Below are 57,671 nucleotides of genomic sequence, written 5' to 3' on the forward strand. Positions count from 1 at the left end.
TCTCCGCGGACATCCGGGTCAGCGCCGCGCCCTGCTGGGCGACCGTCACCGCCAGCTGGTTGCGGTCTTCCATGATCCGGTCGTGTTCCTGCGCCAGATCCTCATAGCCCTGCTCCTGTTCAGCGATCTCGGCCGTCAGGGCGTGCAGTTCTCTCCGGCAAGCCGCGCTTTCGCTCTGCAGGGCTGTCAGCGCGGTGGTGTGCTGCTCCGCGGCGAGGCGCCTCTCCTCCTGCCGCATGGTGTCGATCGACGCGATGAAGGCCGTCAAGGCGCCGTCGATGGCGCACCGCATCTGCTCGGCCGCGGCGCAGGACTGGACGTCAACCGGCCCTCCTGCGAACGCATCGCGCGACGCGCTGACCGCGCCCTTCTGAATGACGAAGAGGTGAGGGGCGGTCTTCCTGATGTCATGGATGAAGCGCGATACGTCACGCAGGGAACCTCCGCCAATCTCGGCGCGGATGCGCCGGTATGACGGATAGGCGCTGTCCTTCGACACGATCTTGCTGACTGCTTCCAAGACGGACTCGTGCGTGATCAGGGGATGGGTGGGCTGGGAGCAGGACATCCAGAACCTCTGCGGGGACTATGGTTTCGGCGGCCGTGCCGTCGGCCGGCTGAGTATCTGGATGAGTTGCGATGCCAGGAAAGGGCTGCGGCGACGGAATCTTGACGGTTCCGGTCCAGGCCGGTCGATGGTGAGGTGATACCGCGGTAGCGATACCAAGTAGCGGCACCTGATACCGGCGTTACCGCCGAAATCCACTTCGAGCCCACCCCTCCGCCTGCGGGCCGCTCAGGTCGACCATTTCACCCAGGCGGTGCAGAAAATTGCCCGGCGCCCGATGCGGCGGGGCGGAACCCTCCATACGCTTCCTTCCGAACCAGGCTGCCCGGGCGTCGGACCTCCGGCCCTCGCCACGGGCATCCTCGAGCGAAGAAGTGTGCAGTTAGGCGTTGCGGCGGGCCGCAACGCCTCCGGGGCCGGCCGGGGCCGGTTGCCGGATCGACGACGACGGCGGGGAGGTGCCGATGCCGTGGCGGACTTGGGATACTTTCGCATCGAACAGGGCATGCTCTCCCGTGGCGCCGGCGCGAAGGCCGGAGCGTCGGCGGCTTATCAGTCCGGTGGCCGGTTCCGCACCGTCATCGCGGCGGCCGCTTACCAGGCTGGGGTCGGTCTGACCATCGGCGCCGACCTGCGGGAGGTGTGGGCGGCGAAGGGGCAGGACCCTGTGTCGGCGGTCGTGGACTTCACGGCCAAGTCCGGTGTCCACCACACCGACATCCGCGTGCCCGCGGGCGCGCCCGCTTGGTGCGCCGACCGGCAGACCTTGTGGACCAGGGTGGAACTCAGCGAACGGCGCCGTGACGCGACGCTGGCGCTGCAATACACGCTGTCGCTCAGCCGGGAGGTCCCCATCGCGACGTCGATCCAGTCGGTCGAGCGCTTCGTCGATGAGCACCTCGTGGCACGCAGCCTGATCGCCGACATTGCGGTCCACCTGTACGGGCGCCCCCTGGACCCCAGGGTGCCGGCCGCCGCCGAGAGGCTGGCGAACACGGTCGATCTCGCGTGGCCGGTGATCTCGGTGGCCAGTGTCCCCAGCACTCCACCAGTGGACGGCCCCCACGCCCTGGAGTTGCCCGACGGGCGCCTCGTCGTCTACCAGCCGCACGCCCACGTTCTGGCGACGACGCGCCCGCTCGTCGACGGCGCCCTCGGCCCGAAGGACCGCGACCTGTCGCGGAAGGCCTTTCTGATCGGAAGCCGCAAGCTGTGGGAGCAGCTGTGCAACGAGGTCTTGGCCGAAACCGGGGCGACCCATCGCGTATCTCAGCGGTCGAAGTGGCATCGCCACCGTCAACAGCAGGACCTCGGCGCCGCTGGGCCAACCCCTGAACCGCTTTCCCAGGTGCCGCTCGGTCCGGCCTATCACCCGGTCGTCGAGGGGCGCGCTCTGGATTTTGGAGGAGTGGACGTCATGCCTCATGAATTCAATGCCATTGTGGCGGAACTCGAAAAGTCCAGACGCGCAGCGCCCGACAAAAAATCGGCGCGTCTGGCTCGTGCCGTTGTCCGGATCGAAGAGCTGGAAGCGCAAGGGGTTCGCTTCAGCCGGGAAACGGGTGGGATGGTGAGGGTCGAAGCTCCTTCCGGTGTGGTCGTTGACTGGCATGACCGCGCCTTGTGGAGCGGAATACACGCGATGGTGCTCGACTACCTGGAGGCCCGCGACGCGGAACGGAAAGCGCGCGCGCCCGAACCGGGCTCCGTCGGGACCGCCGTTCCTGAGGCAAGCGACAGGACGGTGACGATGCCGGAGCCGACGGCGGAGGCGGCGCGGCTGCGGGAAGAACTCGATGCTGCCTCGCGGAGCGTCGCGACCATCGCTGCGGCGACCGGGCAGGCGCAGCCGGATGCCGCGGCCTCTCTGGCCGATGGCATCGTCACCGTCGCCCGCGGCGCCATGGCGACCGCGTACGAGAGATCGCGCGGCGCGCTGACGCGTGAGCAGCAAGCGCGTGCGTCGGCGGAGACGCGTGCTGAGGAACTCACCGTGGACTTGGCACGTACGAAGGCCGCCCTGGCGCTGGAGCAGGAGAAGCGCCAGGCAATGGAAGCGGACTGTGGTGCCCTGCGCGCGGAAGGGGCTTCACTGCGGCAGCAACTGGCCGAGGCGAAGCGCAGCGCCGAGTCTGCGACCGTCACGGGAGCGGCTGCTGCCCGGCAAGCCGACGAAGACCGGCAAGCGCGTCACCGTGCCGAAGAGGCACTCCGCCTCGTGCGCCGGATGATCGACACCGACGCTGCCGACGAACAGTTGGCGCTTGAGCTGCGCAAGCGGTTGCAGGTAGCCAGCCAACAGGCCGACGCCGTGGAGGACGCGGCGCGGTCAGCAGGTCTGACGCCGGAGGTCCTGCCCAGTGAACCCGGCGCCCGGCTGCGGGCGATTGCGCAGGCGAACCGCGACCGGGCACTGGATGAGGTGGCCACCCTGTTGGACGCGCCGGTGCGGGCGCTTGGTGTGCACCTCCGCGGCGCCGCTGCCGAGCGGGTTCCGGCGGCTCTGGCGATCCTCACGACGGCGATCGAAGGTCGGGATGCGGAGCTTGCGCGGGAGCGCGCCAGCCGCGAGCAGGCGGAACTGGAAGCGCAGGGATGGAAACGCGCCTACGAGGCTCTGGTTCGCCACGGCCGGCGATTGGTGATGCTCCTTGCCCGGCAGGCCGCACTGGTCGAACCGGCGAAGGCGGCGTGGCGTCGGCTGATGGATGCCATCAGTCATGGCAAGGAGCCGGGAGATCTTTCCTCTGCGCTCCCCAGCCGGCGCAATGATGCTCAAGCGCGCGGTGAGGCGCCGAACAGGAACCCGCGGCCGGAAGGCCAACGGATTGGCCGCACCGACAAGGTGAAGCCCGACGCGGAAGCGGCGCCCATCATGGGCGGCGTGAAGCCACCCGCGACAATCCGGGAGTCGCTGGAGATCATGACCGGCGAGAAGTCGCGGCCATCGGACGCAGTGGCGGGCGCCATCCGGTTGACCAGCGCCGCGACCGAGGCCGTCAAGGCCTTGGAGGCGCAGCTCAAGGTCATAAGCAAGGACGACCTCTTGAAGGCCGCGCTGGCGACCGAACGGGCAGCGCGCGAGGCGGGCGAGGAGAGGCGCCGGAACGAACACCGGCACGCCTACTCGGTCATCGCAAGGGTTGCGCGGCAGCGTGGTGTCGCCCTGCAGCCCCTCCGGCCTTCCAAGCCCCGGATCCGCGACGAGTATGCGCGGTGACAGGTGACGGTTGGGACGCGTCGGCGTTGCGTCCACCCGGTGTGGCGGCTTGCCCTGCGGGCCGCCACACCGGGCGGTCGCAACTCAGGACGACCCGTGATGATGGCCACCCCAGTTCGGAGCGGCGCCGGCTTGGCCGCGTGCATCGAAGACGACGCGATCATCCGTGTGCTTCCGGCGGAACAGAGCGCGGCGACCATGAAGTTCGTGGACTGGCTTCAGGAAACCCTGCAGCGCTGGGCCTGCGGTCAGCGCGGCGCCGCCGAGCGCCGGAAACTGGACATGATCGTCCAGGCAGCGGAGGCGATGGACTACCGGCTTTCCCTGACCGTACAGGACATCTTCGACGTCGTGGAAGACCTCGACGCAGCCCTCGATGCCGGCTTGGTTCTCCTCCGCGGTTTCGACCGCCCGGTCATCCGTGTCCACCTCGTGAGCAAGGACGTTGCGCAGTAGGAGGGGGCGCCCGAGCGTCACGGTGGGTCACGCTCCAAGGACCCACCGCGCTTCGGCTCCTGATACGGGCTCCCTGCCTCGACCAACCGGGCATGGCACCTTCTTTTCGGCAGGGCACGTTGCTGGCCCCGAACGCGGCTGCATACAGAACCAAGCGGAAGGGGCGGCCATTCCGGCGGGAAGGGAGTGTCCAGCCGAACTGTCCCGCTCCTCCGTTCAACATCTGCCGATCATCAAGTTCGCTAATCCCTTGGCCCAGTTGCTGGTTTCCATGACAGCGTCCAGGATTCTGCCGATGTGCCTGCCGATCCATGTTCAATCCGCAAGCCTTTGATCGCGCGAGAGATTCTGAGGTTCCAGTCTACCAGCCTTGCCGATCCTCGCCGCGGCGTCGGAGATGCGCTCTGCGTTCAGGAAAGCTTGTCTCCTCAACGTCGGGTTGGTTCCGACCCAGGTGGTGGAAAGTCGTCCGTTCCGTCAGTTCAACAGTCGTGATTTGGACCTGACACATCACAGCAGAAGTTTGCTCTGCCTATCCAGTTCGGCGCCGATCCCGCAGAGACTGGAACCACCAAGCCGCTGATTAGAAAGGATTTGTCCGGCGCTCCAGGACATCCGCTAAATTGCCGGACAAACGGCTGCACATCAAGCGATTAGCCGCGTAATGACGGGATGGGTGGACCGGAGACGGCTCGCCGGTCGATGTGGAGTTCGGGGTGTGACAGCCTCTTCCGGCGCCGGTACTCTGCCGGGAAGTGGAAGGGTGGAAGGACGGCGGTAAGGTGGCGCCTGAGGCGGGTGTGCAACCCGGCGGCGCCTTTCTCCGCGCGGTCGCCATTGCGCCTGGTGGGGCGGCGCATTAACCTGTGCCGTCTCAACCGTTGCAACCTTCCTTTGTTCGGCAAATTTCCAGTGTGGCGCCAAATGCACAATGACACGAGAGTATGGGGCAAATGGTTGCATCAATAACAATGCGCCGCAAGATTGCCCGGTTGAGAGGCGGGGAACCGCCAAGGTTGATGGATTTGTTCGCAGGGTGTGGCGGGATCACGCTTGGCTTCGCCACCGCCGGGTTTGAACTCGTTGCATCCGTCGAGTCCGATCCTTGGGCCGCCCAGTCCCATGGTGCCAACTTCGCAGCCATCAGCCGCGGGAGGAATCGCCAAGCCCACAACAATGCCTACGACATCAACTGCGAGGATCCCAGCTCGATCTTCCGCGACCTGGGGATCGACGGTCCTGTGGACGAGCAGGTTGACGTCCTTGTTGGCGGCCCGCCCTGCCAAGCCTTCGCCCGGGTCGGGCGGGCAAAGCTCCGTCATGAGGCCCATCGCCGGGAGGAGGACGACGCCGACGTCGCCTTCCTTGTAGATGGCCGCGTGAACCTTTGGCAGCGGTACCTGCACTATGTCCGCGAAACCAAGCCTCTCGCGCTCCTGATGGAGAACGTCCCGGACATCCTGAACCATGGCGGGAAGAACGTCGCCGAGACGGTGTCCGAGCACCTCCGCAGGGAAGGCTACCGGGTCCGGTATACCCTTCTGAATGCGTCCTGGTTCGGCGTCCCGCAGACGCGGGAGCGCATGTTCCTGGTGGGCGTGCATGAGGACTTGGACGAGGACGTGGTCTTCCCGTCGCCGACCCACTATTCGGTCCTGCCGGCCGGATACGAGGGGACGCGCGCGACGGCTCGGAAGCTGATCAACGCGATGCACGCGGACGCAGAGCACAGCCACTGCTGGATTGGTGACCCCTTGGAGGAGGACGGCCTGCCGCGGGCCACAACGGCCGGCCAAGCGTTCGCGGACCTTCCCCCGATCTACGCCCTGGACATGCTGGAGAGCGGGCGCATCGCGCGCGGCCGCAAGGACCCATCGGAGCCTGTGGGTTACACGTCCGCTAAGCCGACGACTCCATGGTCCAAGCTCATGCGCGAATGGCCCAACTTCGGCACCACGGACCATACAACGGGACACGTGATCCGCTACCTGCCGCGCGACTACAAGATCTTCCGCATGATGGAGGAAGGCTGGCAGTACCCCGAGGTATGGCGTTTTGTAGAGGAGAAGCGCCGACAACTGATGGACAGTCGCTGGGAGTCCGGCGAGGACAAAGCCGCCAGCACCTTGCAGGCGCAGGCGTTCGTCAGGGAGTGGACGCTGCCGTACGACCCCGGCAAGTTCCCCAACAAGTGGTGGAAGCTCTATCGGGACAGGCCCTCGCGGACCCTTTTGGCGCACCTGGGCAAGGACTCGTACAGCCATATCCACTACGACGACAAGCAGGCCCGGACGATCTCCGTCCGCGAGGCGGCACGGCTGCAATCCTTCCCGGACGGGTTCGTCCTGCGCGGCAGCATGAATCCCGCCTTCAAGCAGATTGGCAACGCCGTCCCGCCGCTCGTCGCCTATGCCATCGCCATGGAGATGCGGTCGATGATCGGCTGCCGGCCCGCCGTCGACATCAGGCACGAACTGCTCAGCCTGGATAGGCGGCCGGACCCAGCCACCGAGAGGGGCGTCGAGAAATGCGGTTTCTGATCCTGCGCATCCTGACCCACAGCGAACTCGGGATGTTCCATGAGTACCGGCGCCAGGGGAAGGAAGGGTCCAAGCAGCGGGCGGTGAATTTCGACTGGGACGTGGTTGACCGCGTCTTTCCGGCCGCCAAGGACACCGACCGCGTCGAGATGAACCTCCTGTACGACACCGACCAAGGCGTTGGGCGGGCGCGGCAGTGGCTGAAGCGCCAGGAGAAGAACTGGCGGCTGGAGGGCAACTGTCCCAAGGACAAGTTCTACCACTTCGTTGATCCGGGCTGCCTCTTCGCCATGGAGATCGACGCGGGAACGGCGCCCGGCTCCGGCGCCTGGGCGGTGTTCCCAGCGGACCATCCCGTCACGAGGGCCGTTCTCGCCGACGGCGAGAGCTGCCGCCTCGCGAAGTCGGCGATGATCGCTCTCCATGACGAGGAGGGCGAGCGCGTCTGGCGCTTGCTGGGCGAGGCTCGCCCGGATCTTTTTACCGCGAAGCACAGGGAGAGCACGATGACGACGGCCGCCGCCAGGAACGGGGGGAACGGCGTCGCGTTGCCCCCAAACCCTTCCAGAACGGTGTCCATCCTGGCTTCTGTGGGCTACTCCCTGCCGGACGCTGTCGCCGATCTGGTGGACAACGCGATCAGCGCGGACGCCACCGAGGTCTCGATCACGTTCGGACGGCCGGACGGTGGTCACGGCCGATGGATGGGCATCGCGGACAACGGCGTTGGCATGGACCGGGCGACGCTGGAGGAGGCGATGAGGGTCGGCAGCGCGTCCGACTATGACCAGCGGAGCCTGGGGAAGTACGGCTACGGCCTCAAGGGCGCCTCGTGGTCCCAGGCGAAGGTCCTGACCGTCGTGAGCAAGAGTGAGGGCGCCCCGGCGTGCCATCTGACCTGGGACGTCAACGACATGGACGGCTGGGTGGCCAAGTCCGATCCGCTGGAACGCTGGGAGGAGGAGGCGACCGCCCTTGGCGGCCACGGGACGGTCGTCCTGTGGAAGGACATGCGCCCGCCGCAGACGATGCCGAACATGCGAGGACTGGACCCCTACTCCTCCGAGGTTAGGCAGCTCGAGCGGCACCTTGCCCTGGTCTTTCACCGCTTCCTGGAGGGGCGGGCTGTCGGGCGGAAGACCGTGGCCATCTTGATCAACGGGAAGCGCGTCGAGCCGAACAACCCCTTCGGCCATCCGCTGGCCTCGGCCTATGACGCGAAGACCATCCGCATCCCCACCGGCGGCGAGGACGGCCGGGTTCTGGTGCAGGCCTACCTGCTTCCCTCAGAGGGCGAGATCAGCAGCCACCACGCGCCCGAGGGCCAGGACGCCGTCCGGCGCGCGCTCGACCTGATCGGCCTGCATGGCAAGCGGACGGAGACGCAGGGCCTGTTCATCTACCGTCACGACCGCCTGATCAAGTGGGGCGGCTGGCACGAGATGTGGAACACCACCGACGAGAAGACAAAGCTGGCGCGGGTCGTCGTCGATTTCGACCATGTGCTGGACGACGCGTTCAAGATCAACGTCAGCAAGCGGATCGTCCTGCTGCCGCAGCAGCTTCAGGAGGAGATCAAGAAGGTCGCCGACGTCGCGCGTCGGGACAGCCAGAGGAAGTACCGGAAGGGTGCGGCGCCCGCTCCCGCCGGAGCCGCGGGATCCGTGCTCGGAGGTCTTGCGCCGGCCGTGACTGGGGCGGGGGCCGTTGACGCAGCCTCGACGCCTACGGCTCCGATGCCCACGGCCCCTGCGCCCGCGAACCCGGCGCCTGCGGCACCATCGGCCGGGACGGCGCCGACGTCCCCTGCCACCCCCGCCACCCCGGCTCTCCCGCCGTCCCGGATTGCGGTGAAGCCCGTGAAGACGGAGAAGTTTTTCTGGAAGGTGACGAAGGGAATGACCGGGACGCTCGACGTCCAGGTCAGTGACCTGAACCCCAGCCTCTCCGCGCTGGTCCAGCAGATCCGCGACGACCCGCTGGCTGTGGCCCACCTTGCAGCCTTCCTGGGGCGCCTGGACGAGGTGGACGCACAGAGCCGCCTGATGGCCGGAGGGGACGCCTGATGGACACCGTCCGCGTCATCGGGGCGGTGCCCCCGAGGTCCAACTGGACCGACCGCCTGAGCCCGGAGTCCTGGTACCACTGGGGGCGGCTGGAATCCCTGCTCCGCGCCGACCCGAAATGGGAGCCGCAACAGGTGGTCTCGGTCGCGGCCGAGTCCCTCAGGGTGCTGCGTAGCCTGCGGGACCCCCGGCAGGATGTGCCGTTCCAGTGCCGGGGGCTGGTCGTCGGATACGTCCAGAGCGGCAAGACGGCGAACTACACGGCGCTCGCGGCGCGCGCGGTCGACGCGGGATACCGGATCGTCATCATCCTGTCCGGCATCCACGACTCCCTCAGAAACCAGACGCAGAACCGTCTGGAGAGGGAGCTCACCGGTCACCAAGCGGGCGGCCTTCCCCCGGCACAACGCGGCCGGGAGTGGATCGCCCTGACGACGCCCACCGAGGACTTCAAGGAGCAGGATGTCCGCATCCTCCAGTCCCCGGCGCCGTTCCTGGCTGTGGTGAAGAAGAACGTCCCCGTCCTGGCGAAGCTTGACCGCTGGCTGGGATCGGCGGAGCGCTACCTGGACGACATGCCCGTCCTGCTCATCGACGACGAGGCCGACCAAGCATCCATCAACACCAGGGGGAACCGCCCGCCGGACTTGGCGGTCGGCGACGACGAGGACGGCGACGAGAACGTCGCGCCGTCGAGGACGAACGCTCTCATCCGGTCCATACTGACGCGGACGTCCAAGGCGGCGTACGTCGCCTACACGGCGACGCCGTTCGCCAACATCCTGATCAACCCGGACGCCGTCGACCGCTGCGTGGGCGAGGATCTGTTCCCAAAGGACTTCGTCATCCAGCTACCGCGCCCGAAGGGCTACACTGGGACCGAGGAGCTGTTCGGCGTCTCGGCCAAGAACCGCGACGTGCTGCGGACGGTCGCCGACGAGGACGTCCGGGCGCTGCGCGCGCCGCGCCGGCGCAAGGCGGCGGAGGTCGTCATCGGTCCCGATGGTGGGGCGTTGCCGGGCTCCCTGGCCGACGCGCTCGTCTCCTTCTGCCTAGCCGGCGGCGTCCGTTCCCTCCGCCCCGGGCTGTCGGGCAAGGCCCACACCATGCTGGTCCACGTCAGCCAGCGAACCGCGGACCAGGAGCGGATCGCCAACGCCATCCGCGAGCAACTGGACCTATGGCGCGAGGCCGAGCGCCAGGGGCAACGGCTTGAGGCCGTGCTCGGCCCCGCCTGGGCGGCCATGAAGGGCGACGTCGAGGCACCGGCCGACGACGAAGCGGTCATCCGCGCCTCGGTCGCGGTCCTCCGACAAGTTGTCGTCCTGGAGCTCAACAGCGTTAAGGGCGAGGACCTGGAGTATGACGAAAAGCCCGGCCGGCACATCGTCGCGGTCGGTGGAAACCGCCTCTCCCGCGGGTTGACCCTCGAGGGGCTGACCGTCTCCTACTTCCTGCGCACCGCGTCGATGTGCGACACCCTGCTGCAGATGGCCCGCTGGTACGGGTTCCGCCGTGGCTACGAAGACCTCATCCGCATCTGGACGACGGACGGGATCGCCCGGTGGTTTTCCGAACTCGCTCTCGTCGAGCAGTCGTTGCGGGACTCCATCGTCGCCCTCGGGCGCGCCGGGCGCAGGCCGGACCAGATGGCCATCCGGCTCCGGGCCCACAGCGAGCTTCTGCTCACGGCGCGCAACAAGTCCGGTACCGCGCTGTCCCAGCAGGACTCCTGGTCGGGTGGGCACCCGCAGACCGTCCTGCTGCCGCTGACCGACGGGGCGAAGCTGGCGGCCAACCGGGCGCTGGCGGACATGTTCATCTCACGGGTGACCCCCTCGGTGAGGCGCCACGGCGGGCTCCTGGCCAGGGACGTCGCCCCCGAGACCGTATGCGACTTCCTGCGCGCCTACCGGATCCACGAGGACATCGTGGCGTTCCGCAGCGACCTCCTCGCCGACTGGATCATGGGCCGGGCCGCTGCCGGAGAGCTCATCGACTGGTCGGTCTTCATCGCGTCTCCGGAAGACGGCCGTCCCGTCGTCCTTGGAGGGCTGGAACTCGGTCTCGTCCGCCGCAAGCGCATCAGCAGCGAGAGCATCGGCATCCTGACCGACCCGCGCCACGAGGGCGTCGACCTGCCGGGAGGACCCGACGCCTACCGCCGGGACAGCGGGGCCTACGACGCCGAGGCCATGCGCGGGGCAAGGCCACCGGCCCAGGGACTTCTGATCGTATACCCGCTGGACCCAGGGTACCTTGGCGTCCCGCAGCCCGACCCGGTCATCGCCCTGGCCCTCAGTCTCCCACAGACGTCCGACGAGGGCTCGACGTGGATCGTGAACGGGATGGTGTCCAATGGTTGACGGCCCCATCCCCGGGCAGTGGGCCGACCTCCGCGCCAGCAGGCCTGTCAGCGAGGATGCGCTTGCCACCTTGCCGGTCACCCTCGACGGACAGGACACGACGCTCTCCATCGCGATGGACCAAGCCGGCGTCCTCCACCTTCTGATCCCGGTAACGCGCGGCCCGGCCGGTGCGCCGCCGCCTGACCTGAACGGACTGAGGGTCCGGCACCGCCGTCTGGAGACGGGTGAGGTGATCGAGCTGTCCGCGCCGCCGTCGCACGAGCCCGTCTTCACCCCGTTCTGCCGGGAGGTCGCCGACGCCGTCGTCGTCGAGTGCCGGGAGCCGTGGGCGGCGGTCGCGGCGACCGTCCGCAACTGGCAATCGGCCTTCCGGCCGCTGCGTTCCGGCATGGACAAGACGGTCCAGGTCGGCTTGGTCGGCGAGTTGCTGGTGCTCCGTTCCCTCATGATCCCGGCCCTCGGGTCCGCCGCCGTCTACCAGTGGAGCGGCCCGGACGCCGAGCGGCACGATTTCGTCGGCGAGCGCCTGCACCTGGAGGTCAAGACCACGCGCAAGGGCAGGTCGGAGCATGAGATCTCCCGCCTGGACCAGTTGCGGGTTCCCGGCGGGCGCCAGCTGCTGTTCGTGTCCGTGATGATCGAGCAGTCGGCCGCCGGCGCGGAGACACTGGCAACCCAGCTCGACGCCACCGTGGAGCAGTTGCGCGGGGACGCCGCCGCGTTGGACGCGTTCATGGCGAGGATGGTGGCCATGGGCTGGTCCGAAGAGATGCGGAACTCCGGGGAACTGCTGCGGTTCTCCGTGCGTGGCGCGTCCGTCTACGCCGTGGACGACGACTTTCCGCGGCTTCCGGACGACTTCGCGCCGCCCTCGGGGGTGGTCGCGGTCAAGTACACGATCGACTTGGCGAACCTGCCCGAACTGGACTTCGACGAGGCGCTGGGCGTCGTCCGTCAAGCCAACCCTGGCTACATATCGTGAACTGCACATGGCGAGGACGCGGAAAGGAAAGAAGCCCAAGCCCCCTCCGCTGTCCCGCTCGGAGATGATGGCGCGCATCAAGGGGAAGGACACAGTCCCCGAGCTGCTGGTGCGCCGCGCGGCGTGGGCGGCCGGTATGCGCTACCGCTTGCATGATCGGCGGCTCCCCGGCCGTCCCGACTTGGTGTTCCCCGGGAGGCGCGTCGCCGTCTTCGTCCATGGGTGCTTCTGGCACTGCCACGAGGGCTGTAACCGCTTCAGGATCCCCAAGACCAGGACTGATTGGTGGACGGCCAAGCTTGGCCGCAACAAGGCACGCGACGACGAGGTGCGCGCCGCCATTGAGGCGTCCGGGTGGCATGTCGTCGTCATATGGGAGTGCGAGGCTGAACGCCCGGAGCGTTTGGCGGAACTTGTGAAAGGGCTGAAGGCGATGCCGCCCCGTTAGGCTCGGCGCCTGTGCACCATATTTCTCCTGCCACTCTATCGCGTCGGTCCTGTAATCTGTGCTATGCGGCTACTTGCCGTTCTTGTCCTCCAGGTTGTTTCTGGGGCCGGGATAGCGCCTTTTGCGCCGCCGCATTGATACAGAGTAACGCATGCCGACCCTAAGCCCAGACCTCATCGGACGAGTGAAGCGCCTGCCGCTGAAGCCGTCGGCGATGGCCGCACTGTTGCCCATGTTCGAGGCGGTCAGCAATGGACTGCACGCCATCGACGACCGGTATGGCGAGGACGCAAGGCGGCGGGGGCGGATCGACATTGAGGTGCTGCGCGCGGATCCTGGCGTGGCCTCCTCCGCCGTAGCGGGCTTCGTCGTGACCGACAACGGCATTGGCCTCAATGATGACAACTACAAGTCCTTTCTACGACCTGATTCCCAGCACAAGATCGGACGTGGGGGGAAAGGAGTCGGGCGGCTCGGCTGGCTGAAGGTCTTCAGGGACATCCGCGTCGACAGTACCTATGAAGCCGAGGACGGAAGCGCCGTCGGACTGAGTGCGCGATCGTTCGACTTTGTCCTCCGGGAGGACGAGCAGGTGGCTCTGCGGGACGGCGCGTCCGTTTCGGCGACTGGCCCTGGGACCCGCGTCAGTCTGAGGGGCTTCGATACAATCTACGGGAACAAATGTCCCGTGGATGCGGCCGCCATACGGCAGCGGATCATAGGCCACTTCATGCAGGTGCTGGCCACCGGCGCCGCGCCGGTGATCACTGTCATCGACGGCGGCGAGGTCACAGACCTGCGGGCGGCGTTCGACGACCTCGTCAGGGACACCAGCGAGCAGGCGGTCACGGTCGTGGCCGAAGACGGCCAGGAGATCATCCTGACGGTGCGGCACATGCGCGCCGCGAAGTCCATCAGGCCCGACGCGAACCACAAGAACTACAACTGGCTGTTCATGTCGGCACACCAGCGTGCCGTCGACGACGCGCCCATCGACGAGGCCATCGGGCTGAAGTCCCTGCGCGGCGAGGAGGTGTACGTCGGCTGTGTGTACGGCGACTATCTGGACGCGCATGTGAACGCCGAGCGGACGGCCTTCACCTTCGGATCGGACGAGGGACGTGCCATCCGCCGCGCCCTTGTGGACTCGATCATGGCGTACCTGGGCGACTACGTGGCGGAGGTGAAGGAGCGCAAGCGGGCCGTCGCCCGGCGCGTCATGGGGGAGTACCCGCAGTTCCTCTACCTGCAGGGCGAGATGGAGGCATTCATCGACAAGCTGGCGCCGGGCGCCGGGTCGAGGGAGCAGGTCTTCGTCGAGATGTGCCGCGACCGCTTTCGGAAGACGAACGCCGCCCATAAGGACGCGGCGGCCCTCAGAAGCGCCCCGGCCTACACCGGAGAGGTGAAGGCACGGATGGAGCAGTACCAGCGCTTCGTGGAGAAGCAGCAGCAGGGCGTCCTGGCCGAATACGTGCTGCTCCGCAAGTCTGTCATCGACATCCTCGACAGGTACATGGGGTTCCGCGACGACCGCGACTCGCACTTCCTGGAGGAGGCCATCCATAAGCTGGTCGTCCCGATGCGGACGGACTCGTCCCGTCTTGAGATCGCCGACCACCAGCTCTGGCTACTGGACGACCGGTTGGCCTTCTTCGCCTACTTCGCCTCCGACAAAGCGCTGAAGACCTACACGGACGACTCATCTCTGGACCGCCCCGACATTGCCTTCTTCTACGACACCTGCTTCGCTTGGCAGGAGCAGGAAGCAGGCAACACGGTGGTCCTCGTCGAGTTCAAGCGGCCGGGGCGCGACGATTACAACGGGGCGGAGAACCCCATACGCCAACTCATCGGCTACATCACGAAGATCCAGGGCTCAACCTCGCTGCGCGACGCCCAGGGGCGCGTATTCTCCCCCAGGCTCAAGAACGCGGCCTTCCACTGCTACGTGGTGGCCGACATCACAGACAGCCTGCGCGACGCCTGTCACGGCTATCCGTTCCACCCAACCCCGGATGGAGAGGGGCTTGTCGGGTACTTGAGGAACCCCGATGCCTATGTCGAGATCGTCTCCTACACAAAGATGTTGGGCGACGCGAAGATGCGGAACGCCATCTTCTTCCGAAAGCTTGGACTGACGGACGTCGATCCAAGTGCGCCAACTCCAAGCGAGGCTACCAGGGAAGAAGCCGACTTGGAACAGGTCGACTAGGAACGCTTTCTCCTGGGTCTTGCGAAGTCGATGGTATTGATTTTGCACAAATTCTCGAATGGATTTGTGCTGAGGTGCCCTGAGTTTTTTAGGAGATAGAAAAACCAAAAGAATGTAGGTAGATTCCGAAAATTTTTGAGTCTTTCTAAGAAACATGTCTCTGGCGCCTGCGTAGTCCAATCCCCAAACATGCCATACAGGGAAATAACAGTGAGCAATCAACAAAATGCGCTTAATTTTTACGTGCGGCATATTCGGGACTTCCGGAAGCCAGATGCTTCTTTGCCGCGGCCATTGGTTCTAATAGTTAGGGATGGCTGGAATGATTACGGCTATCGGACGCTATGTGACGTCGTATTATTTCGCGACAAGGACGATGCTGGCACCAATCTCGGTCAGACGAAGATTATGAAAATTGGGCAAGGGCTTGGGTCTTGGACATTTTCCGATGCAACTGAACCTTTCACTTGCCTTGATAAAGAAATTTATTGCTCGATTTCTGGAAGTGAAGAATATTACAAGAATATTGTAGATCTTGGTGTGGACTTGGCAAAGGAAATATTGGTATCACTATGCGATGCTGCGTATAATCCAGAAATTTTCGAGAAATTTCAGAATGATGAGTGTTTTCAGACGTCGCTGTTGAGGTACCGCGGCGACGTAATTGGTACCAGAGATATGCTCAATAGCATTCTCAACCCTGATAACAAGCTGGTAGATAATTTTACGTACAAAGTCAGGATCGGCGAAGCGCAAGCCGATCACGAAGTGGATTTTGATTTTGAATCGCACGATGGTCTTCCCTATCGAATGTTTATGCTTGCCGGTGTTAACGGGGTAGGAAAGACTCAACTTCTAGCGAAGTTGGCTATTGCTGTGAGCGGGCACGCTACCTCGGATGCTGTTAGCAGAAAGAAAGATCTTATTGAAGCTAGCATTCGTGAAAAACTAATGGCAGCAGGCGTTCTTAGTCCTCCTCCATCATTTTATTCAGTTATAGCTGTTTCATTTAATGCTTTTGATGAATTTGAGCTCCCTAAACTCAGAGAACTTAGTGGAAATATAAGATACACCTACTGTGGTATTCGCAAGGAAGATGGTTCGCTTTGTAGCTCAACGGAGTTAGTTACGCGAATTGTAAATGCGATTGGAATAATGAGTAAGGAGAGAATTAACAAGCTCAGAGATATTTTGCCTCGCATCATTGGCAATGCGGAAGCGGCAATGATTGCTATCAAACCAGAGAGCGGCGCCAAAATCTATGCAGGGCTGAGCGCTGGGCAACGGATTATACTTAACATTGTTACTCATATCATCGCGAATATTGACGAGAGATCGCTGATCTTGTTCGATGAGCCCGAAGTTCATCTTCATCCGACGCTTATGACAACGTTGGTTTCTGTGGTGAATGACTTGCTAAATGAATACAAAGCCTTTGCCATTGTATCAACTCATTCTCCTATTGTTGCGCAACAAATTCCGAGCCGGAGTATCCGTGTTGTGTCAAGAAATGGGGATGTGCCTGTTATATCCCCACCTGGACTCGAATGCTTTGGAGAAAGCCTTAGCGCGATAACGCAAAAGCTATTCGGTGCTGCTGAGGGGGACCGAGATTATACAGATGCGTTGGAAGAACTTCTGAAGAAGAACAATAACAATATTGAAGCGGTATTGTCATTGTTTGATAACGAACTTAGCCTAAACGCACAACTGTTTCTGCGCTCTATTTCGAAGGCGGAAAAATGAAACACCTGGAAATGAATTTTGATCAATGTTGGGATATTCTGATTACAACGACTAAAGGCAAAGAGCCGCCACGCAAAGGGATATTAGAGCGCCTTCTACCGGAGCTTAACATACGATACGATGAATACAAGCAAAAGTGTAAATCGTTGGAGTATGTGACAGAAACAGTCAGAAGCAATGAAGAAAAGGAAGCGCTTATACACTGCTATGAGAGCCCTCTAAAGAAAATATCGTCAATATTGCTTCCATCTCTGAAGAGGGTACAGGCTTTCTGCCCGTACTGTCTTGTGCGGCATGTCCAAACACGAGATCACTTCCTTCCTAAAGATTATTGGCCAGATTTTTCTATCCATCCAGCAAATCTGGTTGATGTATGCTATACTTGTAATCTCTCGAAAGGAAATAGACTTATAAAGCCACGCAGGAGTGTTCTTAATCCATATTTCGATGGCCTTGACTCCTGTAAATTGTTGAGGTGCGACATCGCAATCGGAGACATTATAGAAGCAAGCTACTCAATCACGAGGGATTACGGAGCTGACGAATATTTGTATGATGTAGCATGCAGGCATTTTGAAGAGTTTGGGCTGCGTCATTTGTTTGGTGCTGCCGTAGCAAGCCGAATATCTAACCTTTACATCGAGATATCAACGTGGGCATCTCAGCCTTTTGAGGAGCAAGAGATAAAAGAAAAATGGGAGAAATTGGTTGCCGGCCTAAACAAAAATGGGGCAGGGTGCAATCATTGGGAGGTCGCATTTTTCTCGAAACTTATTGAGATGGATGGTGTATCTACCCATATCAATAAAGTTGTTGGACTTTGTTGAACAGTTATATATATCGAATTGTTTCGGCGTAACTGCTTGGATCAAAAGTGGTTTGTCAACGATGAGCAAGTAGCTCAACAGGAGGACGCTACGTTGACATCGTAGGGGAGTTACACCGCCACCGGCGGCAACGTCAACTCTCGGTGGGTGCGTGCCCCCGCAACCAAACCTACAAGAAGTCCGCCGCGCTCACGCACGGCGGGCTTCTTGCCGTTTCCAGTCCTTTGCCGTTCGATGCTCGACGGCGGATCGTACCGCCGAGCGGGTGCGGTTGGCGCGCTGGTGCGTCCCTGGCATCGGCCGTAAGCATCCGGTGAGTGCCGCTGTCAGGCCACTTTCGTCTGCTCGCGGATTGCCTTCCAGTTCCAGGGCAGCAGTTCGTGCAGGCGGGTTTGGGGGATGTCGTTGATGCGGGCCAGCACGTTGGCGAGCCACACCTGCGGGTCAACGTCGTTGAGCTTGGCCGTGGTGATCAGGCCATACATGATCGCCGCCCGCTGCCCGCCGCGATCGGAGCCGCAGAACAGCCACGCTTTCCGGCCCAAAGCGATCCCACGCAGGCCGCGTTCGGCGGCGTTGTTCGTCAGGCATAGCCTGCCGTCGCCGAGGAACCGAGTGAAGCCGTCCCATCGGGTCAACATGTAGTCCATCGCCTTGGCCACGGGGGCATGGCGGGAGAGCCGGGCGCGCTCCGTCCGCATCCAATCCTCCAGCGCGGCTACCAGGGCGACGCCGTGCTCCTGGCGGGCCGCCAGCCGCTCGGCCGCCGGCTTGCCGTTCAGGGCGCGCTCGAGATCAAAGATGGCGTCGATGCGCTTCACGGCTTCCAGTGCCAGCGGTGAGAGCGGCGGGGCGTCCTTGCCGCGCCTGGTGTTCGCGGCGATGTCGGCCAGCTTGAAGAAGCCCCGCCGGGCATGCGCCCAGCACAGCACGTCGCGGATCGGCCCCGGCTTGCGGTCGGGTTCGTACAGCCGGTTGTAGCCGGCGAACGCATCGGCCTGCAGCCAGCCCGTGAAGCCGGCCAGGTGCCGTTCGGGATGCTCGCCCTTGCGATCTCGCGAATAGTGGAACAGTGCTGCCGGTGGGGCTTGGCCGGCAAACGGCCGGTCATCACGCACATACACCCACAGCCGCCCGGTGTCGGTCTTGCCCTTGGCCAGCACCGGCACCGGCGTGTCGTCTCCATGCAGGCGATCCGCCGCCATCACATGCGCGGCGATCAGGTCGTGCAGCGGCTTCAGCACCGCGGCGGCGGTGCCCACCTGGTCGGCCAGGGTGGACAGGCTGAGCGGCACACCCTCCCGCGCGAAGCGTTCGGCCTGCCGGTTCAACGGCTGATGCTGGCCGAACTTCTCGAACAGGAGGGTGGCCAGCAGGTGGGGGCCGGCCCAGCCCCGCGGGGTGGTGTGGAAAGGCGCCGGCGGCTGGCTGATCGTCTCGCAGGCCCGGCAGGAGAACCGCTCGCGCACCGTCTGGATCACCTTCCATTGGCGCGGGATCACCTCCAGCGTCTCGGTGATCGTCTCGCCCAGCTTGCACAGCTTGTCCGAGCCGCAGCACGGGCAGCTCACCGGAGCCGCCACAACGACGCGCTCGCGCGGCAGGTGGTCGGGAAAGGGCTGGCGCGACGGCCGCTTGCGGGTGAAGGCCGCCACCGCGGTGGTTTTGGCAGCGGCCTGCTCGGCCGCCAACTCGTCCTCGCTGGCCGTTGCTTCCAGCTCTTCGAGCTGGAACTCCAACTGATCCAGCAGGCGCGCCTTACGCTCGGAGCGCGTGCCATAGAGTTCGCGCCGGAGTTTCTCGATTTCCAGCTTCAGGCCGGCGATCAGCGCCTCGGTATTCGACGCTATCGCCTTGGCCCGCGCCGCTTCGGCTTCGGCCGCGTCCGCCCGCGCCTCGGCCTGCGCCAAGGCGGCGCGCAGGCTGGCAATGTCGTCGGGCAAGGCGTCCATAGGGCCGGATTATACCCTGAAACCCGTATCAATCCTTGCTCTTCCTGCCGGATGACGGCGGGCTGATTCACTGTGCCGCAGCCTATCCGGCCGAGCGTGGCCTCCAGGTTTGCTGGGGATTGCGCCAGTCGATTGCGTCGAGCAGATACGCGAGCTGAGACGCGGAAATGGCCACGGCTCCGTCAGCCGGACTGGGCCAAATAAAGCGGCCTCGCTCAAGCCTCTTCGCGTACAGCGACATGCCGAGCCCATCGTGCCACAGGCACTTCACCATGTCGCCGCGACGCCCACGGAAGACGTATAGATCGCCGGCATGAGGGTCCCGGCCAAGCCCTTCCTGGACCTTCAGCGCCAGCGAGTTCATTCCACAACGCATGTCGGTGACCCCGCCGGCCAGCCAGACCCGCACGCCTGACGGCACCGGGATCATGCTGACCGTCCCGACAACGCGGCGATCACCGTTCCGACCAGAGCCGGATCGGCCGGGCCGGTGATCCGCAGGCGGGCCGCAGCGAACTCAACCTCGATGATGCCGTCGGGCGGAGTGCAGGAGGCTGGGGTCGGTTCCGGCGCGTCCTCCAGCGACGGCTCATCGGTGGCGACGGTGATCGGCATGAAGGCCGGCAGCCGGGGTTGCGGACCGAAGAACTGGCGGCGCCAGCGGTACAGCAGGCTGACGTCCACGCCTTGGCGTCGGGCAACCTCAGTCGCTTTGACGCCGGGCTGGAACGCTTCTTCGACCAGCCGCAGCTTCTCCTCATCAGTGAACTGCCGCCGCTTCTCCAGACCCGTAATCACCTCGACGCGTTGGATAGTCATAGGGACTGCCATAGGGATAGCCATAGGGACAGGCCCCATGATTCAGCTTCCCCGCTCGGTCACAAGGCGGCGCTCGGCGGAGGGGTACCCTCATCAGTGAACTGCCGCCGCTTCTCCAGGCCCGTAATCACCTCGACGCGTTGGATAGTCATAGGGACTGCCATAGGGATAGCCATAGGGACAGGCCCCATGATTCAGCTTCCCCGCTCGGTCACAAGGCGGCGCTCGGCGGAGGGGTACCATCGGCCGCCCCTTTGGCTTGCGGAAATGCACCATGCTGTGGCGGCCCGCCGCTGCGATGGCCGCTTCGTTGGCCTTCGAGCGGTAGGGGCTGTCCGTCCACACCCGGCTGTCGCAAGGCTTCCGGGTTGAGCAGGCCCGGCAACCGCGCGCCGTCGCGTCGTGCGGTCCGGAACCCGGTCGCCCAGACCCAGACCGAGGAACCGCGTGAACAACAGTCCCAACCATGGAATTGCGGGATATCGTTCGCGTCGTTTCTCTTTCCTCGGCCGGCGCCTACACTGATGGAACTGCCGAGGACACGAGCTTTGGACCAAGGCACCATCGCTGACGGGATCTGGAAACAACCGATCTCCGTCGTACTCAAAAACCTGGATGCGACCCCCGCCGGGCTGGGACGAACCGAGGCGGAGGCCCGCCGGCGCAGATACGGCCTCAACCAGCCGCTGGCGCGCCGCCGCCGGCCGCTGTGGCTGCAATTCCTGACCCGCTTCCTCAATCCCCTGGTGCTGATCCTGCTGTTCGCCAGCGGCCTGTCGGCGGCCACCGGGAACATCACCAGCTTCGTCATCGTGATCGTCATGGTCGTGCTCAGCGTCACCCTGGACTTCGTTCAGGAGATGCGGGCCGAGAACGCCGTGGAGGCGCTGCGCCGCACCGTCGCCGTGCGTGTGCAGGTGCGCCGGGACGGGGTGGAGGTATCGGAGCCGGTGGATCAACTGGTTCCAGGCGATGTGGTCCGTCTGGCCGCCGGCGATCTGGTTCCAGCCGACTGCCGCCTCCTCGAAGCGCGCGATCTGTTCGTCAACCAGGCCATGCTGACCGGGGAGCCCTACCCGGCGGAAAAGCGCATCGATGCCGTCGCGATCCCGGCCGAAGATGCGGAGAAGGCGCTCGACACCATATTCATGGGGACCTCGGTCATCAGCGGCAGCGCCACCGCCCTGGTCTGCCGGACCGGCGACGCGACGGCGTTCGGTCAGTTGAGCGGCACCCTGCAGGCGCCTCCACCTCCCACCGCCTTCGAACTGGGCATCCGCCAGTTCGGTTTCCTCATACTGCGCCTGACAATCTTCCTGGTGTTGTTCGTACTGGCGGTGAATGTGCTGTTCCAGCGGCCCTGGCTGGAATCCCTGATGTTCGCCCTGGCCCTGGCGGTCGGGCTGACGCCGGAACTGCTGCCGATGATCGTCACCGTCACGCTGGCGCGCGGAGCGATGCGGCTGGCGGAGCGCCGTGTCATCGTCAAACGGCTGGCGGCCATGCACAACATCGGCGCCATGGACGTGCTGTGCACCGACAAGACCGGGACACTGACGGAAGCGACGATCCGGATGGTCAGGCACCTGGATTTCCGTGGCGCGGAGAGCGAGCGCGTCTTTCGGCTGGCCTACCTGAACAGCCATTTCGAAAGCGGCATCAAGAGCCCGCTGGACGAAGCCATCATCGCCTTCCGCTCCCTCGACGTGACCGGCTGGCAAAAGATCGACGAGGTGCCCTTCGACTTCGAGCGGCGGCGCGTCTCGGTTCTCGTTACCGATGGCACCGAGCGGCTGCTGGTGGTCAAGGGGGCGCCGGAAGACGTTCTGCGGCAGTCCACCCATTACGAAGGCGAAGGTGGCGTCGAGAAGCCGCTCGACCCGGCGGCCCGGGCAGAACTGGATGCCCTGTTCCAGAAACTGGGAGAGGATGGGTTCCGGGTGCTGGCGATCGCCTCCAAGGCGATGGGACGGGATCATACCTCTGCCGCGCTGGGAGATGAAAGCGAACTGGCCTTCGCCGGCTATGCGGTTTTCCTCGATCCCCCCAAGGCGAGTGCCATGGCGGCGATCCGCGATCTGACCGGGGCCGGGGTGGCTGTGCGCCTTCTGACCGGCGACAACGAGCGGGTGACGCGTCACGTCTGCGCCGAACTCGGCCTGCCCGTCATCGGCCTGATCACCGGCGACGATCTGCGGGCGATGAGCGAAGAGGCGTTGCGTGCCCGCCTCCCCAAGGTCAACGTGTTCTGCCGGGTGACGCCGGCCCAGAAGGAACGCGTGCTTTTGGCGTACAAGCGCTCCGGCCGGGTGGTGGGTTTCCTGGGCGACGGGATCAACGACGCCTCCGCCCTCCATGCTGCCGACGTCGGCATTTCGGTCGACAGCGCCGCCGACGTTGCAAAGGAGGCAGCCGGCCTGATCCTGCTCGACCACGATCTGTCGGTGGTGCACCAGGCGGTGATGGAGGGGCGCCGGACGGTGCAGAACGTCACCAAATACATCCTGATGGGAAGCAGTTCGAATTTCGGCAACATGTTCAGCATGGCGGGTGCGTCGCTGTTCCTGCCCTTCCTGCCGATGCTGCCGACCCAGGTGCTGCTCAACAACCTGCTCTACGATGCGTCGGAGGCCGGCGTTCCGCTCGACAACGTGGAGGCGGAGGCGTTGGCCCTGCCGGTGCAGTGGGATCTGCGGCTGATCCAGCGCTTCATGCTGGTGCTGGGCCCAGTCAGCTCCCTGTTCGATTTCCTGACCTTCTACGCCTTGCTTCACCTGTTCGACGCCGATGAGGCGCTCTTCCAGACCGGATGGTTCGTGGAGAGCCTTGCCACCCAGGTGCTGGTCATCTTCGTGATCCGCACCCGCCGCAGCCCCTGGCTCAGCCGACCCAACGCAATTCTGGCCGGGTTGTCGCTGGGAGCTGCCGCCGTCGGCGCGCTGCTGCCGCTGACGCCGCTGGCATCCTTCTTCGGCTTTGTGGTTCCTCCAGCCTCCTTCTATCTGTTCCTGGTGGCCGCCGTCGTCACCTATCTGGTTCTCGTGGAGATCGTCAAGCGGGTGTTCTTCCACTACATCGCTCCACGACGGTGATGCGGAACTCGGGGCGTCGGCGGACTCCATCCTGAGAAGTTGGCGTTCAGGCGACCCCGCGGGAGACTGGCCTCCCGAGGCCGGTCATGATGTTGAAAACCTTGCAGCCGACGCGGGCCTCGACGTTCCGCGTCGGGAGAGTCCGACAACCCGTCGCGATCAGTCGAACGGCTTCTCGCTTGAACTCTTTGGTCACCTTACGCCGTTGACCGTTACCCGCCAAACCTCCCAGTCCCTCAGGCTATGGATGGAGGTCCTTCATTTTCTCCGGGCAAGTCCATCCAATCGTTGCTGGGTTGGAAAGGAAAGACCAAACTCTCTTCGGAACCGGCACGTTGGGGGGGGGTGGCAACGAAAAATTGCAGGGGATGAATTATTTTTCCCCTCTCAAATCTCAAATACCACCAGTTGTAGTGCTTCCATATGTTGGTGCCGCCAATATGAGAAGACGGACTCCCCATCAGCGTGCATAGCCATTGCTTTTGTCCAACTGTAAATCGATGGCCAAAAGCTTATGCTCTACGTGAAACATGATTAAAGGGAGCGGCGGATGTCCCATAAGCTGCTGAACGACCGTCGTGTCCTCATTGTCGAGGACGAGTTCCTCGTCACCGTCGTTCTGGAGGCGGCGCTCCAAGAGGCAGGCGCCAGTGTGGTTCGGCTTGCCGCTTCGACCGTGGATGCTCTTGCACTGATTGAAGCCGAACCCTTCGATGTTGCGCTTCTGGACGCCCGATTGGATGAAGAGCCGGTCGCTGACGTTGCCGAGGCTTTGGAAAAGCGAGGCATTCCATTCGTTTTCCATTCGGGATATGGACCAGAACATCTTCCAAGCAGCCATCGTCATCGCCCCCTGCTCCGTAAGCCATCACTTTCATCCAGTGTCGTCCATGCACTGTACGAGGCGATGAAATAGCTGGAACCGGGCGGAAGGCCCATTGCAGCGAAAGACGCCGACTCTCTGCCGGCCTCTTATGGTTCGGTTATGTCCCCCATCATCGTTGGGTCGACGGTGGACACGGCTATCCTGCGCCATGCCTTTCAAGGTTTTCCACTTTGATGGGCTCGTCGGTGCCCGTTCATGCCATGGCAGTGCACAACATGCGCACGATGGCAGCGGGGGGCAGGGCTTCCGGAGCAGCGGTCTTTGTCGGTGTCATTGCGGAAGGAGTTCCGGCCCGTATCCCGAGTGGAAGACAAAAGGCTTCGAGCGCGTCGGCGACGGCAGTCACCCGCTCATCGTCGAGCCGGACATCCAGGATGGCGGCATCGAAATCTTCCCGTTCGATCAGCGCCAGAGCGTCCGCCACGCAGCTGGCCATGCCGACGATGGTGGCTCCCTTGCAGGATTTCCTCCAACGCCATGGCGATCAGCAACTCGTCCTCGACGATCATGATCCGGCAGCCTTCCAGGTGCTTTCCGGTCATCGGGCATTCTCAAGGGAGGCGGGGCTTTCGTCGTCGCTCCTCGTCTGGGCGACCGGTACGGTGAACGTCGCCTGGAGGCCGGTCGGATCGTAATCCACCATGACATCGCCGCGCAGTTCGTAGCGGATTTGCTGGGTGATCAGCTTGGAGCCGAAGCCATGATGGGTGGGAGGCGACACGGGGGGACCGTCCGTCTCGCGCCAATGGACAAGCAGCACCGCATCGGCATCCCTTTGCCCGAATTCCCAGGTCACGACGACGCGCCCTTCCGCCACGGACAGTGCGCCGTATTTCAGCGCGTTGGTCACCAACTCGTGGATCACCATGCCGAGCGCCAACGCGGCCTTGGGCCGGAGTTGAACGGCAGGTCCATCGACGGCAAAGCGACCTTCGCTGGTGGCATAAGGCTTCACCTCATTGAGCACGACGTCGTTGAGGGGAATATTCCCCCAACCGTCACGGGTCAGCAGATCGTAGGTGCTGGCAACCGCCTGCAGGCGCCCGAGAAACGCCGTGCATTCCGGTGCCTCGGCAATCGCCTTCAGCGTCTGCTGGGCCAAGGCGGTGACGACGGCCAGCATGTTCTTGACGCGGTGGTCGAGTTCACCGATGAGCTGGCGCTGCTGCTCCTCGGCGTCCTTGAGCGACGTCACGTTCACAAAAGTCAACAACAGGCCTTCCAGATCGTTGCGGGCTTTCCGGTAAGGCAGGATACGCATCATGTAGTGCCTGGTCCCGTCCCTGGACCGAACCGCCTTTTCCACGATCGCCGGGTCGGTAAGCGCATGTCTCAGATCCCGATCCAGATCGACCTGATCGAGATGGCTGACGATATCGGTCAGCGGACGACCGCGGTCGCTCGCGATCAGATTGAAAATCTGGGTGATCGCCGGCGTGAAACTCCGGATCAGCAGGGATCGGTCCAGGAAGATGATCCCGATCTGGGTGCTGTTGAACAGATTCTGGAGATCGCTGTTGGACTGATCCAGCTCCTCAACCTTGCTGTTGAGTTCGATGTTGACAGCGTGGAGCTCCTCATTGACGGATTGCGTTTCCTCTTTGGCTGTTTCCAGCTCCTCATTGGTCGATTGCAGTTCCTCGTTGACCGAGATGAGTTCCTCGTTGGCGGACTTCAGTTCCTCCAATGAGGTTTCATACTCTTCGATCGTGCTCTGGAGACGCTCCTTGGTATCGCGAAGTTCACGTTCCAGCTGCTCCACCGCACCGGGATCCTGGCCCCAGTGACGCTCCTTGCCGTAGATTTCCTCCGCAGGACTTGGACCTCCGACATCGGAAAACAGGACCAGGAAGGAGGGTTCCCCGTCGCGGTCGAACGGCTCGATCGTCAGATCGAGCATTTGGACACGATCGTCCACCTCCACCGCCAGGTGCTTGCGGGTTACCGGCTTGTGGGTCTGCATCGCCTCGTGCAGGGCGCCGCGAAGATCGAGCCGCAGTCCCTTGCGGGCCATCGCCAGAAGCTGGCGGTTCGGGGCGCCGGGAGGCGCCTGAAGGTACTTGCCGGTGTTGGCGGAATAATAGACCACCTCACTGTTCTGATTGACGACGACATGGGCCGGAGCGAAACGCTCCAGCACGCGCGCCTCCACATGCCCACGCAGATTGGCGGCGTTGGACTGGATCGAGCGGGGGGTCTCGGCCGATCCGCGAGGCGTGCGGCCGCCATGCTCCGCCATGGCGAAGGGAATGGTCACGGAAACCGCATCCTGCCGGCGGAACAGGCGATGTTTTTTGTCTATGGGCACGAACAGCGTCTGATGCTGCCCGATGGTCTCGGCCACGCCGAGGAAAAGATAGCCGCTGGGGCGCAATGCATAGTGGAACATTGGGATCACCTGATCCTGAAGTCCCATCCCCAGGTAAATGAGCAGATTGCGGCACGAAATCAGGTCGATGCGTGAAAAGGGCGGGTCACGGACGACGCTGTGCGCCGAGAAGATGCACAGGTCGCGCACCTCCTTGCGAACGAGATAGCTGGTGCCGTCCTCAGTGAAATGGCGTTTGAGCCGGTCCGCCCGCACATCCCGCACCAGATTGGCGGGATAGCGCCCGGTGCGTGCCACTTCCAGGGCATGCTCGTCGATGTCGGTGGCGAAGACCTGGATCTTCGGCACGCTGTGGAGGGTTTCCGCATATTCGGACAGCAGCATGGCGATGGAGTACACCTCCTCGCCGGTGGCGCAGCCCGGTACCCAGACGCGCACCGCATCGCCGGCGCTTTTCCCGGCGAACAGATGCGGGATGACGAGTTCCTCCAGCGCCTGGAAGGTCTCGCCGTCGCGGAAGAAGGTGGTGACGCCGATCAGCAGATCGCGAAACAGTGCCGCGGCTTCCGTACGGTCGTCACGCAGGTGTTCGACATAGCTGTCGATGTCCGTCAGCCGCAGGGCCTGCATCCTGCGTTGGACACGGCGGAGGAAAGTGTTGTGCTTGTAGCCCTGGAAATCGTGCCCGATCTGATTGCGCAGAATGGTGGTGATGTTTCTGCGTGCCGCTTCCAGCCGCGCATCCTCTTGAACATCCTTCTCACCCGTCAGATCGCCCAGCGACGTGGCGGTTCGCGCGTAGTCCACCAGCGTCGCCGCCATCGTTTCCACCGGCGCGACAAGGTCGACGACGCCGGTGGCGATGGCGCTGTTCGGCATGCCGTCATGGCGGGGAATTCCGTCATGCCCCTGGGCGATGGTGAAGCCGCCCCGTTCCTTGATCGCCTTGACGCCCAGGGTGCCGTCGCTGCCGCCGCCCGACAGGATGATGCCCACCGCTCTTTCACCGCAGTCGCTGGCGAGCGAGCTGAGGAAGAGGTCGATGGGGTTGCGCTCGCGGCGGGAGGCGCTGTCCGGCCGGACATGCAGCCGGCCGCTGTCGATGGTCAGCAGGGTTCCTGGCTGCAGGGTGTAGATGCGGTTTGGCTCGACCAAATCCCCGTCGCAGGCCTGATGCGCCGGCGTGGGCGTGCATCGGCCGATGATGTCGGCCAGCAGGCTTTCGTGTTCCGGTGACAGATGCGTCACGACCACGAAGGCCATGCCGCTGTCGGCAGGAACGGCGCCGAACAGCCCCTCCAAGGCCTCCACCCCGCCAGCGGATGCGCCGATCCCGACGATTGGGAAGGATGCCTTGTCGCTCATGCTGCTGCTGCCCTTCCACAGATCCTGACGATCCGGATCGATGTCGTTTGAGGATGCCGGGGATGGCGCTCTTGTCGGCGATGAGCTTTTCTACATTTCAACTGGAGCACCCCCTCGGGACGATGGCCGGCCGTCCCTGGTGGCGTTCTTCCTCACAGTCGATGCCAAATTCTGACGCGGACGGTCAACTCACTCTCTAGCACCTTCCTTTGGTTGGGCACCACCGTCATCGTCCCAGTTGCGAAGCAGAGTGCCGCGCTCCCGCTGGAGTAGACGCTCATCGTTGATCCTCACGGTCACCGGTGGCACGGACGCGGTTTCAATGAACATTTTCCCGTTCAGGAAATGGACTGACGACGAACGTTGTTTCAGTTGTACGGTTTGCATGACGACACCTCTTCTGCGGTAAAGTTCGGTGCGGAACGGCTTTCCGCGATAGACGGAGCATTGCTCCGCCCGGTCCTCGCAACAATGTTCATCCGGGCAGGAGAGTTCCGTTTCCCGCCGGTTCCAGGAGCCGGTCCAGTTCATCGGGGTCGATGAGCACCGTCTGCTCCATGGCCATTCCGCGATTGGAATGCGGAAGACGGAGCCAGGTCGCGCTGCGCCGATACACAGGGAAGGAGAGCGAGTCGATCAACTCCTCGTCGGTCTCCACGATATAGCTTCCCGCCGGTTGCACCCCGTCGACGCCGCTCAAGGCAAAAGGATGGGCGAACGTTACGGTCCTGCTGGTGGTGCGGGTGAATGCGGTGGTCATCGAAGGGTGCTCCCATTCATGTCCGGCGGATTTCCTTGAAAGCAGCTGTCTATCCGCCCGAACTGGAGAACAGCAGCCCGGCAAGAAAGCCGACTGAGACGCCAAGTGTCAGATAAGCCATGTTCTTCCATTTCGGCGCTGACAAAGCCCAGGCGGCACGCTCTGAAACCATCCACTCCGACAACGTCCCGTGCGTGAGCGACATGGCGATCTCCTTCCGGATATTTGCTTCGAAATATGGTGTCGCCAAATTTTATTACAATGGAGAGGGGCAAATAATTACATTGATGCTTATTTGATTCGGACTGCCGCCAGCCTCCGCTGGACAGGATCCTCTACCTAGATGATTCTTGAGCGTCCCTCAGGCTGCCTTCTCACCATTTGGTGCGATGGAGCAACGACTTGCATGCCAAAGCACGCGGCAAAAACCTGCCATACGCGGCCCTGACCGATGTGAGCCACGGCTCAAAAAAACATGGACCGGACCGCCTCGACCGACTGCCAGACGGTGATTGCCGTGGCGATGAGAACGGCGGCGGCCATCGCCAACGACACTGCCAGCAACACCCCGTCCTCTTCCAGATAGGCCAAGGCGATCAGCATGATCGTCACCGCCGGGACGACGTTGCTCAGCGGAATGGGAACGAAGAAGACGCCTGCCAGCACGAGGACGACCAATCCGACCACGCGCGTCGTCGTCTCGAACGGCATCTTCCAGCGTGGGCGTATGACCGTCTCCATGCGCCTCAACACCGGCACGGTACGATCGACCATACCGACCAGGCGCTGTGTCGAGAAACGCCGCGACATGATCGTCCTGGGAAAGACCGGCGTTTCCCGTGCGAGGATCATCTGGAACGCGGGAATGGTCAGCAGCAGCCCGACGACCGGCGATGTTCCCGGAGTCAGCCCGATCAGTGCCAGCAACAGCAGAACGACGCCGAAAGAGCGCTTGTGCAGCCTGTCCAGCAGCCAGCCGAATGTAACGCCCTCGGCCGGAGCTTCTGCGAGCAGGCCACGCAAAACCTCGGATGTCGGGATATGCGGAGGCAAGACCGCGGTCATGACCGCATCGCTCCTGCCGTTTCGGTGGGACGATACCTGCCTGTCATGCCGGGATCGACACCGTAACGGTCGTGCCGGCGCCGGACCCGACGGTCAGACCGCCTTTGACCTGCTCGGCCAGCAACTCCATCAAGGTGAGGCCGAGCGACCCCGTGCGTCGTTTTTCGGCCATGCCGATGCCATCGTCACTGATGCTCATGCGCAGGACTTCGTACGAGATTTCCCGGAACGAGACGGCGATGCGGCCGGATCGCCCGTCCGGGAAAGCGTATTTCAGCGCATTGATCATCGCCTCGTTGGCGATGAGGGCCAGCGGGATGGCCCGATCCGGTTTCAGGAACACCTCGTCGGCGTCGACATCCAGCACCACATGCAAACTCTGTGCAGGCTCGAAGGACGCCAGCAGGTCGCGGCACAGCATCCGCAGATATCCCCCGAACTCGATCTCCTGCAGCCCCTGCGTCCGGTAGAGCTTCTCGTGGATCTCGGCCATGCGGTCCAGCCTTTCCACGGCGCTGTGCAGCGCCTTCTGCACGGCCGGCTCCCGGCCATGTGTGAGGTCCAACTGGATGCGCAGGAAGGACGAGGCCATCTGGAGGGTGTTTTTGACGCGGTGGTTCACCTCCTTCATCAGGTTGTCCTTGTCGCGCAGCAGTACGTCCTTGTCGGCAAGGGTGTTGCGCAGCACACGCTCCACCTCGGTGCGGCGCTCAACTTCGGCGGCAAGTTGGCGATTGAGTTCATCCAGCCGCCCGGTACGCACCGACACACGGTGATCGAGTTCTTCGTTGAGCTGGCGCAATCCGTCTTCCGCCGCCTTGCGCTCGGTGATGTCGACAAAGGACACGAAATGGTGGCGGATACGGTCTTCTTCGAAAACGGGTGCGACATGCTGGAGCACCCATAGCGGCTTTCCGTCCCTCCGATAGAGACGGACCTGACGCACGATGGGCTCGCCGGCGCGTAGGGCAAGGCCAATGGCGCGCGCCACCGCCGGGTCGGTGCCGGAGCCGGACAGCAGGTGATAGCTCTTGCCCAGAATCTGTTCGCGCGCATAGCCGCTGAGCCTGGTGAATGCTGCATTGGTGAAGACGATCGGGATATCCGGCAGGGTGGGATCGGCGATCAGCATGGGCATCAGGGTCGTTTCCGCGGCCACCATGAAGGGGCCTCCGCGCGCTGCCTCCATCCTGACCATTCTCTCTGCGTCCTGTTGGTCGCGGGGATTATCGGGCATGCAGCGCTCCTTCGTCCGATCCATTATTCGAAAAGGATATAGCCGCTGAATGCAGCCTTCCCAGGCGAAGAAGTGGCAGAGCCTGTTCGCCAGATTGGCGCCAAATGGAAAAATATACCGATTGATTCACGGCAAAAATCTCCTGATCTTCTTGCGTATGTAAAATATAGATTTACGAACACCAAAAGAACATCTCCTTTATAACCGGCAATTTATAGTTCATAATTTCAGTTTATGTTTTCAAAGCCATTGATATTTTGCGGTGCGGTATAATATTGGATTAAGTCATCGAGGTAGAGCACAGCGCTCCCTTTCAGCTCTCGCACCCCAAACAGTCATGGAGACGTCATGGACGACGGCACTCATCCCACCCCCACCATTCGCCCGACCAATCGCCCTACCATTCGCAGTGCCAGCGACGAAGCCGCGGCGGGTAACGACGCGCCGAAGGGCGCCGGCATCCGCAGCGCCAGCGAGGAGCACACGGCGAAACCTGCCCGCGAGCTTGGTCAGCAGCCGAGGCCCTGGCCGCCGAGGCTGCCCGGCGCTTCAGACAACCAGGGCTTTCCGGAATCCGTCCGGACCGCCGGCCAGAGATTTGACCGTGCTCTCAAAGACGGTCTCGACGAGGGTGGCGGTCGGGCCACGGCACTCGGCGGTGCCCTGATGGCAGGCTATGGAACGGCCATTTCAGAGGCGGTCTCCTTCATGGGCCAAGCCGCGGAACGCCAGAACGAACTGTTGGGCAGCATGCTTCAGGCCCGCGGCCCACAGGACATCATGACGGCAGGACAACGCTACCTGCTCGGCGGATGGCTGGCCTTCTTCGAGGCCAATGTCCGCGTCGCCCAGGCTGCGTCCCGGCTGTCGCAAGACACCGCGCACAGCCCGCCCCGGCCTGGCGCCTGAGGCCGCCGGCGCTCTTCAAAGCCGCATGACAGTATTTCGGGAGGATCTCCATTGACCGGTTCGGAAAAGGAGACGCAGACGCTTCTCACCGTCGAAGAGCAGGTGGGCGTCCGCAAACGCCGACAGGTCACCGGGACCGTCCGCGCCAGCACCTTCAGCCATGAGCGGGAACAGGCGGTCGAAGCCGACCTGTCGATGGAAACATTGGAGGTCGAGCGGCTTCCCATCGGACGGTTCGTCGATGGCCCGATCCCCGACCGCCAGGACGGCGACACCACCGTCATCTCGGTGATCGAGGAGGTGGCGACGGTGGAGGTCCGCCTGAAGCTGGTGGAGGAGGTCCGGATCACCCGCCGCACCGCGAGCCGCAAGATGACCGACCACGTCACGCTGCGCCGTCAGGAGGTCGTCATCGAACAGGAGCCGTCTTTGGACACCCCCGTGACCTGAGCGGCCTGACTTACCTCAAGAAATTGAATACTTTAAATCCTACTGGAGACTATCATGAGCACGATCATCGTTGGACTTTACAAGGAAAGCGGTTCCGCCAAGAAGGCCTTCCAGGCCTTGGTCGCGGCGGGCTGCCAGGAAGCGGACATCGAGACCTTCGGCGGCGCCGATAGCGCCGACAAGGCCGCCCAGGGCCTGCTGGGGCACGGTTTCGACAAGGAACTGGCCGAGCAGTACGGTGCAGCCATCCGCCAGGGCCACACCCTGGTGGCGGCCGACATCGCCGACCAGGATGCCGACGCGGCGGAAGCCATCCTCGATGAAAACGGGTCCGTTGACCTGCCCGAGCCCCCGGCGGCGGGTAAGCCGGCCCAGAAGGCGGGCAACGGCGGCAGCATCGAGCAGGAGACCCTCCAGTCGGTGAAGGAGGAGGTCGAGATCGGCAAGCGCCGGGTCGCCAAGGGCGGGGTGAAGGCCACGTCGGAGGTTACCGAGACGCCGGTCCGGGAAACCGTGACGCTGCGCGACGAAACGGTGGATGTGGAACACCGCAAGGTCGACCGGCCCCTGAGCGCCGACGAGGAGAAGGCCGCCTTCGGTGAGAAGACCATCGAACTGACGGCGACCTCCGAAACGCCGGAAATCACCAAGGAAGCCCGCGTGGTCGGGGAGGTCGTGTTGTCCAAGACCGCTTCCGAACAGGAAAAGACCGTGGAAACCGTCGCCCGCCGCAGCGATGTCAAAGTGGAGCCCGTCGGAAACAAGCCCGGCAACAAGCGCTGATCTGAAGCGTGCACAACAGATAGGGCGGCCGTTCGGCCGCCCCCGCCGCAGCGGATATAACCTGCGGCGGAGCGGTTGAAGGTCTTTCGAAATAACTCACAGATTCAATTATCGTTTATCGGTATATTTCTCTCAATAGAAACACAAAGAGATTTTAAAATATCGAATGTCTGCTTATGCATTTCGGGGATATACCATTGTAGAAACCTTTGAGAACCCCACTTTAATTATTTCAAAGCCACCCCAGGCCTGCTCATTTTTGCCGAGGATCGCAAATCCGAGGTGTTTCCTGGCGTGACTCGATCCGGATGGCATGGCTGCCGCCATTGCCGACAAACCGGCCCACATCGGAGACGCTTTATGAATTCCCGGACAAGGCTGGCCTTCTTCATTCTTAAAACCCACGCCGGATGGATCGTCCGTGCGGACGGCTTCGTCTATCCGCCCTGCGCCGACCAGATCGATGCGCTCACCAAAGCCATTCGGGAAGCGAAAGCAGCGGAACGCCTCGGCTTCGCCAGCGTCGTGCTGGCGCAATCGGCGGCAGGGGAGCCCTGCCATGTCCGCTGGTGCTGTGCCGGCAATGACGGGGCGGCACAGGCGGTTATGAAGCCTCCCTATCCAATAATTCCGGCCATGGCTGACCTCCTGACGCCGGGATCGGTATCGGAGGAACGTCCGTGACCCCCCTTCTCCATTCCATCGAGGGGCGGTGCCCCTGTGGCGCCGATGCGTTGCGTGAACAGCTGCGCTGGATGAATGCCGAGCGCCGCTGGCATCCAACTGTCTACGGCGTATCGCCGGACCAGCGTCCCCCCGCCTTTACACCACCGAGCCATGTCAGCCTGCCGCAGGGTGCCACGCTGACCCGCCTTACCAGAGCCTGTGCCGCGGTTGGTGCGGCCGCCATCAAGGAACGGTGATCCCATGAGCCTATCAGCCCATTATACCGTGTCATGCCGTACGGACGGGTGGTTCGTCGGGCTTGAGGGGGAACGCTACGGCCCCTTTCCCAACGGACAGGTCGGTGCCCTGATCGCCGCCGTACAGGCCGCCAACCACGCCGGAAAGGACGGCCACGATGCCCGCGTGCTGTTGCGTATGGCGGATGGCCGGACCGGCGCCGTCTGGATATTCGGCGTGGACAGCTACCCGTCGCCCTGGGTGGAGGAGTTGCATCGGATTGCACAGCTGCCGCGGCGCGAACGCACACGCATACCGGTCCCGGCCTTTCTTTCGACGGCTCTGCACCCCATGATCCCGGATTCTGCGGTCGCTGGCCGGGCGTGACCAGCCGGGCCAAGGTTTCCTTCGTTTGTTCAGATATGAGTTCCAAAATATTTTCTTAATTATAAGCTGGAAATTTCTCAAAATATCGGGTCGTCATTTCAATATTTTGAGTGCAATTCTGCCAGATTATTTTAGAAAACTGGAGTATCTGGTAATGTCTCTTGTTTCCGTATCCTTGATAGACGCGAACAATCTGTTTCGCCATGGCTTGAAAGCCATGTTCGCGGAGCAGGGCTTTCACATCGCCAAAGAGACCTCGTCTCTCAAGTCGGCGCTCCAGGTCGTCCAGGAGGGCGACGCATCGCAGGTCATTCTGATCGACCCTGTCGGCATCGGCGACTTCACGGATCTTCTCCGGTCACTGAAGGTGGCCTGTCCGGACACGCATGTGGTGGTGCTTACCGGCACGCTGGACCCGGAAATCATGACGAAGGCCATCCATGCCGGTGCGGACGGATTCTTGATGAAGGACATCTCCATGGAGGCGCTGGCGCAATCGTTGCGGCTTGTCATGATCGGCGAAACGGTCTTCCCCAGCGCCTTGGCCGCACTGCTGATCGGCGGTCGCCTGAGTGGTGCCGCCGATCTGGCGGCGCCGCACAAAGGTGTTTCCAAGCGCGAGGCGCAGGTTCTGCGCTGCCTGCAGAATGGCAGCTCCAACAAAATGATCGCCAACCACCTCCGGATCACCGAGGCGACCGTCAAGATCCACCTCAAGAGTTTGCTGCGCAAGATCGACGTCTCGAACCGCACCCAGGCCGCCCTCTGGGGTCGCAACAACGGCTTTGCGGATGCAGAATGACCTGACTTTCTCCGGCGGCATGTTGGGATTGCCGCCGTGCCGGCCATGGATGGAAGCGTAAAGCCGGCGACGCGACACTCACCGCAAGGGGCTAGACGTCCTCCGGCCCATTGCGAAGCGGTTGGCCGCAACCGGACAGATCAGCCGGTTATCCCGTTGGTCCAGGCGCAGGTTCTGCCAACCTGTTGTTATAGAAGGTGTGGCTGAGCCACATATTCGCTGGATCGCGTCGGTGCGCAATCAATATTTTCCCGTTCCGAGTAGCGTTTCTTTGCAGGATAACACATCTATTTTTGCTGAACCTCACGAAGATCGAAAATAACAGAGTTATAAAAATTATTGATTGACAGATTATAACTTGCGCATTAACCTTATATTTATTGTATGATGATTCTGAAAATACCGTGAATTTGTGGACGCAATTATTCTAACTTTTGTCTGTTTGAGATCATGCAGCAAATTTATAAGCACTCTAATTGTTTAGTGTCTATAGGCCAGATCCATGCTCTCCTGCCATGAAATCCGGCGGGGAGAGGCTTGGCTATAAGTTTCGCTGGCTGGGATCATCGTATTGGCAGGAGGCGATCATGATGTCGGCGGATGAAGGCACGGATCGTCATTGTCAGGACATTCCCCTTATGGATCAGGATGAACAGCGGCGCCTGCGGCCCGGCCCTTTGGCGATCGTCGGTATCGGTGCCTCGGCTGGCGGCCTCAAAGCCATCACGGCCCTGCTTAGAGCGGTACCGGCTGACAGCGGCTTGGCCTTTGTGGTGATTCAGCACCGGATTCCGAACAATGAACGATTGCTTGCCGACCTGTTGAGAAATGTGACGGTGCTGTCGGTCCATACGGCTCATGACGGGATTCCGCTGGAGGCCGATCACATCTACATCGCTCCGGCGGGTCGGTTGCCGACCATGGAGGCCGGCCAACTGCGCATCCGCGAATCGCGGCAGTCTGTCGACGCGACCCTGCCCATCGACGTCTTCTTCCGCACACTGGCGACCGACCAGCAGGAGAAGGCGATCTGCGTCGTGCTGTCCGGTACCGGCGCCGACGGCACCAATGGACTGCGTTCGATCAAGGAATGCGGTGGACTGGTGGTCGTGCAGGATCCGACGACCGCCGACTTCGACGGCATGCCGGGCAGCGCCATCGCCACCGGCATGGCCGACTATATCCTGCCGCCGGAGCGCATGCCTGGCGCCATCGTCGATTTCGTCCACCAACCCTATATCGGCCCGGCAACGGTTCAGAAGGCCGAAGCGCCGGACGGCGCACTGGACGGCATCCTAGATCTGCTGAGCGCGCACACCAAGCGCGATCACAGGGCTTACAAGCCGCGGTCGCTGACCCGCCGCATCGAGCGGCGGATGGGGATTCACCATATCGCCGATATGACGGAATACCGGGCGTTTCTGGGCACCCACCCGGCCGAAATCGAACTGCTGTCCCGCGACATCCTGATCAGCGTGACGCGCTTTTTCCGCGATGGTCCGGCGTTCGACATCCTGGCCGGAGAGTACGTCGTCCCGCTGGTGCGGAACCAGCCGGCGGGCAAGCCGATCCGTGTCTGGGTCCCGGCCTGCGCCACCGGGGAAGAGGCTTACTCCATCGCAATCCTGTTGATGGAGGCCTGCACACGGAGCGGCGTATCCCCCGGCTTCCGGGTCTTCGCAACCGACGTGGACAATCGGGCGCTGACCGTCGCCCGCACCGGCCTGTATCCCGAAACCATCACGGTCGACGTGTCGGTCGACCGGCTCGCCCGCTTCTTCACAAAGGTCGAGGGCGGCTACAAGGTCGCCAAGCCATTGCGCGATGTGGTTTCCTTCGCCCAGCACGATCTGCTCAGCGATCCGCCTTTTTCCAAGCTCGACCTGATCAGTTGCCGCAACATGCTGATCTATATCGAGCCGGACGTGCAGAAGGCCCTCTTCGCCCTGTTCCATTTCGCCTTGTTGGGTAATGGCGGCCTGTTCCTCGGCACGGCGGAGAACCTTGACACGCTCTCCAACCTGTTCGCGCCTCTTTCAAAAAAATGGCGCGTTTACCGGAAAATCGGTGCGACGCGCAGCAGTGCGATGGCAGTCCCGCCGACGGGCGGGCGGTCTGCGGTCCCGGTGCCGACACTGCCCACCCCTTTGCGCGGCACCAGCCCGGCGGACATCATCCGACAGGCCCTGCTGCTTGAATACGCGCCGGCGGCAGTTCTGATCGACGGGCTGCATCGCATCCAGTATCTCTTCGGTCCGACCGGCGATTTCCTCGACCTGCCGACGGGAGAACCGCCCTGGGATCTGACGGCGATGGCACGCGGAGAGTTGCGCCTGCAACTCCGCCGCGCCGTCGCACAGGCGCTCGCCTTGCATGGCCGGGTTCAGATCTCCGGAATCCGGCACAAGCGTCACGGCGTTGTGATGCCGGTGACCGTTCTGGTTATCCCGGTGCGTTTCCCCCGGGCCGGCAATGACTTGCTTCTGGTGACATTCACGGCGGACCACGCTGCACCAAGCACACCGGTCGCCGACACCGCGCCGCTGCCGATGGAAATTGACGGCGTCGAGCAGCTCGAAAACGAACTGCGCATGACCCGTGAGGAGTTGAACGACACCATCGAAGAACTCGGCGCCACCAGCGAGGCGCTGCGGGTCGCCAACGAGGAGATCCTATCGATCGGCGAGGAGTTCCAGTCGACCACCGAGGAGCTGGAGACATCAAAGGAAGAGCTGCAATCCCTCAACGAGGAACTCAGCACGCTGAACTCCCAGCTGCATGAAAAGGTCGACGAGCTGGAGGCGACCACCAACGATCTGGGCAATCTGCTGAGCAGCACCGACATCGCCACGGTCTTCCTGTCGTCAGACATGCGGATCAAGCGTTTCACGCCGTCGGCGACCCGGCTGTTCGCTCTGCTGCCGCAGGACGCCGGACGCCTGATCACCGACATCGCCCGACATTTCTCCGATCCTTGCCTGCTGCCCGACATCCGGTCGGTGCTGTCATCCCTGATGCCGTTGGAACGCGAAGTGTCGACGGACGACGATGCGACCTTCCTTCGCCGCATCCAGCCCTACCGGACGCAGCAAGGCCGGGGGGAGGGGGTCGTGATCACCTTCAGCGACGTGACGCCGCTGAAGCGCACCAGCCTGGCCATGGCTCTGCAGGCCCGCCAGTACAAGCTGATCGCCGATCTCGGACGCAAGGACCTCATCGGAGCGGAAGGGTCGGAGACGCTGGCGGAAGCAGCCCGTCTGATTGCCGAAGGGCTGGGAGCGGACGGCGTCGCCATCCTCGGTCCCAGCGAGGATCCATCGGGCCGGCGCACCGGGGACGCTGACGATCTGATCTTGTTCGGCAGTGCCGGCCTCCCCGTTCCACAGGAGCCTGCCGTCAGGATCCCCAGCGACATGTCGACATTGGTCGGACGGGTGTTCCGGTCCCAGCAGCCGTCGATCGTCGAGGATTTCGCCACCGATCAACGTGTCCGCTCCTCCATGGCGCTATCGGGCGGCCACTTCGTCAGCGGTCTGTCGGTTCCCTTCGGCGGCGAGGCACGCGGACCATCCATTCTCGCGGTTCTGAGCCGCAAGGCCGGACGGTTCAGCGATGCCGATCTGGAATTCGTCCAGGCCATCGCCAGCGTGCTGGGGCTGGTCATCGAACGGGCGGGGGTGCTGCGCACGGCGCGGGCTGAGCGCGATTTCGCCCAGGCCATCGTCGACACGGTCCGCGAACCGCTGCTGGTGCTGGACGAGATGCTGCGGGTGGTCGGCGCAAGTGCGGCCTTCCATCGATCCTTCGCCACCACGCCGGACGGCGTGCTCGGCATCCAACTGGCCGAGACGGCCGGCGGTCTGCTGGCCGATCCCGAACTGCGCCGGGCACTGGAACGGATCATACCCGATGGCACGGTCATCGATGCGCTGGAACTGACCATCGGTCAGGGTGTCGGCAACCAAGGCGCCGGGGGACGCCGCACCCTGCTGCTGAACGCCCGCCGGCTCAATCAGGCGGGCCAGCTGATCCTGTTGGCGATGGAAGACGTCACAGAGCAGGTGCGCGTGCGCGAAGCCCTCGCCGCCGCCAAGGCTGCCGCCGAACTGGCAAGCGCCAGCAAAACCCGGTTTCTTGCCGCTGCCAGCCACGACCTGCGACAGCCGGTCCAGGCCCTGCTGATGTTCCATCATCTGGTGGCGATGCAGTCGCAGGGCGAGACGGCGGCAAAACTGCTGGTCAGCATGGGCAACGCGCTGGGCGCCATGACCGCCATGCTCGACGACATTTTGGATGTGTCGCGCCTTGACGCCGGCGCCATCCAGATGACGCTCCGGTCATGTCCGGTCCAGACGATGATCGATTCGCTGTGCGCCGAGTTATCGCCGTTGGCCGAGGCTGCCGAACTGACATTGCACAGCGTTCGGACCAGCCTGTCGGTGCAGAGCGACCCCAAGCTGCTGGAGCGCATCCTGCGGAACTTCATCGCCAATGCGATCAAATACACCGACCAGGGTCGCATCGTGGTGGGCTGCCGCCGTGCCGGGCCGAACCTGCGCATTCAGGTCTGGGACACCGGGCGCGGCATTCCGCCGAACCAGTTGGCATCGATCTTCGAGGAGTTCCATCAGGTCGACAATCCGGAGCGTGACCGGCGGCAGGGGCTGGGGCTGGGCCTCTCCATCGTGGAACGCCTCGCCGCGCTGCTCCATCACCCGATACGGGTCAAATCGGCGCCAGGGCAGGGATCGATGTTCGAGATCCTGGTTCCGCTGGCCAGTCCGGTCGATTCCCTTCCGAAGGACGAGGAGATGGCCGTATCCGACGGCGGCAACGGCGAGCGGGTGGTGGTGATCGACGACGACCCGACCGTTCTCGACGGGGTCGCCGCCTTCCTCCATGAATTGGGCTACGATGTGGTGGCGGCGTCCGATGGCGACACGGCGGTGGAGCGGTTGGGGAACGGGGTGCCGGATTTGGTCATCGCCGATTTCCGGCTGAAGGGCACGGAAACCGGATCGGAGGCAATCCGCCGGCTGGAGCGGCATTTCGCCGCCCGGCTGCCCGGAATCCTTCTGACCGGCGACACCTCGCCCGCGCGCATCCGGGAGGCGAGCGCCAGCGGCTTCCTGTTGCTGCACAAGCCACTGAGCCCGGAGCCTCTGTTGACTGCGATACGACACGCCCTGACGGACCAGTCCTTGGAGCCGGGAACCGCCTGATCTTCCCTTCGGTTGCTCTGGCAATGGCTGGTCAAGCAGATCTGAATACGGTTGCCGGGAAACCCGGTGCGGTTCACTGCTGGTCCTCCTGCTTCCGTGGATGGCCGTCCACCAAAGCACGGGCGGCGTGACCGGCCTCTTCGAACCAACTGGCGTCGCGGTGCACCAGCGATGCGGAGAAGGCGCCATCGAGCAGCAACAGGATCCGGCGTGCGAGAGCTTGCGGATCGCTGTAGCCCGCAAGCTCCAGTTCGCCCGCAAGCCATGAGGCGAAGGCGCTCTTGTGACGCGCGCCGATCTTCACGGCGGGATGGCCCGGCATGGCGGCAAGTTCCGCCGTGGTCCGCAGGAAGCCGCAGCCCTTCCATTTCGGGTGGCGTGCATTGCGCGCGAGGCTGGCGAATATGGCTGCAACCTTCTCCGCCGCCCCGCCTTCGGCACCGGCGAACCAGCTCACCATCTGCTTCAGGTTGGGCTGGTCGCGCGCGTCGAGATAGGCGGCGACGAGGTCATCCTTGCTCTCGAAATGATAGTAGAGTGTGCGCTTGGTGATGCCCGCCTTCTCGGCGATGGCATCGACACTGACGCGCCCGATCCCCTCCGCATAGAAGAGCTTGGAGGCCGCCTGGATGATCCGTCCGCGCGTGTCTGCATGTCTTGGCATGACGGCCAAAGTATACCGTACAGTGAGTATACTCAAGCCGCCACGGCAGCCATCCTGCCCTCCTCACCGACGAAGAGGAGATGATTATGATCGAGTGTGTCCTGAAGGAGATCGACGGAGCGGTCGCGACGCTGACGCTGAACCGTCCGGAAAAGCTCAACGCCCTCAATTACGAGACCATCGACGCCTTGCTCGCGGTTCTCGACGGCATCGAGGACGACACCCATGTGCGTGGGGTGATCCTCACCGGAACAGGGCGCGCCTTCTCCGCCGGTGGCGACATCCCCGAGTTCTCACGCTCCGTGGCGGAGAGTCCCGAAGCGGCCCTTCGTGACTTCGTGGCGCGCGGCCAGCGGCTCACCGCCCGCATCGAGGCGTTCCGCAAGCCCATCCTGGTGGCGGTCAACGGCCTTGCCTACGGCGGGGGCTGCGAGGTGACCGAAGCCGCTCCCCTCGCCATCGCCAGCGAGCGCGCCGTCTTCGCCAAGCCCGAGATCCGCCTTGGGATGCCGCCCACCTTCGGCGGCACCCAGCGCCTGCCCAGGCTCGCCGGGCGCAAGCGCGCCATGCAGTTGCTGCTCACCGGCGAGACCTTTTCGCCAGATCGGGCGCTGGAACTGGGCCTCGTCAACGCGGTCGTTCCTCATGACGAACTGTTGCCGGCGGCGCGGATGCTGCTGGAGCGCATCCTCGTCCACTCGCCGCTCGCCGTTGCCACCATCCTCACCGCGGTCGCGCGGGGCATCAATCTGCCCATCGCCGAAGGCTTGGCTGTCGAGGCCGAGCAGTTCGCCCGGATGGCGCCGACCGCCGACCTGCGCGAGGGGCTGGACGCCTGGATCGCCCGGCGGGCGCCGGCCTATCCGGGCACCTGGTCCTCCGCGGTCAGGAGCTGAACAATGGAAGGCTATACCAGCTTCACGAAGCAGGTCTTCGAGGCGTTCACGGCCGCCGATCGGCCGGGCCCCGTGCACATGCTCAATCTCATCCGCCTGCACGGGCGGGCCGCCTACGGGGATGGTCGCGACACCACGGGTCTCGAGGCCTATGACGCGTACAGCCGGCTGAGCGCGCCGGTTCTGGCCGAGCTTGGCGGGCGCATCCTGTGGCGCGGAGGCTTCGAGCTCTCCCTGGTGGGGCCGCCGGATACGGTGTGGGACATCGCCTTCATCGCCGAGTATCCCAGGCCGGCGGCGTTCGTGGCGATGCTCCGCGACCCACGCTATCGCGAAGCGATGGCGCACCGTCAGGCTGGAGTTGCCGACAGCCGGCTCATCCGCTTTTCCGCATTGCCACCGGGAACCGGCTTCGCCGGGTAAACCGCTCGGAACGGTGAAGGAGGCAGGCACGACGCGCGCCGGAATTTGCATCATCTGCATTCGATCATTTCGGATTGATTTTTATCACCTCTGTGTCGCTCCATGCCAGAACCTGCCCGTCTCCTGCACGCAGTTCCAGCCGGGCGACCGGGGCACGCGTTTCCGCGGCTATCAACGAGGATCGCGGTTCATCAGGCCCATAAAGATGGTCTTCGCCCCACTGGCGTAGCGCGACGATGACGAGAAAGAGGCCGCGCCCCTTTTCGGTCAGCACATATTCCTTGTAGGCGCTGCCATCCGATGCCGGCGCGGTCTGCAAAATCCCGCGTTCGGTCAGATCACGCAGCCGAGTCGCCAACATTCCCTTGGCAATGCCAAGGCCGCCCTGAAACTCGTTGAATCGCCGCACTCCGTCGAAAGCATCACGGATGATCAGCAGTGACCACCAATCGCCGATGACATCGAGCGCCCGCGCCACCGGGCAACCCGCATCCCAAAGACTGACCCGCTTGACCATGCCACCGGCCTCCACCGCACAAATCTGGTCCTAAAATAGAACTGGAATTCTGTGTGCGCAAGTGGTCTCGATATGAAACCAGATTGGCCACACGAACGGGATCACCATGCAGAGCGCAATAGGGCCAAGGGAGCGGCATCAGCCGGATAGCGGGTTATCAAGAGTTACGACGCTGATTTTTGCTATTGCGGCTGGTCTCAGTGTAGCAAATATCTACTATGCTCAGACATTGCTCGATGCGATTGCAGGGGATTTTGGGATTTCGCCCGCTGCAATTGGTCTTGTTGTGACGCTGACACAGGTTGGCTATGCATTAGGACTGATTTTCATCGTTCCACTCGGGGACCTGCTCGATCGTCGGCGGCTTGTCATTGGCCAAGGCCTTTTGTCGATCGTCGCGTTGGTCGCCGTTGCGACAGCGAAAACCGAAGGGGTTCTATTCACCGGCCTTGCCGCGATGGGCCTGCTCGCCGTCGTGGTGCAGGTTCTGGTCGCCTTCGCTGCGACACTTGCAGTGCCGGCCGAGCGGGGCAGGGCGGTCGGCACGGTGACGAGCGGCGTCGTCATCGGGATCCTTGCCGCCCGCTTTGTCGCCGGGCTGCTCGCCGATGTCGGCGGCTGGCGGGTGGTCTATCTGACATCGGCCATTCTGATGGCGGCCATGGTCGGGCTGCTGACGCGTGTTCTGCCGCGAAATCCGCTGCCGGAAAGCACCGACAGCTACGCTGCGACACTGCGCTCCATTCCCGCCCTGTTTTTGCGCGACCGTGTTTTGCTGGCTCGTGGTCTTCTCGCTCTGCTGATCTTCGCGGCCTTCAGCACATTCTGGACCAGCTTGGTTCTGCCGCTCAGCACCGCTCCCTTCCACCACTCGCACACGCAGATCGGACTGTTCGGTCTGGTCGGTCTGGCAGGGGCGGCAGCTGCGGCTGGTGCGGGACGCCTCGCGGACCACGGTCTCGGCCAATGGACGACGGCACTCTCTCTCACGCTCCTGCTGCTGTCATGGGGGCTGATCGCGTTTCTGCCGTCGTCCATTCCGCTTCTGCTGATCGGTGTCGTCCTGCTCGATCTTGCCGTGCAGGCGGTCCACGTCACCAACCAGAGCATCATCGTCGCTCGCCACCCGGCGGCGCGTAGCCGCCTCGTCGGCGGCTACATGGTTTTCTATTCGATCGGCAGTGCCATGGGAGCGAGTGCAGGGACCATGGCCTATGCCCATGCCGGCTGGCACGGCGTTTCGATACTGGGAGCAGCATTCAGCGCAGCTGCAATCCTGACTTGGGCCGGTGCGCGCCACATGCCGGTCGGCAGAGAAGCGACGGAATGCGCCGGCGGACTCTGAGAACCCGTTCGCAGCTGTTTCGCATCGGCACGTATCGGTCAGCCGACCGGCTCAGGGGGACAGTTCTTCCAGAACCCGGCCGTTGGTCTCGATCGCGAAGAGAGCGGTGACGACCGCGCCGATCAGCGAAACGGCTGCGAAGGTCGCAAACACATACTGGACGCCGGCCGATCCCATCAGCACGCCGACCAGAATGGGGCCGGTGGAGGAGCCGAGGCGCAGCCATGCGCTGCCAAGCCCGGTGCCGAGCGCCCTCATGCGGGTCGGGTAAAGCTCTGCGGAGTAGAGATAGAGCGAGAAGGTGATGGTCTGCAGGATCGCGTAGGCCAGCCCTGCGAGGACCAGCACTTCGAGCGGCGACGTGGCGCCAAGGAAGGCGAGTGCCAGAAGCGGCAGCGGGGCGGCGAAGAAGGCGATCATGTACCAGCGCTTGCGTCCGACCTTGTCGATCAGTAGGGCGCAGGCGACCGATGCGACGACGCCGGCGACCGAGGTCAGCAGCCCATACAGCAGGCTGGTTTCGAGCGGCAGGTTGAAGGTCTGCCGATACAGCGTCGGCAGCCAGGTGATCATGCCGTTGGCGACGAGGTAGGAACAGAACCACATCGCCCAGATGGTGAAGGTGCGGCGCCGGTAGAAGCTGGAGAACAGCTCGCGCCAGTTGGAACCGGCCTTCGCACGGGTGGCGACGGGCTTCGGGGGTTCCAGGCTGTGGCCCGAAGCGACAGCGCTCGCCTCGAGCTGGCTGACGATCCGGTCGGCCTCCTCGTAACGGCCCCTGGAGGCCAGCCAGCGCGGCGATTCCCTCATGAAGAAGCGGAACGGGATCAGAATGGCGGCCGGAACAAGCCCGACGAGGAACATCGCCTGCCAGCCATAGACCGGAACCAGCGCCCGCGCGATGAGGCCGGCGCCCACGAGGCCCAGCAGGAACATCACCTCGTAGAGCAGGAAGAAGCGGCCGCGCCCCTTCGATCCGATGTATTCGTTGATGTAGGCACTGGCAACCGGCACCTCGCCGCCCGTTCCGATGCCCTGGACGAAACGGAACACCATCATCGATGCCGCGCCCCAGGCGAACAGGCAGGCGACATCCATGCTGACGAACAGCAGAATGGTGAAGAGGAGAACGCTCAGCCGGCCGATCCGCTCGGCGAGCCAGCCGAAGAAGACGGCACCGATGAGCTGGCCCAGATAACCCATCGACAGGACCAGGCCGGTCTGTTCCGGCCCCAACCCCCATTCGCGGACCAGCACCGGCATCGCGTAAGCGATTGCGATCACCGTGTAACCGTCGAAGAAGGTGGCGGCGCCGATGATGTTGCGGGTCCAGAACACCCGCCGGGTGATCGGAAGCCGTTCAAGCCGGGCGCTGATGTCCGCCTGTCCATCGAACGTGCCTGCCGCGGCGTCGCGCGTATTGGTGGCGACATCCTCGGATGTCTGCATGAGCATGGCGTTTCCTCTCAAGCCTGATTGTTTGTTTTTTTATTGCCGGAAGCCTTTGGCTGCCGGAGGCCTCCCAGAGTTGGTTCCGCGGCGGCGACCCCGAAAATCCCGGGTCGCCGCCAATGGCGTAATGGGACGAAGGAGAGGCCACCGTCGGGGTGGCCCCCGGCCTTTACGCGGCGAGAGCGTTCTGGATCACGGTCAGGCCGGATGCCTTCACCGCGGCGCGGATTTCCTCGTCGGCGCCATCGCCCAACGCCTTCAGCGGCTCGCGGACATTGACGTTGTCGATGAGGCCGCGGGCGCGCAGGGCGTGCTTCAGCGCGACCGACCCTTCCATGTGCGAACCGCGATGGTAGACCGCGCGGGTGATCGGCAGCAGCTGCTCATGGTACTTGCGGGCGAGCGGATAGTCCTGCGCCTTGCCGGCGGCGAGATACTCGATCAGCAGTTCCGGCGCCATGTTGCCATAGCCGACCAGCAGGCCGTCGATGTCGAACATCGTCGGCAGCAGCCATTCGTCATGACACGACATGATGGCGAGGTCCGGGAAGGCGTTCTTCAGCGCCGGGATTTCATTGTACCAGCGCTTCATGTCGCGCACGCCGTTCTTGGTGGCGGTGACGCCCGGCACAGCGGCGATCTGCAGCTGGGTGTCCAGATCGTAGTTGGCCTTGGTCACGGCCGGATACTGGAACAGGATGCACTCCAGGCCGGACTGGGCCACGGCCTTGTAGCGGTCGACCGGGGCGCCCTTCTGATAGCCGAAGCGCAGCCAGCCGTGGTTCGGGTAGACCAGAGCTCCGGTGGCGCCGGCCTCGAACTTCTCCTTGGCCTCCAGTTCGGCGACCTTGGTGCCTTCGCCGGTGATGCCGGCGACGACCGGCAGCGGCGTCGCGTCCTTGTAGACGCGGATCAGCTCGATCTGCTCGTCATGGGTGAGGAAGGTGCCCTCGCCGGCATGGCCGAGGATGACCAGGCTCTTCACGCCGGGAATGGACGCCAGCCACTTCGCCAGGCGTGCGTTGCCATCGAAATCGACGTCGCCGTTGTCCTTGAACAGCGTGACGGGCGCGGGGTTCAGACCCTTCCAATCAATAGCCATGGTTGCAATGCTTTCCCTAGAGGATCGTTGTCTGCGTTGGGGAATTCCCGGCGGCGACGCCGTTTCAACGGCGGTGTGGATCGTTACCGGGAACGTTCCCAACGTATGGCTTGAACAATTGGGGAGTCAAGCGTTATCTTGTTCGGACAAGCCGATTCATGAAGGACACGCTGTGTTCAGCCGCGATGAGCCACAAGAGAAGCAGAGCCGTGTGACACTGCACGACGTCGCCGCCGCGTCGGGCGTGTCGAAGTCGACGGTGTCGCGGATCCTCGACGAGCGCCTGCCTCGATCCGATAGCGAAACGGCCCGCCGCGTCCGCCAGGTTGCGGCGGAACTCGGCTATGTGCGTGACGTCTCGGCGGCCAGCCTGCGTCGGGGGAACACGGATACGATCGGCGTCATCGTACCGAGGCTGACCGACACTGTCATGGCGATGCTCTACGAGGCACTGGCGCACGCCTGCGCCCGCACCGGACGCTTCGCCATCGTGGCAACGACCGATGACGAACCGCAGGCGGACCGTGCCGCAGCCAAGAGCCTTCTTCAGCGCGGCGTGGACGGTCTGGTGCTGTCGACGGCACGGGAAGACGACGATTTTCCCGTTCAGCTGGAAACCCGCGGCGTTCCCTATGTCCTGGCTCTGCGAAGCGATGGACGCAGCATGTCGTCGGTGGGGGACGACAAACTCGGCGGCTATCTGGCCACCCGGCATCTCCTGGATCTTGGGCATCGCCGCATCGGCATCATTGCCGGCCCCAGCTACGCCTCGAGCAGCCGTGGCCGGCTCGCCGGCTACCGGTGGGCGATGACCGAGGCCGGCGCCGCGATCGATCCGGACTGGATCGTCGAGTCGACCTTCGGGATCGACTCCGGTGCCGAGGCCGCCGAACGCCTGATGAGCGGCGCCACGCGGCCGACTGCCATTTTCGCCATGAACGACAACACGGCGATCGGTGCATTGTCAGCGCTGGTCAAGCTTGGTTTGTCGGTTCCGGAGGATGTGTCCCTGGTCGGCTACAATGACATTCCCATCGTCAGCCGGCTATCGGTGCCACTGACATCCGTCCGCGTGCCCTTCGACAAGATTGCGGCAGAGGCTCTGGATTTGTTGTCCCGAGGCGCAAAGTCGGTCAATGACCGGATGCGGGTGGCTCCCCCGACCTTGATCCCACGCGCCTCGACGGCACCTTGCCGATCGGTCAACCTGTAGGCGGCTTCGGTGCGCGAATGGGCGTCCTGGCGGCGTCCTTCGCGGGGCGGAGGTAAAACGGACGGCCTTGTGGGTGACCGGCATGCCCAAGCCGGTCATGACGGTCAGCTGGTTTCTTCGACGGCATCGGCTTGCCACCGATTCAGGACGGTGGAAGGCCGTCCGCCACGTCAGTTCATACAGTCTGAATAGTAACCTTAATGGCATCTTGCACACCGGTTGGCGGCGCATTATCGCCGCCCCTCCCCCAAAGGGACGATGCGGAACGCGCAGGCTGCCCTCTGTCACACGAAGCGCTACATCTGAACGGTCGTTTCCCCGGTCGTGGCAGCCCGCTTGTCCCGGCTCTGCGGCATACCCGCCCACTTCTGGCTCGACCTGGAGTTGTCACATGATCTCTGGCATGCCCAGTATGCCCTTGCCGAAACCCTGGACCGGCTCCCGGAGCATGCGCTGCCCGACCCCTTCAAAACGGATATCCTGACCCGCCATGGCTGCACCTGCTGAACTGCCGCGAAAGGCGCGAACCGGCGTCGTCGGGCTCGATGACATTCTCGCCGGGGGGCTCACCCGTGACCGGGTTTTTCTGCTCGAGGGGAGTCCGGGCACCGGCAAGACCACGGTGGCCCTGCAGTTCCTTCTGGAGGGTGCTGCCGCTGGAGAGACGGGTCTCTACATCACCTTATCGGAAACCGAGGAGGAGTTGCGCGACGCCGCCGCAACCCATAACTGGACGCTCGGCGAGGAGATCAGCATCTTCGAACTGGTTCCGCCGGAGAGCCTGCTCGACGCGGCCCACCAGCAGAGCCTGCTCTATTCCGCGGACCTGGAACTCGGCGAGACGACCAGGCACCTGTTCGAAGCGATCGAGCGGGTCAAACCGATGCGGATCGTTCTCGACAGCCTGTCGGAAATCCGCCTGCTGGCCCAGGACTCGCTGCGATACCGTCGCCAGATCCTCGCTCTCAAGCACTATTTCTCCCGGCATGGCGCCACCGTTCTGCTGCTTGACGACCTCACCACCGATACCATGGACAAGACGGTCCACAGCATCGCGCACGGGGTGATCCGCCTGGAGATGGTATCGCCGGCCTATGGGGCGGAGCGGCGGCGGCTGCGCGTGCTCAAGTACCGTGGCCAGGTCTATCGTGGCGGCTTTCACGACTTCGCCATCACCACCGGCGGCATTCGGGCGTTTCCCCGGCTCATCGCCGCGGAGCATCGCACCGGATTCACCGGAGAGCGTCTGGCCAGCGGTATCGCCGAACTCGATACGCTGCTCGGCGGCGGAATGGAGCGTGGATCGAGTTCCCTCATCATCGGCCCTGCCGGGACCGGAAAGTCGCTGCTCGCCATTCAGTTCACCGTTGCCGCCATCGCGCGCGGGGAGCGTGCCGCGCTGTTTGTCTTCGACGAGGAGCTTGGTCTGCTGTTTGCCCGTACGAAGGCGATGGGCTTCGACCTCGAGGGGCTCCGCGACCGCGGCAGCCTGCTGATCGAACAGGTGGACGCGGCGGAGATGGCGCCCGGCGAGTTCACCCACCGGGTGCGTGCCTTCGTCGACAACCATCAGATCCGCACCGTGGTGATCGACAGCCTCAACGGCTATCAGGCGGCGATGCCGGAGGAGCAGCTTCTGGTCCTGCACCTGCACGAATTGCTGCTCTATCTGAACCGGCAGGGCGTCACCACGTTCCTCACCATCGCGCAGCATGGCCTGATCGGAGACATGCAATCGCCGGTCGACGTCACCTATCTCGCCGACACCGTCGTGCTGCTGCGCTATTTCGAAGCGCTGGGCCGGGTCCGCCGGGCGATTTCGGTGATCAAGAAGCGGGCAGGTCCGCATGAGGACACGATCCGCGAATACCGGGTGACCGATCATGGCATCACTCTCGGACCTCCCCTGGAGGAGTTCCAGGGAGTGCTGCGCGGCGTGCCCGTCTACAGCGGACAAGGCGGCCCGTTGCTGCGGGACGATCCGGCGTGAGGGGGGCGGTGGCCGCAGAGCGCGCGCTGATCCTGGCGCCGCGCGGACGGGATGCCGCCGTCGCATCCGCCCTGCTGGGCGAGGTCGGGATCGCCTCACAGGCCTGTCCCGACCTGACGGCATTGTGCCTTGCGCTGGACGACGGGGTGGGGTTGCTCATCCTGGTCGAGGAGGCTGTGCGCACCGCCGACCTTCAGGGGCTTGTCGCCTGGATCGGCGCCCAGCCGCCTTGGTCGGACCTTCCGGTCGTGCTGCTCACCATGCGCGGCGACGGCTCCGAACGTACGCCGGAGGCCGCCCGTTTGACGGAGTTGCTCGGCAACGTCACCTTCATCGAGCGCCCTTTCCACCCGACCACGCTGATCAGTGTGGTGCGCACCTGCCTGCGCGGGCGCCGGCGCCAATACGAGGCTCAGGCCCATCTGGTCGAGCGCGACCGCCTCCTGGCCGATCTGGCCAGCGAGCGGGCACGCTTCGCGACCCTGATCGAGCATCTTCCGGTCGGCGTTTCGCTGATGGACCAGGATGGCCGGATCATACTGTACAACCCGGCCTTCGAAGGGTTCGTGCCGGACGCGGTGATCCCGTCCCGGCAACCTCACGACGACCATGGCTGGATCGGGCACGACGATCAGGGACGCCTTTTGTCCCAGGACCAATTCCCCGGAGCGCGGGCCTTGCGCGGCGAGATGGTTCATGGCGTCGAGTTCACGTATCGACTGCCCGACGGGTCGACAACCTGGATCCGGGTCAGCGGCGTGCCGGTGCGTGACGGCACGGGTCAAGTGAAAGGCGCGCTCGCGGTCATCGTCGACATCGGTGCCCAGAAGGCGGCGCAGGAGGCCCTGCAGCGTCTCACGACGACGCTCGAAGCCACGGTGCGGGAGCGCACCCGCGAACTGGAGGAAACACTGGAGCGTTTGCGTGCCGAGATGCGCGACCGTGAACGCGCCGAAGAGCAGTTGCGTCAGACGCAGAAGCTGGAGACCCTCGGTCAGCTTACCGGCGGTGTCGCGCATGACTTCAACAACCTGCTGATGGCGGTGCTCGGCAACCTGGAGCTGCTGCGCAAACGCCTTCCCGACGATCCGACGTCGGAACGCCTCTTCGAAGGCGCCATGCAGGGGGCCCAGCGCGGAGCGACGCTGACCCAGAGACTCCTGGCATTCGCCCGTCGCCAGGACCTGCAGCCGCAGGCGGTCGACCTCTCGGGCTTGCTGGAGGGCATGCGGACCCTGCTGGAGCGTTCGGTGGGACCGCTCGTCGTGCTGCGGATCGACGCGCCTACGGACCTGCCGCCGGTCCTGATCGACCCCAACCAGCTCGAACTTGCGATCCTGAATCTCGCCATCAACTCCCGTGACGCCATGCCGGATGGCGGCACGCTGACTGTGTCGCTGGACGAGGCGCCGGTTTCCGTGGCATCCGGACTGGCACCGGGCGCCTACCCGCGTCTTTGCGTGCGGGACACCGGCACGGGCATGGATGCGCAAACGCTTTTGCGGGCGATCGAGCCGTTCTTCTCGACCAAAGGCATCGGCAAGGGCACCGGGCTCGGCTTGTCGATGGTTCACGGCTTGGCGGTGCAGTCCGGCGGCGCGTTCCGGCTTTCGAGCGTACCAGGCCATGGCACGCTCGTGGAACTGTGGTTGCCAAAGGCGACGTCGTCGGTCCAAACGGTCGAACTGCCGCAGGCTCCGACCGCCGACGCGTCTCCTGCTGTGGTCCTCGTGGTCGATGACGATGCGCTGATCGCCATGAGCACCATGGACATGCTGGCCGATCTTGGGCATACGGTCCTCGAAGCGAACTCCGGCAGTGACGCGCTCGAACTTCTGCGCAGCGGGCAAGCGGTCGATCTGTTGCTGACGGATTACGCGATGCCCGGCATGACCGGCGTCGAACTCGCCCAGGCGGCCCGTGCTGCGGTTCCCGACTTGCCAGTGCTTCTGGCGACGGGTTATGCCGACCTGCCGGAGGGCATCGTCGCGGATCTGCCACGCCTTGCCAAACCATATACCCAGGCTCAGCTCGCCATGGCCACCTCCAAGCTGTTGTCCAGGGCGACGGGAACTTCTGCGCTTGCCGAGCGGAATGACGGTCTCCATCCGGCCTCGCGCGCTGAACGGCACCGATAAAGCGGAACTCATATGTGAATCATGCGAAGCGGCCCCCGACATCCGTGTCCGTCGAATGGCCGGGATAGCGGACACTCCAATTCAAAAGGATCGGAGTGTCGCGAAAGGGGGCCTGACCGTTGCGGGAATGTCTTTCTCGTCCCCAACTGCAGCATGCTCACTCCGGAAAAGCCTGTTTCAGCGAGCCGGGGGGCCTGCGTGCCCACACCCCGATCGGGTAAACCTTGAATTTCAGGGCGAACCTGTCCAAGTTCGGGAAACCATGACACTGCCTTTCCGCCATTTCCGCAATTTCCTGCGTGCAGGCCGCGTTCACGCAGGCTCGCCCGCCCCGGATCTGGTCGCCTGAGGCAAGGCTCCCGGACCGTCCGGGGCCAGCGCAATCTCCAAATCGAAGAAATACGCCCGATCCGCGCCCATGCGGCAGCCAAGTCGATCGCGTGCACCGCTGCATGACCGATGAGGAGCCCACCGGGGGGGCGCCGCCGGGCGGTCGGTGCATGTGCTTGCCGGCAAAAACAAAGGAAGACCTTGATGCGTCCCGCCGACCAGTTTCCGCCCATCGTGCTGACCGCCACCGACCATGACCGCCTTTCGGCCCTGGTCGAGGCCGTCTCCGATAAATTGCCCGACGTCTACGAGTACCTCACGGCCGAACTGGATCGCGCCACGGTGATCGATGCCGGCGAGATCGCGTTTGCGGCGGTCACCATGGGCGCACGCGTGGCGTTCCGCGACGAGGTGACCGGTCAGGAGCGCACCGTCACCCTGGTGTATCCGCACGACGCCGACCTCGCGGCCGGTCGGGTGTCGGTACTGACCCCGATTGGCGCCGCCCTCATCGGCGTCGCCAACGGCCAATCCATCACATGGTATACCCGCACGGGCGAGGCGAAGACCCTCACCGTTCTGGCCATCGAGCGTCCCGCGGAAGATGGGGGGGCCGTCGCTGCCTGATCCACGGCCCGAAGGGGGAAGCTTCGGCTCCAGGTCACTCCGGCAAAACCGGCACGGTTTCAGTGCGCGAGCAGGGAAACCTGGAGCGATGGCTCAATCAATTCGGCGACGCAACGGCCGGGGAACGGGTATGGCGTCACCTTCACCTTCACCCACAGCGACATATCGAAATCATGCGTGCCGCATTGAGCGACCCCGCTTCGCTCGACCGACCCTGAAGCCGGCAACTCTCCCTCCGGTCCAAACCGAAGATGTGGCGTCAGCGGCGTGACCGAAGCAAGTCGGTCTCCGCAAGACCAGGGCCGGTTCACTTGGCGTCACGTCCGCTGTTTCGGATGGAAGAAGGACTGAGGGCGCAGAGGGACTTCATTGAACAGGCCGAAAGCCTGGATGACCATTCCGGTCGGTACGGTGAGGCCGCGGGCGACGCCGCTGCCCTTGAGGACGCCACCCCGCCGGTCCGGGTCCGGGTCGCGGTGGCTGCCGCCGGCCTGGAGCCTGCAATTCTGCATCCGGATCGCGCCGAGGACCTGGGCTCCGTCACCGATGTGGTTGTCGAGTGCGAGCGAACCGGCGCCGAGCAGCCGGACGTGGCTGCCGATCTCGATCAGGCCGTCGGGATGATCGGCCTTGATGGTGAAGCCACCCTCTTCGCCGATTTCGGTGTCGGCACCGATTGTCACCCGCGCGCCGGCAGCGACGATGCGTGTGCCGGGAAAGAGCCGGGTGCCGCTGCCGACCGTCACCTCGCCGCCCCCCGCCGCCTGAATGATCGTGCCGGGCCAGAGCGTGACGCCGGCCGCCAGGGTGACGCCCCGTGAAACCAGGGTCGAAAACGGATCGAGCACCAGAACGCCGTCGTCGGCGAGCGCTGCCACCACTTCGACCGGCAGGAAACCGGCGCATCCACGCGCCCGGTTGACGGCGGCGACGAGGGAGTCACTCAAGATCGCCGGCCTCCGCGCGCCTCGATCCGGGCAGAGACGGGCGCTTTCGGTTAACAGTGTTTCGCCGATTTCCCATAACGGTGACATCCGCCATTCATTCGGCCCTTGTATGAACAATTGGAAACAATGGTGCCGGCAAACAATGTGGCATGCACAAATACGGAGCGGTCGAAGGAACACGGGAAGTTGCCTTTGCCTCTCCTCGCCATTGATACCAGCCTTATCCCTGATGTGCCAAAGCTTTTGGGCGACACGGTATCGTCAGAGAAAACAAGAACACAAGTTCACTCGGAGGATTCTTCTCATGGTTGGTGCGGTTGCCAAGATGAAGTCTGTCGGTGTCGGCATCGGCGCGCTGGTTGCGCTTGCCGCGATCCCGGCTTATGCACAGGGAAGCGTCACCGTCATGTGCGGTGTCCAGGAGGAATGGTGCAAGGCCATGGTCGTCGCCTTCGAGAAGAAGACCGGCATCGGCGTCGCCATGACCCGCAAGAGCGCCGGTGAGGCTCTGGCCCAGATCCGTGCCGAGGCGGCCAATCCGAAAATCGACATCTGGTGGGGCAGTTCGGGCGATCCGCATCTCCAGGCGGCCGAGGAAGGCCTGAGCGTTGCTTACGAGAGCGGGCAGATGAAGGACCTGCAATCCTGGGCGGAGAGCCAGTACAAGCAGTCGCAGGGACGCAGCGTCGGCGTCTATGCCGGTGCGCTCGGCTTCGTCTACAACACCGAGATGCTTGCCAAGCGGGGCATCCAGCCGCCGAAATGCTGGGCCGACCTGCTGCGCCCGGAGTTCAAGGGCGAGATCCAGATGCCCAACCCCAATTCGTCGGGGGGGGCCTATACTGCGGTGGCGACCCTCGTTCAGATCTTCGGTGAGGATGCCGGCTTCGATTATCTGAAGAAGCTGAACGAGAGCATCAACCAGTACACCAAGTCCGGTGCCGCACCCGCGGCGGCGGTGGCGCGGGGCGAGACGCTGGTCGGCATCTCCTGGGTCAATGACAGCGTCATCCAGAAGGTGAACAAGTTCCCGGTCGAGATCTCGACCCCGTGCGAGGGGACCGGTTATGAGATCGGTTCGATGAGCATCCTGAAGGGCGCCAAGAACCTTGAGGCGGCCAAGAAATTCTACGATTTCGCCCTGACGCCGGAAGCGCAGGACTACGGTGCCGTCAACTTCCAGATGACGCCGTCCAACAAGCAGTCGGTGCTGCCGCCCGACGCGCCGAAATTCGAGGATGTCCGGCTGATCGACTATAATTTCCAGAAATACGGCATGGTCGAGGAGCGCAAGCGGCTGTTGAGCCGTTGGGATGCCGAGATCAAGTCTGCCGCCAACTGAACAGGCGCCCCGGCTTCGGCGAGCCCGCTTTCCCCATGCCGGGGAAGGCGGGCTTTTCCGTCTTTGGGAGCCTGTTCGGTGTCAGGCCTGTCCCGGCAGGGCCGAAATCTCCGCCCGGCCGCGGGCCACCGGCGGGGCACCACCCAGGACGTTGCGGATCTGGGCGGCCAGCAGGGGCTTCTGGTAGGGCTTTTGAATGAAGTGGATGTCGAGCGGCAAGCTGGCGCTTTCCACCAGGAAGTCCCGCGCGTAGCCGGAGCAGAAGAGAGTCTGGAGCGTCGGTTGCCGGACCTTGGCGACGGCGACCAGGGCGGGGCCGTTCATGCCGCCGGTCAGGATGACGTCGGTGAACAGGAGATCGAACGCCGTCCCCTCCAGCAGGAGCAGCGCCTCTTCCGCCGAGGCGGCTGGTACCGCCCGGTAGCCCAGCGCCGTCAGCATGTCGACCGTGGTCGTGCGGACGGCGGGGTCGTCCTCCACCACCAGGATGCGCTCGGGACCGCCTTCGACCGGGCCGGGGTCGCGCGGCAGGACCAGTGTTTCCGGCAGCATCCGGGCGCGCGGGAAGGCCATTGCGACCAGCGTGCCGACGCCGGCCTCGCTCTGGATGTCGACCTTGCCGCCCGATTGGCGGACGAAGCCGTAGACCATCGACAGGCCGAGCCCGCTGCCCCGCCCGAAGCGCTTGGTGGTGAAGAAGGGTTCGAAGACACGCGACAGTACGGCGGGCGGCATGCCGCTGCCGTCGTCGCGGACCGACAGGACGATGGCGTCGCTCCCATCCTGTCTGGAATCCTGCGTGGCGGCTTCCGTGGCGATGACGATGGTGCCGCCATCGGGCATGGCGTCGCGGGCATTGACGACGAGATTGAGCAGTGCGTTCTCCAGTTGGCCGGGATCGACCAGGGCGGGGGGCAACCCCGGCGTCAGCGCCGTCTTCAGGACGATGCCGCCGCCCAGCCCGTAGGCCAGCAGGTCGAGCATGCCATCCACCAGTTCGTTCAGGTCGACGGCCTGCGGCTGCAACGCCTGCTGCCGCGAGAAGGCCAGCAGCCGCTGGATCGTCGTGGCGCCGCGCTCGGCGGCGTCGAGCGCCCGCAGCGCCTTGCCGCGCACCGGGTCCTGCTCCGGCGACTCGTCGTGGATCATCTGCAAATTGCCCATGATCGCGGCGAGCAGGTTGTTGAAGTCGTGGGCGATGCCGCCGGTCAACTGGCCGACCGCCTCCATCTTCAGGGCGTGGCGGAGCTGCTTCTCGATGTCCTTGCGTTCGGTCAGGTCGGAATAGGTGGTGATGAAACCACCGGACGGCATCGGGCTGCTGTGCAGCTCCACCACCCGGCCATCGGGGAAGTGATGCTCGCAGCGGACCGCCTGTTCCGTCCGCAGCCGGGTCAGCGCGTCGAGATCGACGCTGCTGCCGTCGAGCATGCGGATGCCGACCCCGCGCCGCAACAGGCTGCGTTGCAGTTCCGCCAGTTCGCGGCCGGCGACCTCGGCCGGGGTGAAGCCGTTGAGGTCGAGGAAGCGCGGATTCCAGGTGACCAGCCGGCCATTCTCGTCGAACACCGACAGCCCGTCGTTCATGTTGACGAACACCGCTTCCAGCATGCGGGAGTTCTCGCCGAGCTTGCGGGCCAGCGCGTCGCGCTCCGCGACATTCTCCTTGAAGACGCTAAAGGCGCGGGCCAAGTCGCCGATCTCGTCGGGCCGGCCGGTGGCGGGAACGCTGACCAGCCTGTCGCCGCCGGCCAGCGCCGACATCGCCCGCGTCACTGCGCGCAGGTTGCCGGCAACGTCGCGCATGACATAGACCGCCGCGGCGATGGCGGCGAGCGCACACAGGGCGCCCAGGGCGAGGATGCTGGCCTTGCCCGAGGACAGGGCGGAGAAGGTCGCGTCACCCCGGCTGCGCGCCACCGTCTGCATCGTGCTGGTGACGCTTTCGACCTCGCGGTTCAGCTGGACCGACAGGGTGTTGGCGGCGGCGACCAGGAAGCGGCTGCGCTGCTCGATGCCGAGCTGGCGGGTGCGGATGTCGAAAACGGTCGACTGGCTGTCCAGCACGGTCAGAAGCTGGTCGAGCGAGGGCGCCATGATCGCCAGCGCCGGGGCCGTGGTGTCGATTGCCCGCAGGTTCTGCCGGTCGGCGTCGAAGCCGCTGTACCAGCGGGCGAGGTCAGCCGGGTTGGTCGTCGTTAACGCGGCGGAGACGGCGTCGCGTGTGCGGTCGGCCAGCCGCAGGACCGAGAAGGGCAGGGGCGGCGTCCCGGTCCCCTCGAGGCCG

At 63.8% G+C, this 57,671-nt stretch carries 44 protein-coding genes (2 of these 44 running past the window's edge); 28 read left to right on the forward strand and 16 right to left on the reverse strand.

The window, feature by feature from the left end; translation table 11 throughout:
- Nucleotides 1-520, reverse strand: the 5' portion of a protein-coding gene (locus ABNQ40_RS10885) for a hypothetical protein (RefSeq protein WP_391346484.1). 326 nt of this gene lie to the left of the window's left edge; the window shows 520 of its 846 coding nt (coding positions 1-520); its start codon is at nucleotides 518-520; the stop codon falls past the left edge of the window.
- Between the two features lie 517 nt (nucleotides 521-1,037).
- Here ABNQ40_RS10885 and ABNQ40_RS10890 point away from each other — a divergent pair.
- From ABNQ40_RS10890 to ABNQ40_RS10935, 10 genes are all read left to right on the forward strand, one after another.
- Nucleotides 1,038-3,788, forward strand: coding sequence for a MobA/MobL family protein (locus ABNQ40_RS10890; RefSeq protein WP_391346487.1), 2,751 nt, complete (start codon nucleotides 1,038-1,040; stop codon nucleotides 3,786-3,788).
- A gap of 99 nt (nucleotides 3,789-3,887) precedes the next feature.
- Nucleotides 3,888-4,244: a hypothetical protein gene (locus ABNQ40_RS10895; protein WP_391346490.1), complete on the forward strand. Its 357-nt coding sequence runs from the start codon at nucleotides 3,888-3,890 to the stop codon at nucleotides 4,242-4,244.
- 1,019 nt (nucleotides 4,245-5,263) lie between these two features.
- The gene (locus tag ABNQ40_RS10900; protein ID WP_391346492.1) at nucleotides 5,264-6,784 is read left to right on the forward strand and encodes a DNA cytosine methyltransferase; all 1,521 of its coding nucleotides are present in this window, start codon (nucleotides 5,264-5,266) and stop codon (nucleotides 6,782-6,784) included.
- Entirely contained in the window at nucleotides 6,772-8,850 is a 2,079-nt protein-coding gene (locus ABNQ40_RS10905; protein ID WP_391346493.1) for an ATP-binding protein, read from the forward strand. The genes ABNQ40_RS10900 and ABNQ40_RS10905 overlap by 13 nt, the downstream gene beginning before the upstream one ends.
- Complete coding sequence (locus ABNQ40_RS10910; protein WP_391346495.1) at nucleotides 8,850-11,216, forward strand: Z1 domain-containing protein; 2,367 nt, start codon at nucleotides 8,850-8,852, stop codon at nucleotides 11,214-11,216. Before ABNQ40_RS10905 ends, ABNQ40_RS10910 begins: the two co-directional genes overlap by 1 nt.
- Nucleotides 11,209-12,201, forward strand: a complete 993-nt coding sequence (locus tag ABNQ40_RS10915) for a PD-(D/E)XK motif protein (protein WP_391346496.1) — start codon at nucleotides 11,209-11,211, stop codon at nucleotides 12,199-12,201. The genes ABNQ40_RS10910 and ABNQ40_RS10915 overlap by 8 nt, the downstream gene beginning before the upstream one ends.
- Nucleotides 12,202-12,208: 7 nt before the next feature.
- On the forward strand, nucleotides 12,209-12,649 hold the full coding sequence (locus ABNQ40_RS10920; RefSeq protein WP_391346498.1) for a very short patch repair endonuclease: 441 nt from the start codon (nucleotides 12,209-12,211) through the stop codon (nucleotides 12,647-12,649).
- Nucleotides 12,650-12,800: 151 nt separating this feature from the next.
- Nucleotides 12,801-14,864, forward strand: coding sequence for a hypothetical protein (locus tag ABNQ40_RS10925; RefSeq protein ID WP_391346500.1), 2,064 nt, complete (start codon nucleotides 12,801-12,803; stop codon nucleotides 14,862-14,864).
- A 210-nt stretch (nucleotides 14,865-15,074) separates the two neighbouring features.
- Nucleotides 15,075-16,610, forward strand: a complete 1,536-nt coding sequence (locus ABNQ40_RS10930) for an AAA family ATPase (RefSeq protein WP_391346501.1) — start codon at nucleotides 15,075-15,077, stop codon at nucleotides 16,608-16,610.
- Nucleotides 16,607-17,437, forward strand: a complete 831-nt coding sequence (locus ABNQ40_RS10935) for a hypothetical protein (protein ID WP_391346503.1) — start codon at nucleotides 16,607-16,609, stop codon at nucleotides 17,435-17,437. The genes ABNQ40_RS10930 and ABNQ40_RS10935 overlap by 4 nt, the downstream gene beginning before the upstream one ends.
- Before the next feature lie 326 nt (nucleotides 17,438-17,763).
- Here ABNQ40_RS10935 and tnpC read toward each other — a convergent pair whose 3' ends face one another.
- The 3 genes from tnpC to tnpA all read right to left on the reverse strand — a co-directional run bounded on the left by tnpC (nucleotide 17,764) and on the right by tnpA (nucleotide 20,208).
- Nucleotides 17,764-19,389, reverse strand: coding sequence for an IS66 family transposase (gene tnpC / locus ABNQ40_RS10940; protein ID WP_109047195.1), 1,626 nt, complete (start codon nucleotides 19,387-19,389; stop codon nucleotides 17,764-17,766).
- 82 nt (nucleotides 19,390-19,471) lie between these two features.
- Nucleotides 19,472-19,819, reverse strand: coding sequence for an IS66 family insertion sequence element accessory protein TnpB (gene tnpB / locus ABNQ40_RS10945; RefSeq protein ID WP_109047194.1), 348 nt, complete (start codon nucleotides 19,817-19,819; stop codon nucleotides 19,472-19,474).
- The gene (gene tnpA / locus ABNQ40_RS10950; protein ID WP_158285515.1) at nucleotides 19,816-20,208 is read right to left on the reverse strand and encodes an IS66-like element accessory protein TnpA; all 393 of its coding nucleotides are present in this window, start codon (nucleotides 20,206-20,208) and stop codon (nucleotides 19,816-19,818) included. Before tnpA ends, tnpB begins: the two co-directional genes overlap by 4 nt.
- 524 nt (nucleotides 20,209-20,732) lie before the next feature.
- Between tnpA and mgtA the strand changes: the two genes are divergently transcribed.
- Together mgtA and ABNQ40_RS10960 are read left to right on the forward strand one after the other, a co-directional pair.
- Nucleotides 20,733-23,300, forward strand: a complete 2,568-nt coding sequence (mgtA, locus tag ABNQ40_RS10955; protein ID WP_391346505.1) for a magnesium-translocating P-type ATPase — start codon at nucleotides 20,733-20,735, stop codon at nucleotides 23,298-23,300.
- Between the two features lie 550 nt (nucleotides 23,301-23,850).
- The gene (locus tag ABNQ40_RS10960) at nucleotides 23,851-24,216 is read left to right on the forward strand and encodes a response regulator (RefSeq protein WP_109049763.1); all 366 of its coding nucleotides are present in this window, start codon (nucleotides 23,851-23,853) and stop codon (nucleotides 24,214-24,216) included.
- 163 nt (nucleotides 24,217-24,379) lie between these two features.
- Here the strand turns inward: ABNQ40_RS10960 and ABNQ40_RS10965 are convergent, their stop codons facing one another.
- The 6 genes from ABNQ40_RS10965 to ABNQ40_RS10990 all read right to left on the reverse strand — a co-directional run bounded on the left by ABNQ40_RS10965 (nucleotide 24,380) and on the right by ABNQ40_RS10990 (nucleotide 30,942).
- Nucleotides 24,380-24,622: a hypothetical protein gene (locus ABNQ40_RS10965; RefSeq protein WP_391346508.1), complete on the reverse strand. Its 243-nt coding sequence runs from the start codon at nucleotides 24,620-24,622 to the stop codon at nucleotides 24,380-24,382.
- Nucleotides 24,623-24,724: 102 nt separating this feature from the next.
- Nucleotides 24,725-27,880 (reverse strand): CheR family methyltransferase, encoded by a 3,156-nt coding sequence (locus ABNQ40_RS10970; RefSeq protein ID WP_391346510.1) that lies wholly within the window; start codon nucleotides 27,878-27,880, stop codon nucleotides 24,725-24,727.
- Between the two features lie 475 nt (nucleotides 27,881-28,355).
- Nucleotides 28,356-28,640 (reverse strand): hypothetical protein, encoded by a 285-nt coding sequence (locus ABNQ40_RS10975; RefSeq protein WP_109049766.1) that lies wholly within the window; start codon nucleotides 28,638-28,640, stop codon nucleotides 28,356-28,358.
- 49 nt (nucleotides 28,641-28,689) lie between these two features.
- Nucleotides 28,690-28,845, reverse strand: coding sequence for a hypothetical protein (locus tag ABNQ40_RS10980; RefSeq protein WP_158279295.1), 156 nt, complete (start codon nucleotides 28,843-28,845; stop codon nucleotides 28,690-28,692).
- Nucleotides 28,846-29,105: 260 nt separating this feature from the next.
- Nucleotides 29,106-29,705 (reverse strand): exopolysaccharide biosynthesis protein, encoded by a 600-nt coding sequence (locus ABNQ40_RS10985; protein ID WP_109049768.1) that lies wholly within the window; start codon nucleotides 29,703-29,705, stop codon nucleotides 29,106-29,108.
- Nucleotides 29,706-29,748: 43 nt separating this feature from the next.
- Nucleotides 29,749-30,942 carry a sensor histidine kinase gene (locus ABNQ40_RS10990; protein WP_391346515.1) on the reverse strand — a complete coding sequence of 398 codons (1,194 nt, stop codon included), beginning with the start codon at nucleotides 30,940-30,942 and terminating at the stop codon, nucleotides 29,749-29,751.
- A gap of 348 nt (nucleotides 30,943-31,290) precedes the next feature.
- Between ABNQ40_RS10990 and ABNQ40_RS10995 the strand changes: the two genes are divergently transcribed.
- From ABNQ40_RS10995 to ABNQ40_RS11030, 8 genes are all read left to right on the forward strand, one after another.
- Nucleotides 31,291-31,851: a hypothetical protein gene (locus ABNQ40_RS10995; RefSeq protein WP_109050833.1), complete on the forward strand. Its 561-nt coding sequence runs from the start codon at nucleotides 31,291-31,293 to the stop codon at nucleotides 31,849-31,851.
- A gap of 51 nt (nucleotides 31,852-31,902) precedes the next feature.
- Nucleotides 31,903-32,301 (forward strand): YsnF/AvaK domain-containing protein, encoded by a 399-nt coding sequence (locus ABNQ40_RS11000; protein WP_109050832.1) that lies wholly within the window; start codon nucleotides 31,903-31,905, stop codon nucleotides 32,299-32,301.
- Nucleotides 32,302-32,355: 54 nt separating this feature from the next.
- Nucleotides 32,356-33,084, forward strand: coding sequence for a YsnF/AvaK domain-containing protein (locus ABNQ40_RS11005; protein WP_391346518.1), 729 nt, complete (start codon nucleotides 32,356-32,358; stop codon nucleotides 33,082-33,084).
- A 360-nt stretch (nucleotides 33,085-33,444) separates the two neighbouring features.
- Nucleotides 33,445-33,768 (forward strand): hypothetical protein, encoded by a 324-nt coding sequence (locus tag ABNQ40_RS11010; protein ID WP_109048856.1) that lies wholly within the window; start codon nucleotides 33,445-33,447, stop codon nucleotides 33,766-33,768.
- Nucleotides 33,765-34,007 carry a hypothetical protein gene (locus ABNQ40_RS11015; RefSeq protein WP_109048855.1) on the forward strand — a complete coding sequence of 81 codons (243 nt, stop codon included), beginning with the start codon at nucleotides 33,765-33,767 and terminating at the stop codon, nucleotides 34,005-34,007. Before ABNQ40_RS11010 ends, ABNQ40_RS11015 begins: the two co-directional genes overlap by 4 nt.
- 4 nt (nucleotides 34,008-34,011) lie before the next feature.
- On the forward strand, nucleotides 34,012-34,374 hold the full coding sequence (locus ABNQ40_RS11020; protein ID WP_109048854.1) for a hypothetical protein: 363 nt from the start codon (nucleotides 34,012-34,014) through the stop codon (nucleotides 34,372-34,374).
- 154 nt (nucleotides 34,375-34,528) lie between these two features.
- Nucleotides 34,529-35,176: a response regulator transcription factor gene (locus ABNQ40_RS11025; RefSeq protein WP_109048853.1), complete on the forward strand. Its 648-nt coding sequence runs from the start codon at nucleotides 34,529-34,531 to the stop codon at nucleotides 35,174-35,176.
- Between the two features lie 587 nt (nucleotides 35,177-35,763).
- Nucleotides 35,764-40,398, forward strand: coding sequence for a chemotaxis protein CheB (locus tag ABNQ40_RS11030; RefSeq protein WP_109048852.1), 4,635 nt, complete (start codon nucleotides 35,764-35,766; stop codon nucleotides 40,396-40,398).
- A gap of 73 nt (nucleotides 40,399-40,471) precedes the next feature.
- Here the strand turns inward: ABNQ40_RS11030 and ABNQ40_RS11035 are convergent, their stop codons facing one another.
- Entirely contained in the window at nucleotides 40,472-41,062 is a 591-nt protein-coding gene (locus ABNQ40_RS11035) for a TetR/AcrR family transcriptional regulator (RefSeq protein ID WP_109048851.1), read from the reverse strand.
- Between the two features lie 86 nt (nucleotides 41,063-41,148).
- Here ABNQ40_RS11035 and ABNQ40_RS11040 point away from each other — a divergent pair, with 86 nt between their 5' ends.
- Both ABNQ40_RS11040 and ABNQ40_RS11045 read left to right on the forward strand, forming a co-directional pair.
- Nucleotides 41,149-41,958 carry a crotonase/enoyl-CoA hydratase family protein gene (locus ABNQ40_RS11040; RefSeq protein WP_109048850.1) on the forward strand — a complete coding sequence of 270 codons (810 nt, stop codon included), beginning with the start codon at nucleotides 41,149-41,151 and terminating at the stop codon, nucleotides 41,956-41,958.
- Between the two features lie 3 nt (nucleotides 41,959-41,961).
- Nucleotides 41,962-42,381, forward strand: a complete 420-nt coding sequence (locus tag ABNQ40_RS11045; RefSeq protein ID WP_109048849.1) for a DUF1330 domain-containing protein — start codon at nucleotides 41,962-41,964, stop codon at nucleotides 42,379-42,381.
- A gap of 64 nt (nucleotides 42,382-42,445) precedes the next feature.
- Here ABNQ40_RS11045 and ABNQ40_RS11050 read toward each other — a convergent pair whose 3' ends face one another.
- Nucleotides 42,446-42,898, reverse strand: coding sequence for a helix-turn-helix domain-containing protein (locus ABNQ40_RS11050; protein WP_109048848.1), 453 nt, complete (start codon nucleotides 42,896-42,898; stop codon nucleotides 42,446-42,448).
- Between the two features lie 106 nt (nucleotides 42,899-43,004).
- On the opposite strand from ABNQ40_RS11050, the gene ABNQ40_RS11055 reads away from it, so the two are divergent.
- On the forward strand, nucleotides 43,005-44,243 hold the full coding sequence (locus ABNQ40_RS11055; RefSeq protein ID WP_109048847.1) for an MFS transporter: 1,239 nt from the start codon (nucleotides 43,005-43,007) through the stop codon (nucleotides 44,241-44,243).
- Between the two features lie 51 nt (nucleotides 44,244-44,294).
- On the opposite strand, the gene ABNQ40_RS11060 is transcribed toward ABNQ40_RS11055, so the two are convergent.
- Nucleotides 44,295-45,692 (reverse strand): MFS transporter, encoded by a 1,398-nt coding sequence (locus ABNQ40_RS11060; protein WP_391347419.1) that lies wholly within the window; start codon nucleotides 45,690-45,692, stop codon nucleotides 44,295-44,297.
- 172 nt (nucleotides 45,693-45,864) lie between these two features.
- Complete coding sequence (locus ABNQ40_RS11065; RefSeq protein ID WP_109048846.1) at nucleotides 45,865-46,797, reverse strand: dihydrodipicolinate synthase family protein; 933 nt, start codon at nucleotides 46,795-46,797, stop codon at nucleotides 45,865-45,867.
- Between the two features lie 172 nt (nucleotides 46,798-46,969).
- Here ABNQ40_RS11065 and ABNQ40_RS11070 point away from each other — a divergent pair, with 172 nt between their 5' ends.
- The 4 genes from ABNQ40_RS11070 to rnk all read left to right on the forward strand — a co-directional run bounded on the left by ABNQ40_RS11070 (nucleotide 46,970) and on the right by rnk (nucleotide 53,095).
- Nucleotides 46,970-48,010 (forward strand): LacI family DNA-binding transcriptional regulator, encoded by a 1,041-nt coding sequence (locus ABNQ40_RS11070; RefSeq protein WP_109048845.1) that lies wholly within the window; start codon nucleotides 46,970-46,972, stop codon nucleotides 48,008-48,010.
- 490 nt (nucleotides 48,011-48,500) lie between these two features.
- The gene (locus ABNQ40_RS11075) at nucleotides 48,501-50,000 is read left to right on the forward strand and encodes an ATPase domain-containing protein (RefSeq protein ID WP_109048844.1); all 1,500 of its coding nucleotides are present in this window, start codon (nucleotides 48,501-48,503) and stop codon (nucleotides 49,998-50,000) included.
- A gap of 8 nt (nucleotides 50,001-50,008) precedes the next feature.
- Complete coding sequence (locus ABNQ40_RS11080) at nucleotides 50,009-52,138, forward strand: response regulator (protein WP_247879673.1); 2,130 nt, start codon at nucleotides 50,009-50,011, stop codon at nucleotides 52,136-52,138.
- Nucleotides 52,139-52,672: 534 nt separating this feature from the next.
- Nucleotides 52,673-53,095: a nucleoside diphosphate kinase regulator gene (gene rnk, locus ABNQ40_RS11085; protein WP_247879672.1), complete on the forward strand. Its 423-nt coding sequence runs from the start codon at nucleotides 52,673-52,675 to the stop codon at nucleotides 53,093-53,095.
- Between the two features lie 317 nt (nucleotides 53,096-53,412).
- Here rnk and ABNQ40_RS11090 read toward each other — a convergent pair whose 3' ends face one another.
- The gene (locus ABNQ40_RS11090) at nucleotides 53,413-54,042 is read right to left on the reverse strand and encodes a hypothetical protein (RefSeq protein ID WP_109048841.1); all 630 of its coding nucleotides are present in this window, start codon (nucleotides 54,040-54,042) and stop codon (nucleotides 53,413-53,415) included.
- A gap of 304 nt (nucleotides 54,043-54,346) precedes the next feature.
- Between ABNQ40_RS11090 and ABNQ40_RS11095 the strand changes: the two genes are divergently transcribed.
- Nucleotides 54,347-55,384 carry an ABC transporter substrate-binding protein gene (locus ABNQ40_RS11095; RefSeq protein WP_247879671.1) on the forward strand — a complete coding sequence of 346 codons (1,038 nt, stop codon included), beginning with the start codon at nucleotides 54,347-54,349 and terminating at the stop codon, nucleotides 55,382-55,384.
- Nucleotides 55,385-55,465: 81 nt separating this feature from the next.
- On the opposite strand, the gene ABNQ40_RS11100 is transcribed toward ABNQ40_RS11095, so the two are convergent.
- A protein-coding gene (locus tag ABNQ40_RS11100) for a PAS-domain containing protein (RefSeq protein WP_109048840.1) crosses the window boundary here: on the reverse strand, nucleotides 55,466-57,671 show its 3' portion. The gene runs 530 nt beyond the window's last position; 2,206 of the gene's 2,736 nt are visible here — the last part of the coding sequence; its start codon lies beyond the right edge, outside the window; it ends in the stop codon at nucleotides 55,466-55,468.

The organism is Azospirillum sp. A23 (assembly GCF_042938965.1).
GTDB lineage: Bacteria > Pseudomonadota > Alphaproteobacteria > Azospirillales > Azospirillaceae > Azospirillum > Azospirillum melinis.

What these genes read in the sequence shown, in the direction of transcription:
- ABNQ40_RS11045 (WP_109048849.1), top strand. Translation starts at nt 41,962, where the DNA reads ATGGAAGGCTATACCAGCTTCACGAAGCAGGTCTTCGAGGCGTTCACG.
- ABNQ40_RS10925 (WP_391346500.1), top strand. Translation starts at nt 12,801, where the DNA reads ATGCCGACCCTAAGCCCAGACCTCATCGGACGAGTGAAGCGCCTGCCG.
- ABNQ40_RS10935 (WP_391346503.1), top strand. Translation starts at nt 16,607, where the DNA reads ATGAAACACCTGGAAATGAATTTTGATCAATGTTGGGATATTCTGATT.
- ABNQ40_RS11060 (WP_391347419.1), bottom strand. Translation starts at nt 45,692, where the DNA reads ATGCAGACATCCGAGGATGTCGCCACCAATACGCGCGACGCCGCGGCA.
- ABNQ40_RS10975 (WP_109049766.1), bottom strand. Translation starts at nt 28,640, where the DNA reads ATGACCACCGCATTCACCCGCACCACCAGCAGGACCGTAACGTTCGCC.
- ABNQ40_RS11030 (WP_109048852.1), top strand. Translation starts at nt 35,764, where the DNA reads ATGATGTCGGCGGATGAAGGCACGGATCGTCATTGTCAGGACATTCCC.
- ABNQ40_RS10920 (WP_391346498.1), top strand. Translation starts at nt 12,209, where the DNA reads ATGGCGAGGACGCGGAAAGGAAAGAAGCCCAAGCCCCCTCCGCTGTCC.
- ABNQ40_RS10965 (WP_391346508.1), bottom strand. Translation starts at nt 24,622, where the DNA reads ATGGCCAGCTGCGTGGCGGACGCTCTGGCGCTGATCGAACGGGAAGAT.
- ABNQ40_RS11020 (WP_109048854.1), top strand. Translation starts at nt 34,012, where the DNA reads ATGAGCCTATCAGCCCATTATACCGTGTCATGCCGTACGGACGGGTGG.
- ABNQ40_RS11050 (WP_109048848.1), bottom strand. Translation starts at nt 42,898, where the DNA reads ATGGTCAAGCGGGTCAGTCTTTGGGATGCGGGTTGCCCGGTGGCGCGG.
- ABNQ40_RS11005 (WP_391346518.1), top strand. Translation starts at nt 32,356, where the DNA reads ATGAGCACGATCATCGTTGGACTTTACAAGGAAAGCGGTTCCGCCAAG.
- ABNQ40_RS11075 (WP_109048844.1), top strand. Translation starts at nt 48,501, where the DNA reads ATGGCTGCACCTGCTGAACTGCCGCGAAAGGCGCGAACCGGCGTCGTC.
- ABNQ40_RS11035 (WP_109048851.1), bottom strand. Translation starts at nt 41,062, where the DNA reads ATGCCAAGACATGCAGACACGCGCGGACGGATCATCCAGGCGGCCTCC.
- ABNQ40_RS10905 (WP_391346493.1), top strand. Translation starts at nt 6,772, where the DNA reads ATGCGGTTTCTGATCCTGCGCATCCTGACCCACAGCGAACTCGGGATG.
- ABNQ40_RS11025 (WP_109048853.1), top strand. Translation starts at nt 34,529, where the DNA reads ATGTCTCTTGTTTCCGTATCCTTGATAGACGCGAACAATCTGTTTCGC.
- ABNQ40_RS11095 (WP_247879671.1), top strand. Translation starts at nt 54,347, where the DNA reads ATGGTTGGTGCGGTTGCCAAGATGAAGTCTGTCGGTGTCGGCATCGGC.
- ABNQ40_RS11040 (WP_109048850.1), top strand. Translation starts at nt 41,149, where the DNA reads ATGATCGAGTGTGTCCTGAAGGAGATCGACGGAGCGGTCGCGACGCTG.
- ABNQ40_RS10960 (WP_109049763.1), top strand. Translation starts at nt 23,851, where the DNA reads ATGTCCCATAAGCTGCTGAACGACCGTCGTGTCCTCATTGTCGAGGAC.
- ABNQ40_RS11055 (WP_109048847.1), top strand. Translation starts at nt 43,005, where the DNA reads ATGCAGAGCGCAATAGGGCCAAGGGAGCGGCATCAGCCGGATAGCGGG.
- rnk (WP_247879672.1), top strand. Translation starts at nt 52,673, where the DNA reads ATGCGTCCCGCCGACCAGTTTCCGCCCATCGTGCTGACCGCCACCGAC.
- ABNQ40_RS10985 (WP_109049768.1), bottom strand. Translation starts at nt 29,705, where the DNA reads ATGACCGCGGTCTTGCCTCCGCATATCCCGACATCCGAGGTTTTGCGT.
- ABNQ40_RS10970 (WP_391346510.1), bottom strand. Translation starts at nt 27,880, where the DNA reads ATGAGCGACAAGGCATCCTTCCCAATCGTCGGGATCGGCGCATCCGCT.
- ABNQ40_RS10990 (WP_391346515.1), bottom strand. Translation starts at nt 30,942, where the DNA reads ATGCCCGATAATCCCCGCGACCAACAGGACGCAGAGAGAATGGTCAGG.
- ABNQ40_RS11065 (WP_109048846.1), bottom strand. Translation starts at nt 46,797, where the DNA reads ATGGCTATTGATTGGAAGGGTCTGAACCCCGCGCCCGTCACGCTGTTC.
- ABNQ40_RS10995 (WP_109050833.1), top strand. Translation starts at nt 31,291, where the DNA reads ATGGACGACGGCACTCATCCCACCCCCACCATTCGCCCGACCAATCGC.
- ABNQ40_RS10915 (WP_391346496.1), top strand. Translation starts at nt 11,209, where the DNA reads ATGGTTGACGGCCCCATCCCCGGGCAGTGGGCCGACCTCCGCGCCAGC.
- ABNQ40_RS10910 (WP_391346495.1), top strand. Translation starts at nt 8,850, where the DNA reads ATGGACACCGTCCGCGTCATCGGGGCGGTGCCCCCGAGGTCCAACTGG.
- tnpB (WP_109047194.1), bottom strand. Translation starts at nt 19,819, where the DNA reads ATGATCCCGGTGCCGTCAGGCGTGCGGGTCTGGCTGGCCGGCGGGGTC.
- ABNQ40_RS10980 (WP_158279295.1), bottom strand. Translation starts at nt 28,845, where the DNA reads ATGTCGCTCACGCACGGGACGTTGTCGGAGTGGATGGTTTCAGAGCGT.
- mgtA (WP_391346505.1), top strand. Translation starts at nt 20,733, where the DNA reads ATGGAACTGCCGAGGACACGAGCTTTGGACCAAGGCACCATCGCTGAC.
- ABNQ40_RS10895 (WP_391346490.1), top strand. Translation starts at nt 3,888, where the DNA reads ATGATGGCCACCCCAGTTCGGAGCGGCGCCGGCTTGGCCGCGTGCATC.
- tnpC (WP_109047195.1), bottom strand. Translation starts at nt 19,389, where the DNA reads ATGGACGCCTTGCCCGACGACATTGCCAGCCTGCGCGCCGCCTTGGCG.
- ABNQ40_RS11010 (WP_109048856.1), top strand. Translation starts at nt 33,445, where the DNA reads ATGAATTCCCGGACAAGGCTGGCCTTCTTCATTCTTAAAACCCACGCC.
- ABNQ40_RS10900 (WP_391346492.1), top strand. Translation starts at nt 5,264, where the DNA reads ATGGATTTGTTCGCAGGGTGTGGCGGGATCACGCTTGGCTTCGCCACC.
- tnpA (WP_158285515.1), bottom strand. Translation starts at nt 20,208, where the DNA reads ATGACTATCCAACGCGTCGAGGTGATTACGGGTCTGGAGAAGCGGCGG.